At 72.7% G+C, this 55,457-nt stretch carries 58 protein-coding genes and 1 tRNA gene (1 of these 59 running past the window's edge); 32 read left to right on the plus strand and 27 right to left on the minus strand.

All coding sequences use genetic code 11. From position 1 onward, the window contains the following. Both ACNAVT_RS25630 and ACNAVT_RS25635 read left to right on the plus strand, forming a co-directional pair. On the plus strand, positions 1-278 hold a 278-nt coding region (locus ACNAVT_RS25630; protein WP_416299819.1), incomplete at its 5' end, for a GNAT family N-acetyltransferase. A 133-nt stretch (positions 279-411) separates the two neighbouring features. Continuing rightward, complete coding sequence (locus ACNAVT_RS25635) at positions 412-1,176, plus strand: methyltransferase domain-containing protein (RefSeq protein WP_416299821.1); 765 nt, start codon at positions 412-414, stop codon at positions 1,174-1,176. 162 nt (positions 1,177-1,338) lie between these two features. Here the strand turns inward: ACNAVT_RS25635 and ACNAVT_RS25640 are convergent, their stop codons facing one another. Further along, complete coding sequence (locus ACNAVT_RS25640) at positions 1,339-1,593, minus strand: hypothetical protein (RefSeq protein WP_416299823.1); 255 nt, start codon at positions 1,591-1,593, stop codon at positions 1,339-1,341. 231 nt (positions 1,594-1,824) lie between these two features. Here ACNAVT_RS25640 and ACNAVT_RS25645 point away from each other — a divergent pair, with 231 nt between their 5' ends. Beyond that, positions 1,825-2,778: an L-threonylcarbamoyladenylate synthase gene (locus ACNAVT_RS25645; RefSeq protein WP_416299936.1), complete on the plus strand. Its 954-nt coding sequence runs from the start codon at positions 1,825-1,827 to the stop codon at positions 2,776-2,778. 3 nt (positions 2,779-2,781) lie between these two features. Here the strand turns inward: ACNAVT_RS25645 and ACNAVT_RS25650 are convergent, their stop codons facing one another. From ACNAVT_RS25650 to ACNAVT_RS25660, 3 genes are all read right to left on the minus strand, one after another. Continuing rightward, positions 2,782-3,237 (minus strand): GNAT family N-acetyltransferase, encoded by a 456-nt coding sequence (locus ACNAVT_RS25650; RefSeq protein ID WP_416299825.1) that lies wholly within the window; start codon positions 3,235-3,237, stop codon positions 2,782-2,784. Positions 3,238-3,278: 41 nt separating this feature from the next. Further along, positions 3,279-3,569: a hypothetical protein gene (locus ACNAVT_RS25655; protein ID WP_416299826.1), complete on the minus strand. Its 291-nt coding sequence runs from the start codon at positions 3,567-3,569 to the stop codon at positions 3,279-3,281. 79 nt (positions 3,570-3,648) lie between these two features. Beyond that, a complete protein-coding gene (locus ACNAVT_RS25660; protein ID WP_416299827.1) occupies positions 3,649-8,145 on the minus strand; it encodes an HAD-IC family P-type ATPase in 4,497 nt (1,498 codons plus the stop codon). 228 nt (positions 8,146-8,373) lie between these two features. Here ACNAVT_RS25660 and ACNAVT_RS25665 point away from each other — a divergent pair, with 228 nt between their 5' ends. The 5 genes from ACNAVT_RS25665 to ACNAVT_RS25685 all read left to right on the plus strand — a co-directional run bounded on the left by ACNAVT_RS25665 (position 8,374) and on the right by ACNAVT_RS25685 (position 11,876). Continuing rightward, positions 8,374-8,634 (plus strand): hypothetical protein, encoded by a 261-nt coding sequence (locus ACNAVT_RS25665; RefSeq protein ID WP_416299828.1) that lies wholly within the window; start codon positions 8,374-8,376, stop codon positions 8,632-8,634. Between the two features lie 84 nt (positions 8,635-8,718). After that, the gene (locus ACNAVT_RS25670; RefSeq protein WP_416299829.1) at positions 8,719-10,095 is read left to right on the plus strand and encodes an MFS transporter; all 1,377 of its coding nucleotides are present in this window, start codon (positions 8,719-8,721) and stop codon (positions 10,093-10,095) included. Between the two features lie 157 nt (positions 10,096-10,252). Continuing rightward, on the plus strand, positions 10,253-11,032 hold the full coding sequence (locus tag ACNAVT_RS25675; RefSeq protein ID WP_416299831.1) for an SDR family oxidoreductase: 780 nt from the start codon (positions 10,253-10,255) through the stop codon (positions 11,030-11,032). A gap of 37 nt (positions 11,033-11,069) precedes the next feature. Further along, positions 11,070-11,264 carry a hypothetical protein gene (locus ACNAVT_RS25680; protein ID WP_416299833.1) on the plus strand — a complete coding sequence of 65 codons (195 nt, stop codon included), beginning with the start codon at positions 11,070-11,072 and terminating at the stop codon, positions 11,262-11,264. 63 nt (positions 11,265-11,327) lie between these two features. Beyond that, on the plus strand, positions 11,328-11,876 hold the full coding sequence (locus tag ACNAVT_RS25685) for a YbaK/EbsC family protein (protein ID WP_416299937.1): 549 nt from the start codon (positions 11,328-11,330) through the stop codon (positions 11,874-11,876). A 56-nt stretch (positions 11,877-11,932) separates the two neighbouring features. Here ACNAVT_RS25685 and ACNAVT_RS25690 read toward each other — a convergent pair whose 3' ends face one another. The 11 genes from ACNAVT_RS25690 to ACNAVT_RS25740 all read right to left on the minus strand — a co-directional run bounded on the left by ACNAVT_RS25690 (position 11,933) and on the right by ACNAVT_RS25740 (position 20,007). Then, positions 11,933-12,565: a DsbA family oxidoreductase gene (locus tag ACNAVT_RS25690; RefSeq protein ID WP_416299835.1), complete on the minus strand. Its 633-nt coding sequence runs from the start codon at positions 12,563-12,565 to the stop codon at positions 11,933-11,935. Between the two features lie 20 nt (positions 12,566-12,585). Continuing rightward, positions 12,586-13,011 (minus strand): SufE family protein, encoded by a 426-nt coding sequence (locus tag ACNAVT_RS25695; RefSeq protein WP_416299837.1) that lies wholly within the window; start codon positions 13,009-13,011, stop codon positions 12,586-12,588. A 24-nt stretch (positions 13,012-13,035) separates the two neighbouring features. After that, a complete protein-coding gene (locus ACNAVT_RS25700) occupies positions 13,036-13,443 on the minus strand; it encodes a CBS domain-containing protein (RefSeq protein WP_416299839.1) in 408 nt (135 codons plus the stop codon). A gap of 53 nt (positions 13,444-13,496) precedes the next feature. Next, on the minus strand, positions 13,497-15,266 hold the full coding sequence (locus tag ACNAVT_RS25705) for a proline--tRNA ligase (protein ID WP_416299841.1): 1,770 nt from the start codon (positions 15,264-15,266) through the stop codon (positions 13,497-13,499). 76 nt (positions 15,267-15,342) lie between these two features. After that, positions 15,343-16,938, minus strand: a complete 1,596-nt coding sequence (locus ACNAVT_RS25710; RefSeq protein ID WP_416299843.1) for a hypothetical protein — start codon at positions 16,936-16,938, stop codon at positions 15,343-15,345. Between the two features lie 390 nt (positions 16,939-17,328). Beyond that, entirely contained in the window at positions 17,329-17,901 is a 573-nt protein-coding gene (locus ACNAVT_RS25715; RefSeq protein WP_416299844.1) for a hypothetical protein, read from the minus strand. Further along, a complete protein-coding gene (locus ACNAVT_RS25720; protein ID WP_416299846.1) occupies positions 17,898-18,437 on the minus strand; it encodes a DUF6286 domain-containing protein in 540 nt (179 codons plus the stop codon). The genes ACNAVT_RS25715 and ACNAVT_RS25720 overlap by 4 nt, the downstream gene beginning before the upstream one ends. Positions 18,438-18,449: 12 nt before the next feature. Further along, on the minus strand, positions 18,450-18,878 hold the full coding sequence (locus tag ACNAVT_RS25725) for an Asp23/Gls24 family envelope stress response protein (RefSeq protein ID WP_416299848.1): 429 nt from the start codon (positions 18,876-18,878) through the stop codon (positions 18,450-18,452). Further along, positions 18,875-19,054: a hypothetical protein gene (locus ACNAVT_RS25730; protein WP_416299850.1), complete on the minus strand. Its 180-nt coding sequence runs from the start codon at positions 19,052-19,054 to the stop codon at positions 18,875-18,877. Before ACNAVT_RS25730 ends, ACNAVT_RS25725 begins: the two co-directional genes overlap by 4 nt. Before the next feature lie 99 nt (positions 19,055-19,153). Next, positions 19,154-19,537 carry a hypothetical protein gene (locus tag ACNAVT_RS25735; RefSeq protein WP_416299852.1) on the minus strand — a complete coding sequence of 128 codons (384 nt, stop codon included), beginning with the start codon at positions 19,535-19,537 and terminating at the stop codon, positions 19,154-19,156. Next, positions 19,534-20,007 carry an Asp23/Gls24 family envelope stress response protein gene (locus ACNAVT_RS25740; protein WP_416299854.1) on the minus strand — a complete coding sequence of 158 codons (474 nt, stop codon included), beginning with the start codon at positions 20,005-20,007 and terminating at the stop codon, positions 19,534-19,536. The genes ACNAVT_RS25735 and ACNAVT_RS25740 overlap by 4 nt, the downstream gene beginning before the upstream one ends. A 256-nt stretch (positions 20,008-20,263) precedes the next feature. Between ACNAVT_RS25740 and ACNAVT_RS25745 the strand changes: the two genes are divergently transcribed. The 4 genes from ACNAVT_RS25745 (at position 20,264) to ACNAVT_RS25760 (ending at position 23,361) form a co-directional block, all read left to right on the plus strand. Beyond that, positions 20,264-20,794 (plus strand): SigE family RNA polymerase sigma factor, encoded by a 531-nt coding sequence (locus ACNAVT_RS25745; RefSeq protein ID WP_416299856.1) that lies wholly within the window; start codon positions 20,264-20,266, stop codon positions 20,792-20,794. After that, positions 20,791-21,915, plus strand: coding sequence for a hypothetical protein (locus ACNAVT_RS25750; RefSeq protein WP_416299858.1), 1,125 nt, complete (start codon positions 20,791-20,793; stop codon positions 21,913-21,915). The genes ACNAVT_RS25745 and ACNAVT_RS25750 overlap by 4 nt, the downstream gene beginning before the upstream one ends. Positions 21,916-22,143: 228 nt before the next feature. Beyond that, on the plus strand, positions 22,144-22,911 hold the full coding sequence (locus tag ACNAVT_RS25755; RefSeq protein ID WP_416299860.1) for an SGNH/GDSL hydrolase family protein: 768 nt from the start codon (positions 22,144-22,146) through the stop codon (positions 22,909-22,911). A gap of 3 nt (positions 22,912-22,914) precedes the next feature. Continuing rightward, entirely contained in the window at positions 22,915-23,361 is a 447-nt protein-coding gene (locus ACNAVT_RS25760; protein ID WP_416299862.1) for a hypothetical protein, read from the plus strand. 44 nt (positions 23,362-23,405) lie between these two features. On the opposite strand, the gene ACNAVT_RS25765 is transcribed toward ACNAVT_RS25760, so the two are convergent. Beyond that, a complete protein-coding gene (locus ACNAVT_RS25765; protein ID WP_416299864.1) occupies positions 23,406-24,647 on the minus strand; it encodes a WD40/YVTN/BNR-like repeat-containing protein in 1,242 nt (413 codons plus the stop codon). Then, the gene (locus tag ACNAVT_RS25770) at positions 24,640-25,077 is read right to left on the minus strand and encodes a sigma factor (RefSeq protein ID WP_416299866.1); all 438 of its coding nucleotides are present in this window, start codon (positions 25,075-25,077) and stop codon (positions 24,640-24,642) included. Before ACNAVT_RS25770 ends, ACNAVT_RS25765 begins: the two co-directional genes overlap by 8 nt. A 116-nt stretch (positions 25,078-25,193) precedes the next feature. Between ACNAVT_RS25770 and ACNAVT_RS25775 the strand changes: the two genes are divergently transcribed. Continuing rightward, entirely contained in the window at positions 25,194-26,096 is a 903-nt protein-coding gene (locus tag ACNAVT_RS25775; RefSeq protein WP_416299868.1) for a sulfurtransferase, read from the plus strand. Positions 26,097-26,191: 95 nt separating this feature from the next. Next, positions 26,192-27,829 carry a hypothetical protein gene (locus ACNAVT_RS25780; RefSeq protein WP_416299870.1) on the plus strand — a complete coding sequence of 546 codons (1,638 nt, stop codon included), beginning with the start codon at positions 26,192-26,194 and terminating at the stop codon, positions 27,827-27,829. Here ACNAVT_RS25780 and ACNAVT_RS25785 read toward each other — a convergent pair. Together ACNAVT_RS25785 and ACNAVT_RS25790 are read right to left on the minus strand one after the other, a co-directional pair. Further along, entirely contained in the window at positions 27,801-28,238 is a 438-nt protein-coding gene (locus tag ACNAVT_RS25785) for a hypothetical protein (protein WP_416299872.1), read from the minus strand. The two genes, ACNAVT_RS25780 and ACNAVT_RS25785, sit on opposite strands and share 29 nt — an antisense overlap. 29 nt (positions 28,239-28,267) lie before the next feature. Continuing rightward, the gene (locus ACNAVT_RS25790; RefSeq protein WP_416299874.1) at positions 28,268-29,563 is read right to left on the minus strand and encodes an MFS transporter; all 1,296 of its coding nucleotides are present in this window, start codon (positions 29,561-29,563) and stop codon (positions 28,268-28,270) included. A gap of 161 nt (positions 29,564-29,724) precedes the next feature. Here ACNAVT_RS25790 and ACNAVT_RS25795 point away from each other — a divergent pair, with 161 nt between their 5' ends. From ACNAVT_RS25795 to ACNAVT_RS25820, 6 genes are all read left to right on the plus strand, one after another. Further along, positions 29,725-30,351, plus strand: a complete 627-nt coding sequence (locus ACNAVT_RS25795; RefSeq protein WP_416299875.1) for a TetR/AcrR family transcriptional regulator — start codon at positions 29,725-29,727, stop codon at positions 30,349-30,351. Positions 30,352-30,437: 86 nt separating this feature from the next. After that, entirely contained in the window at positions 30,438-31,775 is a 1,338-nt protein-coding gene (locus tag ACNAVT_RS25800) for an acetyl-CoA carboxylase biotin carboxylase subunit (RefSeq protein ID WP_416299877.1), read from the plus strand. A gap of 64 nt (positions 31,776-31,839) precedes the next feature. After that, positions 31,840-32,760, plus strand: coding sequence for a hydroxymethylglutaryl-CoA lyase (locus ACNAVT_RS25805; RefSeq protein WP_416299879.1), 921 nt, complete (start codon positions 31,840-31,842; stop codon positions 32,758-32,760). Between the two features lie 222 nt (positions 32,761-32,982). Then, the gene (locus ACNAVT_RS25810; RefSeq protein WP_416299881.1) at positions 32,983-34,515 is read left to right on the plus strand and encodes an acyl-CoA carboxylase subunit beta; all 1,533 of its coding nucleotides are present in this window, start codon (positions 32,983-32,985) and stop codon (positions 34,513-34,515) included. An 89-nt stretch (positions 34,516-34,604) separates the two neighbouring features. Next, positions 34,605-35,753, plus strand: a complete 1,149-nt coding sequence (locus ACNAVT_RS25815; protein ID WP_416299883.1) for an acyl-CoA dehydrogenase family protein — start codon at positions 34,605-34,607, stop codon at positions 35,751-35,753. A gap of 114 nt (positions 35,754-35,867) precedes the next feature. Next, positions 35,868-38,459, plus strand: coding sequence for an ATP-binding protein (locus ACNAVT_RS25820; RefSeq protein ID WP_416299885.1), 2,592 nt, complete (start codon positions 35,868-35,870; stop codon positions 38,457-38,459). A gap of 258 nt (positions 38,460-38,717) precedes the next feature. Here ACNAVT_RS25820 and ACNAVT_RS25825 read toward each other — a convergent pair whose 3' ends face one another. Next, positions 38,718-39,218, minus strand: coding sequence for a MarR family winged helix-turn-helix transcriptional regulator (locus ACNAVT_RS25825; protein ID WP_416299887.1), 501 nt, complete (start codon positions 39,216-39,218; stop codon positions 38,718-38,720). 100 nt (positions 39,219-39,318) lie between these two features. Here ACNAVT_RS25825 and ACNAVT_RS25830 point away from each other — a divergent pair, with 100 nt between their 5' ends. After that, positions 39,319-39,900, plus strand: coding sequence for a YceI family protein (locus ACNAVT_RS25830; RefSeq protein ID WP_416299888.1), 582 nt, complete (start codon positions 39,319-39,321; stop codon positions 39,898-39,900). Between the two features lie 233 nt (positions 39,901-40,133). Further along, a complete protein-coding gene (locus tag ACNAVT_RS25835; protein WP_416299889.1) occupies positions 40,134-41,612 on the plus strand; it encodes a glutamate--cysteine ligase in 1,479 nt (492 codons plus the stop codon). Positions 41,613-41,630: 18 nt separating this feature from the next. Here the strand turns inward: ACNAVT_RS25835 and ACNAVT_RS25840 are convergent, their stop codons facing one another. Then, positions 41,631-42,968: a hypothetical protein gene (locus ACNAVT_RS25840; RefSeq protein WP_416299890.1), complete on the minus strand. Its 1,338-nt coding sequence runs from the start codon at positions 42,966-42,968 to the stop codon at positions 41,631-41,633. Between the two features lie 115 nt (positions 42,969-43,083). On the opposite strand from ACNAVT_RS25840, the gene ACNAVT_RS25845 reads away from it, so the two are divergent. Next, on the plus strand, positions 43,084-43,764 hold the full coding sequence (locus ACNAVT_RS25845; RefSeq protein WP_416299891.1) for a PASTA domain-containing protein: 681 nt from the start codon (positions 43,084-43,086) through the stop codon (positions 43,762-43,764). Positions 43,765-43,864: 100 nt separating this feature from the next. Beyond that, positions 43,865-44,638, plus strand: a complete 774-nt coding sequence (locus tag ACNAVT_RS25850) for a PASTA domain-containing protein (RefSeq protein WP_416299892.1) — start codon at positions 43,865-43,867, stop codon at positions 44,636-44,638. A 3-nt stretch (positions 44,639-44,641) separates the two neighbouring features. Here ACNAVT_RS25850 and ACNAVT_RS25855 read toward each other — a convergent pair whose 3' ends face one another. Next, positions 44,642-45,088 carry a hypothetical protein gene (locus ACNAVT_RS25855; protein WP_416299893.1) on the minus strand — a complete coding sequence of 149 codons (447 nt, stop codon included), beginning with the start codon at positions 45,086-45,088 and terminating at the stop codon, positions 44,642-44,644. A gap of 100 nt (positions 45,089-45,188) precedes the next feature. Continuing rightward, entirely contained in the window at positions 45,189-45,470 is a 282-nt protein-coding gene (locus ACNAVT_RS25860; RefSeq protein WP_416299894.1) for a hypothetical protein, read from the minus strand. A 628-nt stretch (positions 45,471-46,098) separates the two neighbouring features. Between ACNAVT_RS25860 and ACNAVT_RS25865 the strand changes: the two genes are divergently transcribed. The 3 genes from ACNAVT_RS25865 (at position 46,099) to ACNAVT_RS25875 (ending at position 47,728) form a co-directional block, all read left to right on the plus strand. Beyond that, positions 46,099-46,980, plus strand: coding sequence for a helix-turn-helix domain-containing protein (locus ACNAVT_RS25865; RefSeq protein ID WP_416299895.1), 882 nt, complete (start codon positions 46,099-46,101; stop codon positions 46,978-46,980). Beyond that, a complete protein-coding gene (locus ACNAVT_RS25870; protein ID WP_416299896.1) occupies positions 46,950-47,171 on the plus strand; it encodes a DUF397 domain-containing protein in 222 nt (73 codons plus the stop codon). The genes ACNAVT_RS25865 and ACNAVT_RS25870 overlap by 31 nt, the downstream gene beginning before the upstream one ends. A 158-nt stretch (positions 47,172-47,329) precedes the next feature. Then, complete coding sequence (locus tag ACNAVT_RS25875; protein WP_416299897.1) at positions 47,330-47,728, plus strand: hypothetical protein; 399 nt, start codon at positions 47,330-47,332, stop codon at positions 47,726-47,728. Here the strand turns inward: ACNAVT_RS25875 and ACNAVT_RS25880 are convergent. The 4 genes from ACNAVT_RS25880 to ACNAVT_RS25895 all read right to left on the minus strand — a co-directional run bounded on the left by ACNAVT_RS25880 (position 47,696) and on the right by ACNAVT_RS25895 (position 50,610). Further along, complete coding sequence (locus ACNAVT_RS25880; protein WP_416299898.1) at positions 47,696-48,382, minus strand: hypothetical protein; 687 nt, start codon at positions 48,380-48,382, stop codon at positions 47,696-47,698. The two genes, ACNAVT_RS25875 and ACNAVT_RS25880, sit on opposite strands and share 33 nt — an antisense overlap. A 160-nt stretch (positions 48,383-48,542) precedes the next feature. Continuing rightward, positions 48,543-49,349 (minus strand): WecB/TagA/CpsF family glycosyltransferase, encoded by an 807-nt coding sequence (locus ACNAVT_RS25885; RefSeq protein WP_416299899.1) that lies wholly within the window; start codon positions 49,347-49,349, stop codon positions 48,543-48,545. After that, positions 49,346-50,419, minus strand: a complete 1,074-nt coding sequence (locus ACNAVT_RS25890; RefSeq protein WP_416299900.1) for an NAD-dependent epimerase/dehydratase family protein — start codon at positions 50,417-50,419, stop codon at positions 49,346-49,348. The genes ACNAVT_RS25885 and ACNAVT_RS25890 overlap by 4 nt, the downstream gene beginning before the upstream one ends. Before the next feature lie 105 nt (positions 50,420-50,524). Next, positions 50,525-50,610, minus strand: a tRNA-Leu gene (locus ACNAVT_RS25895). Between the two features lie 210 nt (positions 50,611-50,820). On the opposite strand from ACNAVT_RS25895, the gene ACNAVT_RS25900 reads away from it, so the two are divergent. The 5 genes in view from ACNAVT_RS25900 to ACNAVT_RS25920 are tightly spaced (at most 28 nt apart) and all read left to right on the plus strand, a layout consistent with a single transcriptional unit that may run on beyond the window. Next, the gene (locus ACNAVT_RS25900; protein WP_416299938.1) at positions 50,821-51,609 is read left to right on the plus strand and encodes an FhaA domain-containing protein; all 789 of its coding nucleotides are present in this window, start codon (positions 50,821-50,823) and stop codon (positions 51,607-51,609) included. 6 nt (positions 51,610-51,615) lie between these two features. After that, positions 51,616-52,101, plus strand: a complete 486-nt coding sequence (locus ACNAVT_RS25905) for an FHA domain-containing protein (protein ID WP_416299901.1) — start codon at positions 51,616-51,618, stop codon at positions 52,099-52,101. Continuing rightward, positions 52,098-53,525, plus strand: coding sequence for a BofC C-terminal domain-containing protein (locus ACNAVT_RS25910; RefSeq protein WP_416299902.1), 1,428 nt, complete (start codon positions 52,098-52,100; stop codon positions 53,523-53,525). The genes ACNAVT_RS25905 and ACNAVT_RS25910 overlap by 4 nt, the downstream gene beginning before the upstream one ends. 28 nt (positions 53,526-53,553) lie before the next feature. Further along, the gene (locus ACNAVT_RS25915) at positions 53,554-55,041 is read left to right on the plus strand and encodes an FtsW/RodA/SpoVE family cell cycle protein (protein ID WP_416299904.1); all 1,488 of its coding nucleotides are present in this window, start codon (positions 53,554-53,556) and stop codon (positions 55,039-55,041) included. Beyond that, positions 55,038-55,457: the 5' portion of a peptidoglycan D,D-transpeptidase FtsI family protein gene (locus ACNAVT_RS25920; RefSeq protein ID WP_416299906.1), read on the plus strand. The gene runs 1,095 nt beyond the window's last position; only the first 420 of its 1,515 coding nucleotides appear in the window; the start codon lies at positions 55,038-55,040; its stop codon lies beyond the right edge, outside the window. The genes ACNAVT_RS25915 and ACNAVT_RS25920 overlap by 4 nt, the downstream gene beginning before the upstream one ends.

Raw genomic sequence — 55,457 nt, forward strand, 5'->3', positions numbered from 1 at the left:
TGGCGACGGAACGCCAGCGCCTTCTGGTAGCCGAGGACACCACGGGCCAGGTCGTCGGTCACGCGTGGGTCGGGCTGGAGGACCCGCAGACCAGAACGACCGACAGGGCGTGGCTCCACGACATCAGCGTGGAAGAGCCCTACCGGCGATCCGGCTATGGGAGAGCAATCCTTGCGGCTGTAGAGGCGGTGGCACGGGTAGCGGGTGCGACTCGGCTCGGGCTGAACGTGTTCGGCCATAACCTGCCCGCGATCTCGCTGTACCTGGCGTCTGGTTAACAGGTCACGACCCAACAGATGGCGAAACGCCTGTAGCGGAGGATCCCTGGCCGGGGCATGGCTGGGAGGCCTGGCGGCTGTCGGATCGGTACGGTGAGCATCGACGGGAACGGATCAATCAGGGGAGGGCGCCATGACCCGAACGCTTGCGGGCGACTTCGACTACGACACCCACGGCAGCGGCTACTCCGGCCAGCGTCGCACCGATCCACGCATCGCCGCGCTGCTGCATGAGGCGCTCGGAGACGCCCGTACGGTGCTCAACGTCGGAGCCGGAGCCGGTTCCTATGAGCCGAACGATCGCTACGTCGTCGCAGTCGAGCCGTCCGCGGCCATGCGTGGCCAGCGTCCGACCAGCGCGGTTCCGGCGATCGATGCGACTGCGGAAGAGTTGCCCTTCGACGACGACGCCTTCGACGCCGCGATGGCCACCGTCACCGTGCACCAATGGTCCGACAGCACGAAGGGTCTGGCCGAGCTGCGGAGAGTGTCGCGAGGCCCGATCGTGGTGCTCACCCTTGACGGCGATGCTCTGGACCTGCTGTGGCTGGCCGAGTACGCGCCCGAGTTGATCGCCGCCGAACGACGTCGCTATCCCGCCATCGATGCCATCGCCGCAGCGATCGGTGCCACCTGTGACGTGATTCCGGTGCCGATTCCCATTGACTGCACCGACGGGTTCACCGAAGCCTTCTACGCTCGGCCCGAACGCTTCCTCGACCCGGGCGTTCGTGCCGCACAGTCGGCCTGGGGCTTCGTCGAACCAGATGCGGCTCTCGCGGCCATGGAGCAGTTGCGGAGCGACCTTGAGTCCGGGGCGTGGGACGCCCGCTACGGGCATCTGCGTACGCAGAAGGAGTTCCTCGGCTCCCTCCGGCTGTTGGTCGGCCGCCCGTAGGTTCGACGGTTGATCGGCGCCCTACCCCTCGATCAGCGGGCCGGCCAGCGCATCCTGGACGGTCCCCCGAACGCCCTGACCGGGTGGTGACGGACGATCGAGCGTGGCCGGGCCGAGCCCGGACCGCCGCGTGTGCCGTTCCAGCCGGTCGGCGAGCTGGGGTCAGGAGCGGTAGCAGGCGTCGTACATGACGTCGGCGACGAGCTGCCAGGAGGGCTGCTCGGGTCCCGGCCGGCCCGCTCTGCGCTGCATGCGGGCCCGATCGCGCAGCTGGGTGGCCCAGGTGGCCAGGAAGCGGTCCAGTTCGGGATTCACCACCGCGTCCGGGGCGCGCGCCACGTCGTCCGCGAGCCACTGGAGCCAGGTGACCAGGTCGTCGACGCTGTCCACGCGCTTGCGCGGGCGGTCCTCGGTCATTGTCCCTCCCTCGGGCACGTCCGCCCCGACGGCGGGAGCCACACGACCGTGTCTACCTGGCCGCGGCCGTCGGCGGGACGGGATCGGCGGCCAGGTGTCGGGTGAGCGCTGCCCAGGCGCCTGCCCCGGCGGAGCGGGGTGATGCCGGACGTCTCCACTGCACCGGCCCGTCGTACCGGCCGTAGGGCGGCAGGCTAGCGTCGGGGCGTGAGCACCGGATCCCCGCGCGTCCTGCCGGCCGGCAGTGGCATCGCCGAGGCCGCCGCCGTCCTGCGTACCGGAGGGCTGGTCGCCTTCCCCACCGAGACGGTCTACGGGCTGGGCGCGAACGCGCTCGACGCTCGGGCCGCGGCCCGGATCTTCGAGGCGAAGGCCCGACCCAGCTTCGACCCGTTGATCACCCACCTGTCCGACGCCGCCGACCTGCCCGGCCTGGTCGGCGCGGTGCCGCCGGCGGTAGCCGCGCTGGTCGACCGCTTCTGGCCCGGGCCGCTCACCCTGATCGTGGACCGGCCGGCGGCCATCCCGCCGATCGTCACCTCCGGCCTGGACACCATGGCGGTCCGGGTGCCGGACGAGCCGTCCGCCCGGGCGCTGATCGCCGCCGCCGGGGTGCCGGTGGCCGCGCCCAGCGCCAATCGGTTCGGACAGCTCAGCCCGACCCGCGCCGAGCATGTGGTGGCCGGGCTGGGCGGCGCGGTGGACGTGGTGCTCGACGGCGGCCCGACCCGGTGCGGCATCGAGTCGACCATCGTGGACGCCCGGGGTGAGCGGCCGGTGGTGCTCCGGCTGGGCGCGCTGCCGGTGGAGGCCCTGGTCGAGGCGGTCGGGCCGGTCGACGTACGACCGGGCAGCTCCGGCCAGCCGGTGGCGCCCGGGACGCTGGCCGCGCACTACGCGCCGCGTACGCCGTTGCGGTTGGGGGCGGCGGAGTCGGTGCCGGGCGACGGCGGCCGGCGCGGGTTTCTGGCCTTTCGCGAACGCCCGGCCGAGGGCGGATGGGCCGCGGTAGAGGTGCTGTCGCCCGAGGGCGACCTGACGGCGGCGGCCGCCCGGCTCTTCGACGCCCTGCACGGGCTGGATGCGGCCGGAGTGACCGAGATCGTCGCCGAGCCGGTCCCGGAGGTCGGGGTGGGGCGGGCGATCAACGACAGGTTGCGGCGGGCCGCCGCCACCTGGCACTGACCGTCACAGGTCCCGTTCGCCGACGACCTGGTCGCCGCTGCGCTCGCCGGTGAGCCGGAAGCCGAGGCGCTGGTAGAAGCGCTCGGGGCCGTGCGCGCCGGGGGCCCAGGTGGTGGTGAGCCGTTCGGCGCCCCGGCGGCGTAGCTCCTCGGCCACCGCTTCGACGGCGAAGCGCCCGTATCCCCGGCCCTGCCGGTCGGCGGCGATGTTCAGCCGCCACAGCCCGGAACGGACATCGGTCGGGTCCTCCGCCCGCCACTGCACGTCGAGGAAGGCCATCAGGAAGCCGACCGGCTGGTCGTCGTCGACGATCAGCCGCGGCCACGCGACATCGGGCTGGACGTACGCCTCGGCCAGTGACCGGGCGACCGGCGCGACCAGGCCCTCCTGGTCGGGCCGTACGGTGATCGCGCAGGCGGCCAGGACGTTGTCCGTGGTGATCTTCTCGAGGTGCGCCACGGCGGCACCTTAGCCGTGGTGCGGTGCCGGGCTCGAGTTCTTTACATCTCCCGTTGCACCACCTCCAGGTTGATGAAGCGGGGTTCACGCCGGGTCAGGCTGCGCATCCGTTCGGCGTACCGGCCGGTCTCGGGCTGGGCGTTGTGCGCCATCGCCTGCTCGTAGTTGTCGAACTCGGCGACCATCACGAAGTGCCCGGGCCGCTCCCGGTCCTCGGCGACCGTCAACCGGGCCGGCGCGTTCGGTAGTTGCCGCTGCCCCCACTCCTCGCTCAGCGCCCGCACGTCGGCGGGGCGGTCCGACTCGTACTCGATGACCTGGACGAAGGCCATGTCGATCACCTCCGTGGCCGGAGTTCCCGTTCGGTCGCCGTCCATGTGCGGGAGCTGGCGGTACCGACCGGCCTAGTAACTAGCGTTGCGGGAGGCGGTCGACCAGCCGGGTGAGCGCGCCGTTGGCGAAGGTCGCGCCGAGCGCGGAGCCGGCGGCGATTGTCCAGCCGACCGGGCCGAGTGGAGTGCAGCCGAAGAACTGGCTGAGCCCAGGTGTCTGCACCACCCCGACCAGTACGCCGACCGAGGCGGCGGTGGAGGCGAGCACGGTGGGGCTGGTGCCGCCGGCCAGCACGGTCTGCCCGAGCTGGGTGCCGACCAGCGAGGCGAGCGCGACCGTGCCGGCCCGCTGTTGCCGCCCGGTCCACCGGGCCAGCGTCCAGCCGGCGGTCGCGCCCAGCGTGGTGGCACCCGCCCGGAGCGCGATCTCCCGGGTCATCGTCCCGCCGAGGGAGGTGTCCGGCCCCTCCCGGAGCAGGTGGTCGGCGCGGTCGGAGGCGGGCGGGCGGACCGCGATGGCCAGCGCCGGCACCAGGTCGGTGAGGAGGTTGACCAGGAGCAGTTGCCGTCCGTTCAGTGCGGACCGGCCGGTGGCGGCGGCGGTCAGCACGCTGAACGCGATCTCGCCGAGGTTGCCGCCGACCAGGATGCTCAGCGCGTGGCGGACGGACGACCACATCGCCCGTCCCTCGACCAGCGTGGCGATGATCGTCTCCAGCCGGTCGTCGGTGACCACCAGGTCGGCGGCGGCGCGGGCCGCCGGGGTGCCGCGCTGGCCGAGGGCGATGCCCACGTCGGCCAGCCGGATCGCCGGGGCGTCGTTGGCGCCGTCGCCGGTCATCGCCACGGTGCGGCCCCGCCGTTGCAGCGCCTGGATGATGCGGACCTTGTGGGCCGGGGTGCAGCGGGCCACCACGTCGGTCGCCATGAGCCGCTCGGCCAGCGCCTCGTCGTCGAGCCGGTCCAGGTCGGTCGCGGTGACCACCCGTTGCTCCCCGTGGTCGGGGCTGATGGTCGCGGCGATCGCCTCGGCGGTGGCCGGATGGTCGCCGGTGATCATGATGGTGTGCACGCCGGCCTGCCGGATCCGGCGGACCGCGGGCTTCGCGCTCTCCCGTACCCCGTCGGCGAGCGCCAGGAAGCCGACGAAGACCAACCCCTCGACCTGGTCGTCGGTCACCGACTCGGTGTCCACCGGGCATTCCGCGACGGCGAGGATGCGATGCCCGGCCCGGGCCCGCTCGGCGAGCATCCCGTGCAGCGCGTCCCGGCCCGCCGCGTCCAGCGGCTCGTCGCCCCCGGCCGTCCGGCGGGCCGCGCAGCGCGGCACGACCGACTCCGGCGCCCCCTTGACGCTGAGCAGCAGCCCGTCGGCGGTCTGTCCGACCGTGGCGTGGTAGCCGCGAGACGGCTCGAACGGCAGTCCGCCCACCGCCGCCCAGTCCGCCACGCCGGTCTGCTCCACCACCTCGGCGGTGCCCGCGCCGCGGCGTACCGCCCGGTCGGTCTGCTGGGGCAGCTCGTCCGGGTCGGCCGCCGCCGGGGTGGCGCGCAGCGCCGTGGCCAGGGTCAGTTGGAGCTGCTCGTCCAGCCGCTCCGGCGGGGCGTACCGGTCGCCGCCGTCGCCTACGCCGGCCAGCAGCAGCTTCCCCTCGGTGAGGGTGCCGGTCTTGTCGAAGCAGAGCACATCCACCCGGCCCAGCGCCTCGATGGTCCGTGGGTTGCGGACCAGCGCGCCGTGCTCGGCCAGCCGCCGCGCCGCCGCCAGTTGCGCGGCGCTGACCAGGAACGGCAGGCCCTCCGGCACCGAGGCGACGGCCAGGTTCGCGGCGGTGGCCGCCGTCTCCGCCAGGGGTACGCCCCGGAGCAGGCCCGCCCCGGCGACCGCGATCGCCGAGCCGGCCGCCAGCGGTACGGCGGCGCTGGTCAGCTTCCCGAGCCGCGCCTCCACGCCGCTGGCCGGCGGGGCCTGCCGGGCCATGGCGAGGCTCCGGCCCGCCTCGGTCTCCTCGCCGGTCGCCACCACCACGCCGGTGCCGTGGCCGGCGGCGACGGTGGTGCCCTCGTACAGCATGGAGCGCCGCTCGGCGACGGCCGCCGCCACCACCGGCTCGGCGTTCTTGCCCACCGGCAGGGACTCGCCGGTCAGCGACGACTCGTCGGCCTCCAGCCCGTCTGAGGCGATCACCCGACAGTCGGCCGGGATCGCGTCGCCTGGGCCGACCGCGACCACGTCCCCCGGGACCAGTTCCGCCGCGGGCAGCACCTGCTCGGCGCCGTCCCGGAGCACCCGGGCGGTCACCGCCGAGCGGGACAGCAGCTCGGCCAGGGACCGTTCGGTGTTGCGCTGGTGCACCGCGCCGACCAGCGCCGAACCGCCCACCACCCCGCCGACCAGGGCCGCGTCGACCAGTGAGCCGAACGCGGCGGAGAGCACCGCCCCGGCGGCGAGCACCGGGGTGAGCGGGTTCGACAACTCGTCCACGAACACCCGCAGCAGCCCGGGCGGGCCACCCCCGTCGCCGGTCGCGGCCCGTCGGCGGCGTCCCGCCTCCTCGCTGGTCAACCCGGCCGGTTCGGTTCCGAGCTGGGCCAGCACGGTCTCCACCGGCATCAGATGCCAGGCAGTCAGCGCGGGCACCGGTGCGCGGGTCCGGTCCGGCAGCCGGTGAGCCCGCCATACGCCGTGCGCGAAGGCCACCGCGCCGGCGCCGTTGACCGTGGCGAGGACCCGGCCGGGGAGCTGAACGGGGGCGGCGGTGAAGGCGCCCAACGCCCCCAGGCCGCTGCCGGCCATCGCGATCCGGATGTTCTGCCCGGTCATCCGGCGGGCCACGCCGGTGGCGTCGACCAGCAGCGCGGGGATCCGCAGGTCGTCGCCGACCAGCAGGTGCGCGCCCCACGGTGGGAGGTCCTCGGGGGCGGCCACACCGAGCCCGCAGTCGGCGGCGCCGAGCGCGGCGCGGTCACCGGAGACGACCATGACGACCGCACCGTCGCGTTGCAGGGCGCGTACCGAGTCGGCGAGTTGGGGTCCGCCGGGCACGACGACATCCGCGAAGCCGTACCGGCCGTCGTCGTCGCCCGCCACCACGAGCCGCAGGCCGGCCTGGCGGGCGGCGGTGGGCAGGGCGTCCACGCCGGGCGCCGGTTCCGGTTCGACCCGTACCACGGCGGCGAGGGTGTCACCGGCCGCGAGGCCGAGCAGCAGACCACCGCTTTCCCGGAGCCGGCGGCTGTCCGGGGTGTCGCCCGGGTCGGCGGCGTCGACCCGGTCCAGCGGGCCGAGCCGCCAGCCGTCGGCCTCCCGCATCCCGTCGGGGGCGGCCGGGTCGAAGAGCGCGAAGGCCCGGGCCGAGACGTGCGCGGTGTCCGCTCCGGGCAGCGGCGCCAGGTCGGCCAGCACGCCCCGGTCCGAGCCGAGGATCGCGGTGTCCAGCAGCACCGTGTCGATCCGGTCCAGCTCGCGCAGCACGCTGCGGTCCATCGCGATCACGCCGCGGCGGGCCAGCATCCGGCCGAGCTGGGCGCCGTACCCCTCGCGTCCGGCTCCCGGCGCCTTCGGCAGCGAGGAGAGGGCCAGCGCCGCAGCCCGTTTGCCGCCGGCCGCCGGCACCGCAGCGGCGCCGGCCGCCGCACCGGCGGCGAGCGCGCGGCTCACGTACCGCTCGGCCGGACCGTCCGGGACCGGGCAGGGCCGCTGCCCCTTCGGAACCCGGGCCACCGCCCGGTCCGGATCCCCGGTCAGCCGCGGCTCGGCCCTGGTCCAGGCCGTGAGCTGGGCCCGCGCCTCGCCCCACTGCACCACCCGCTGTGCGCCGTCCAGGGCGATCCCGGCCCAGCCGCCGGTGAGGCCCTGCACGACCGCCTCGACGAGCGGGAAGATGATGTCGGCGCGGGGGTCCGCGCGCAGCCCCCGGTCGGCCAGCGCGTGCAGCTTCGGGTGCAGGTCGATCGCGGAGAGGAACCCGGCCACCTCACCGGGGACCGGGGCGAACGGCAGGATCCGGGTGGCCGCCGAGATGGTCAGGCCGAGCGCGTCCGAGGCCAGCGCGCCCAAGGTACGGGGCGTACGCGGCCCTTCTTCGGGCGGGTGCGGCGGCGGGATCTCCGAGTCCGGCTCGTACGGGCACACCCGCTCGACCCGCGCGATAGTGGCGATCAGGTTGCCCAGCTTCGGCTTCGGCTCCTCGACCGCCACCACCACCCGGCCGGAGGGCGCGTTGACCCGGGCCCAGGCGACGCCGGGCATTTGTTCCAGCGCGGCCTCGACCTGGCGGGCCAGCCGGTCGCCGCCGTCCTGGCAGACGCCGTGCACCTCGATGTGGTGCCGGCCGTCCTTCGACCAGACGCGGCGTCGGGTCAGCCCGACGAGTCGGGCCATCCGGGTCGCCGCCGTACTCACGCTCTCCGCCGCCTCGGTGACGGCCTGTGGCACGGCGGCCTGGGCCACGTTCCCCACGGCAGCGCCGCCCGCCCGGGCCGCGTCGGGCACGCCGGTGACAACGGTGCGGGCCACCCGCGCGACGGCGCCCGGCGACAACAGGAGGCCGGCGTATCGGCCCAGCGAGGTCATCGAGGTGTACGGCCGAGCCGTCGGCCGCGCTCCCCGCTGCTCCCGTCGCCGCGCCCGCCGTGCGTCATCTCGCCTCCCGCGCTTCGTCCCGGCGCCCGGACTTCCCGGCGTCGCGTCCGTTATGCCCCCCGGGCGGGGGAAGTTTCCCCGCTGCCCGGGGCATGGACCGGGTCGCCGGTGGAATGCCGGCTCCGACGTGGATGTGGAAGTCCAGACCGGGGAGGCGGAATGAGCACGCTGACGCGACACCTCAGCGGGGCGCACGAGATGATCAGGACGTACTGCCGCCGGGTGGAGATCCCGATGCTGGGCGAGGTGGCGGTGCCCCCGCCCGACAAGCTGGCCTACTACGCCGGGTTGGGCGTGCTTGCCGCCCTTCAGGTGATCGAGTGGCCGCTGGCCCTGGTCATCACCGCCGGGCATCTGCTGGCCGACCAGCACCTCTCCGGCGTGGTTCGGGGATTCGGTGAGTCGCTGGAGTCGGCCTGACGAGACGAGGCTCACGGTTGACCTGAATCCGGGTTGAGGTCCCAAGCTTGAGCCCATGTCGACCGTACGTACGCCGGACCGCCGGTGACCGCCACCACCGCGCCGGCGTCCCCACCCGCGCACCTGTACTCCCCGCGCCTGCGGGCGATGACCGTGGGCAGCGTCGCCCTGGTGTCGCTGCTGGCGTTCGAGGCCCTCGCCGTGGGCACAGCGATGCCCACGGTCGCCCGCAGTCTGGACGGGCTGACCCTGTACGCGCTCGCCTTCGGTGGCCCGTTCGCCGCCGGCGTGGTGGCCATGGTCGTCTCCGGCATCTGGTGCGACGCGCGGGGCCCGCGCCCGCCGATGTGGCACGGGGTTGCCTGGTTCGTGGCGGGGCTGGCGGTCGCGGGTGCCGCCCCGACGATGGGCGTGCTGGTCGCCGGCCGGGTGGTGCAGGGCTTCGGTTCGGGCCTGCTCTCCGTGGCGTTGTACGTGATCGTCGGGCAGGCCTACCCCGAGGAGTTGCGACGGCGGGTCTTCGCCGCGTTCGCGGCGGCCTGGGTCGTACCGTCGCTGGTCGGTCCGGCGCTGGCCGGCCTGATCGTCGAGCACCTGGGCTGGCGCTGGGTCTTCCTGGCGGTGCCGGTGGTCGCGGTGCCCGCGGTGCTGTTGATCCAGCCCGGGCTACGGGCGCTCGGCGCCGCGGTCCCGACCCGGCCGCCCGCCGGCGCGTTGGCCCGGATCGGCTGGGCCTGCGGGGCGGGGGCGAGCGCCGCACTGCTGCACCACGGGGGGCAGCAGCGCGGCGCGCTGGCGGTCGTGCTGGTGGCGGTGGCGCTGGCCGGACTGCTGGTCTGCGCCCCGCGCCTGCTGCCGGCCGGCTTCCTGCGGGCCGGGCGGGGGCTGCCCACCGTGGTCGGCCTGCGGGGCCTCGCCTCGGCGGCGTTCGCCGGGGCGGAGGTGGTGCTGCCGCTGATGCTCTCCCGGGAACGCGGCTTCTCACCGACCGCGGCCGGCCTGGTGCTGACCGTCGGAGCGGTGTCCTGGTCGGTGGGCTCGTGGCTCCAGGGCCGGCTGGCCCCGCCGCGCTCCGCCGCCACCCTGCCCCGGGCCGGGCTGGGCTGCATCACCCTCGGTACGGCCAGCGTCGCGTTGGCCGTACTGCCGGGCGTACCCGTGGCGCTCGTGGTGTTCGCCTGGGCCGTGGCCGGCCTCGGCATGGGGTTGCTCTACCCGTCCCTGTCGGTGCTCACCCTGGCCCTCTCGGCACCGGACGAGCAGGGCCGCAACAGCTCGGCGTTGCAACTGGGCGACTCGCTCGCGGCGGCCACGGTGCTGGCGTTGACCGGCGCCGTGCTGGCGGCCGGAGCGGCGCCCGGCCCGGCGAGCTACGCCGTCACCCTGGCCGTGGCGGGCGGTTGCGGGCTGGTCGGCGTGCTGCTCGCCGGCCGGGTGGTGGTCCGCCCGGTGGCCGCCTGAGGGGGCCTCGGCTGCCGGGCGGCGGCGGGCCGTCCGGATTCGCCGTGTCGGCCGCCTCCACGGCGGGGAGGATCGGCGTGCGGTCGTGACCGCTCCGCCGTCACGACGGTTGCCGCCATCTCGTCCCCTGGGTGTACGGCACGGGAAAGGACGGTCGATGAGGGTTCTGGTCACCGGGGCGAGCGGGCGGCTCGGGCGGGCGGTGTTGCCGCGGCTGCGGGACGGCGGGTTCACGGTGCGGGCGGTGAGCCGACATCCACGCGAGGACTCCACCGTGGAGTACCTGGCGGCCGACCTCGCCACCGGCGAAGGGTTGGCCGCGGCGGTCGCCGGGGTTGAGGCCGTGCTCCACCTGGCCACCTCGCCGACTCGACGTACCCAGGAGATCGACGTGCTGGGCACCCGCCGCCTGGTGGTGGCCGCCGGGCAGGCCGGCGTGGGGCACCTGGTCTACGTCTCGATCGTGGGAGTCGACCGGGTGCCGTTCGGCTACTACCGGCACAAGCTCGCGGCCGAGCAGGTGGTGACGGCCGGCCCGGTTCCGTGGAGCGTGCTGCGGGCGACCCAGTTCCCGGAGTTCCTGGAGGAGCTGTTGCGTCGCGCCAGCCGTCTCGGGCCGGTGATCGGGGATCCGGCCGTGCTCGCCCAGCCGGTCGACCCCGGGGAGGTGGCGGCCCGCCTCGCCGCGATGCTGGCGGCCGGCCCGTCGTACGCCGTCGCGGAGTTCGGTGGCCCGCAGGTGCTCCGCTTCGACGACGCGGTACGGGCGTGGCGGGCGGCGCGCCGGTCCCGCCGCCCGCTGCTGCCGGTACGGATCCCGGGGCGGCTCGGTCGGTCGCTGCGGTCCGGCGGGCTCACCACCACGGCCACCCCGACCGGTACCCGGACCTGGGCGGATCATCTCGCAGACACGTATGGGGGAACCGGCCGGAAATGAAAACTTCTGCGGTTCCGCGTCGCCCTAACGTGAGCGCATGCTGGTTTTCGTCACCACGGTGATCCTGTACGTGTTCGGCTTCGTCTTCCTGTACGGCGTGATTCGGCTGGGCATCCGGCACGGCATCGAGGACGTGGAAAGGCACCGGGCCCAGATGCAACGGGCCGAGCAGCTCGCGGCCTACCAGGACCGGACGTTCGCTCGCGAGAACGCCTTCCTCACCGGTAGCTGACGTTCGGTCGGGCGGGATGTCGGATAGCGGGTTCGATTGGCGGGTGCGAGGATCGCACCCGTGATGGGGACGCTGAAGACCGAACCTGCCCGTACCCGACTGGACCTGCTGGCACCGCCGGTCGCGGCCGCGATCGAGGGGTGGCCGGGCGAGGCGCCGGTTGACGTCGACGACGTGCTGGTCGCCCCGATCGACGCCGAGCTGGCCGACACGGCCGCGTTCTGCCAGGCGTACGAGGTGGGGCTCGATCAGTCGGCGAACTGCGTGGTGGTGGCCGGCAAGCGGGGTGGCGAGACCCGGTACGCGGCCTGCGTCGTGCTCGCCACCACCCGGGCCGACGTGAACGGCGTGGTGCGCCGGATGCTGGACGTGCGCAAGGCGAGCTTCGCGCCGATGGCCGACGCGGTCGAGCTGACCGGGATGGAGTACGGCGGAATCACCCCGATCGGGCTGCCGGAGGGGTGGCCGATCCTGGTCGACTCGCGGGTGATCGCCACGCCGCACGCGATCATCGGATCCGGCGTACGGCACAGCAAGATCGCGCTGCCCGGGCCGGCGCTCGGTGCGCTGCCCGGGGCAACGGTGGTGGAAGACCTGGCCAGGCCCGTCTGATCCGTCAATGTCATCGATGTTGTTCCACGTGAAACATTAAGAACATCGATGTCTTGTCAGGCGGTCGACTCCCGCTGCTCGACCTCGCGGAGGGCGGCGAGCAGGGTTTCCGGCTCCTGGGCGCCGGTGACGGCGTACTTCCCGGCCAGCACGAAGGTCGGCACGCTGGACACCCCGAGCTGGCGCGCCTCGGCCAGGTCGGCGGCCACCTCGCGTCGCCCGAGGTTCGACTCCAGGTACTCCCGGGCCTCGGTCTCGTCCAAGCCGACCTCGACGGCCAGCTTGACCAGCGCGTCCTTCGATCCGACGTCGATCCCGTCGGTGAAGTGCGCCCGATAGAGCGCGTCGACCATCTCGGTGGCCCGGCCCCGCTCGGTGGCGAACCGGACCAGTCGGTGCGCCTCGAAGGTGTTGGCGTGCACCGCGCGGTCGAAGCGCATGTCGAGCCCCACGCCGGCGGCGACCTGGGTCACGTGGGTGAACATCCCTTCGGCCCGCTCCCGGCCGCCGAACTTCGCGGCCAGTGCCTCGACCAGCGGCTTCGGCTCGGTCACCGGCGTCGGGTCGAGCTGGAACGGCCGGAACCGGACGGTCACCTCGCCGTCGTACGACTCCAGCGCCCGCTCCAGCCGGCGCTTGCCGATCCAGCACCAGGGGCAGACGACGTCGGCGTAGATCTCGATCTCCATGACCGGAGACAACCCGTTGATCAGGAAATCTGTTCCCGGACCTGACGCTTGAGCCGGGCCAGGATCGCCGTGCCGCCGCGCACCCGCAACGGGCTGATCGCCTGGGCCAGCCCCATTCGCTGGTAGATGTCGTCCGGCACGGCCAGCACCTGCTCGGCGCTCGCCCCGGCCAGCCCTTCGGCGAGGATGCCGGCGAAGGCCCGCGTGGTCGGCGCCTCCGGGGGGCAGTCGAAGATCGTGGTCACCGTCCGGTCCGGTTCGACCTCGGCGCGCAGGAAGAAGGCGGTCTGGCACTCGGGGACCTGCTCCAGCTCGGCCCGGTCCACCCCGGCCGGCAGGGGCGGGACGACGTCGGCGTACTCGAGGAGCATCTCCAGCACCACGTCCCGGGGCGCGGCGGCGAACTCGTCAACGATCTCGGCCAGCTTCCTCGGCATCTCCGGCATGCCTTGAGGTTATCGGCCCTCCTCTCACCTGTTCGGGGCGACGCTGAGGGCGGAGTCGAGGTCGAGCTGCCTGGCCAGGTCGCCGAGGGAGACGATGCCGACCAGCTTGCGCTCGCTGTCGCAGACCAGCACCCGCCGGATGTTGCGCTCCCGCATCAGGCCGGCCGCCTCGCCGGCGGTGGCATGCTGCTCGATCATCACCACCTCGCGGGTGATGATCGAGCCGATCGTGGTGGTGGTCGGGTCGGCCCGCTCCGCCACCGCCCGGACCACGATGTCGCGGTCGGTCAGTACGCCGGCGAGGGTCGCCTCGTCGGTGACCACCACGTCGCCGATGTCCGACTCCTTCATCACCCTGGCCGCCTCGTCCAGGGTGGTCTCCGCCGGCAGGTAGACCACCTGCTTCGTCATCACGTCGCTGACCCGGTACATGAGAGCCTCCGAAAACCTCGGTCGATCTGGAGCGGTACCCCGTCGCGCGTCGGCTACACCCGGTCGCGGCGCGCCCCGCCCACCTGGGCGAGCAGGTGCTCGACCAGGCCGTCCACCGGCAGCTCGACCCGCTCGCCGGAGGCGCGGTCGCGCAGCTCGACGTATCCCTCGGCGAACCGGCGGCCGACCACGACGGCGCGCGGGATGCCGACCAGTTCGGCGTCGGTGAACTTCACCCCGGCCGACACGTGCGTGCGATCGTCGACCAGCACCCGCAGGCCGGCGGCGGAGAGGCGCCCGCCGAGGTCCAGCGCCCCGTCGAGCTGCGGCCCCTTCCCGGCCGCCACCAGGTGTACGTCGCACGGTGCGACCGCCGCCGGCCAGACCAGACCCCGGTCGTCGTGGTGCTGCTCGGCGACCGCCGCGACCGCGCGGGAGATGCCGATGCCGTAGCAGCCCATGGTGGGCCGGACCGGCTTCCCCTCCGGGCCGAGCACGTCGACCGTGAAGGCGTCGGTGAACCGGCGCCCGAGCTGGAAGATGTGCCCCACCTCGACGCCACGGCGCATGGTCAGCTCGCCCGTGCCGCAGGCCGGGCAGGGGTCACCGGGACGCACCTCGGCGGCCTCGATCGTTCCGTCCGGCACGAAATCCCGTCCGCAGACGACGTCGACCGCGTGCCGGCCCGGCTCGTTCGCGCCGGTCAGCCAGGCGGTGCCGGGCACCACTCGCGGGTCGACCAGGTAGCGGATGCCGTGCTTGGCCAGGATCTGTGGCCCGATGTATCCGCGGACCAGCTCGGGGTGGGCCGCCCAGTCCTCGAAGACCGCCACCGTGGCCGGATGCAGCGCCGCCTCGACCCGCTTGAGGTCCACCTCGCGGTCCCCGGGCAGGCCGATCACCAGCAGCTCCGCCTGCTCGGCGCCGGGCCGGCGCACGGTCAGCACCACGTTCTTCAACGTGTCGGCGGCGGTCCAGTCCGTCCGGCCGCCGAGGGCGCGGGCGCTCGCCAGCTCGACCAGCGACGCGATGGTCGGCGTCTCCGGGGTGTCGTGCACCTCGGTCGCCGGGTGCGCGTCCGGGTCGCCGGCGGCCGGGGCGCGGGTCACCACCGCCTCGGTGTTGGCCGCGTAGCCGCAGGCGGTACAGCCGACGAACGTGTCCTCGCCGACCGGGGTGGCGGCCAGGAACTCCTCCGACGCCGAGCCGCCCATCGCCCCGGACATCGCGCACACCACCGTGAAGTCCAGCGCGAGCCGCGTGAAGATCTTCCGGTACGCGTCGCGGTGCCGGTCGTACGCCGCCTGGAGCCCCGCCTCGTCCAGGTCGAAGGAGTATGCGTCCTTCATCAGGAACTCGCGCCCACGCAGCAGGCCGGCCCGGGGTCGGGCCTCGTCCCGGAACTTCGTCTGGATCTGGAACAGCGCCACCGGGAAGTCCCGGTACGAGGTGAAGAGGTCCTTCACCAGCAGCGCGGCCATCTCCTCGTGGGTCGGGGCGAGCAGGTGCTCGGCACCCTTGCGGTCGGCGAGGGTGAAGATGTCGTCGCCGTACTCCGTCCACCGTCCGCTGGTCCGGTACGGCTCGGCCGGGAGCAGTGCCGGGAAGTGCACCTCCTGGTCACCGATCGCCGCCATCTCCGAGCGGACGATCTCGGCGACCCGGTCCAGCACCAGCTTGCCCAGCGGCAGCCAGGTGTAGCCGCCCGGAGCGGCGCGGCGGACGTAGCCGGCGCGGAGCAGGAGCCGGTGGCTCGGCACCTCCGCGTCCGCCGGGTCCTCGCGCAGGGTCCGGAGCAGCAGGGTCGACATACGCAGCAGCATTGCCGCAGCGTACGACCGGCGTAGCCGGCCGGCGATCCAATTCGGGACGCGGCGCGCCGGCGGCCCGCACGGCCGGTCAACGCGTCTTGGCGATCACGTACGCCGACCACTGTTTCTCGAAGTCGGCGTGCGACAGGCCGAGCACCTGCTGGACCGCGTCCTCGATCTTCTTGCCCCGGTAGTGCGTCTCGACCAGCTCGAAGACCCTCTGGTTGTCGTACCGGTCGGCGATGAAGCTCATCGCGGAGTGCCCCAGCCAGTAGTGGTAACTGACCCGGCCCTTCGTCGCCCAGGTGTCGTTGCTGGGTAGCGCCAGATCGTCCTGGCGGGCGGGGAGCATGGCCCGGGAGTGATCGGTGAGATCGCTCCGCATCCAGGAACGCCTCTCGTGCCCCAGGTACTCGGCGAACCCCTCGACCACCCAGTTCTGGAGTCCGTCGAGGTTGAACTCCTCCCGGTCGTGGTCGGTGACGTTGGCGACCATCGAGTGGGCGAACTCGTGGCGGAAGAGGGCCGGCGGCAGGTCCGGGTCACCTGACCGGAAGAAGTACGGGTCCGTGACGTCGACCAGCACCCGGCTGCCGCCCACGCCCGGTCGGTCCTCGTACCGTTTGTCGGTGCTGGTGGGCTGGAAGGGCATGCTGAGCCCGGACTCGCCGTTGCTCTCCGCTCCGGTCTGGTAGATCGAGGCCATCTCCTTCTCTCCCTTCACCAGGGAGAGAACGAAGCCCTGCGGGATCTTGGCGGACACACCCCCGGCCCGCCAGGCGGCCAGGTCCGCCACCGCGGCCCGTTCGGCTGCCGGCGCGTACCGCTGTGCCTCCGCCCGCAGCGACGCGTCGACCATCAGCACCGTGTGCTCGGTCTTCTCGACGTGCAGGTTGCGCCACTTGTCCCACGGTGCCGGGTAGTAACTGAGCTCGCTCGCCCGCCACCCCTCCGGCAGGTGACCGACGGTGGTGACGGTGAGCGGAGCTCCCTCGCGGGCCCGGACGACGGTCCAGGTGTACAGCTCGTCGACCGGTGCCAGGTCGTACGCGAACCGGTGCACGAACGACAGCGTCAGCTCGACCGTCCAGCCCTCGCCGACCGACGCGAATTCGCCCTGCCGGAACTTCACGAAGCGGGCCTCGGCGAACGGCACCTTGACGAGATTCCGGAACAACCTGGTCTGTTGCGCGACGAGCTTCTGGTCGAACGGGGCCGTGAACGCCGCCAGGTCCCGGTCCTTGAGGGCCCGGGTGTGCCCGGCCAGCAGGGCTTCGATCTCCGCCGGCTTGATCGGGTGCTGCGCGGCCTCCGCCGCGTTCCTCTTGTCCAGCTGGAGCTTCAGTGCGGTCAGCGAGCCGCCGCAGAGCGCCAGGACGACGACCACCGCGGTCAGGGAGATCCAGAGCCAGCGCTTCGACTTCTTCCTGGCCGGCGGCGGGACGGGCGGTGGCCCGTACGGGCCGGGCGGCCCGAATCCCGGAGGCGGCGGGTAGCCCGGCGCGCCGTAGGGACCGGCCGGCGGCGGAAACGGCGGTGGGTACGCCCGGTCGGGCGCTGCTGGCATCGGGACCGGCTGGGGGTACGGACCGGCGGGGGCGGCCTGCGCCGGCGGCAGGTACGGCCCGGTGACCGGGAAGCGCGGTGCGGGCGGGGGAGGGTTGGAGGGAAGCCCCTCGGTCATGTCGAGTCCTCGCTCGTGTACGTCGACGACCGGGGAAGAGCTTCACGTGACCGTCCACGCACGACCGTCCCAGATCGGATCCGTGCCATTATCGCGGCGACCGTCGCCGTTTTCTGTCCGTTCCGAGTGGAGTGGTGACGTCGGGCGGGCGGGGCCGTACGGGACGCTCGAGAAGGGCGGGAACTAGGAAAGCTCCAGCCTCAGGTCAGCGGTGGCGGCGGCGATCTCACCCGCGTAACCGTCGCCGGCCGCGGCTCGCGCAGCAGCCGGATCCGTGCCGGGCCACAGGTGGGTCAGGATCAGGTGTCCGACACCGGCATCCTTGGCCTGGCGACGAGGTCGACGAGCGGACTCCTGGGCCCCGGGGGGCCGTCCGCACCCCGCCCGCTCTCAGCCCACCCGAGCGCGCCGTCGGGTGGTGAGATCGAGCGTGACGGGCAGGTCCGGCTTGCCGAGGGCGTACCGGATGCGGGGCAGAGTGAGGGCTTCGAGTCGCTCGCGCAACGCGGCGATGTCGGTGTCGGGGTCGGCGGTGACGGTGAGCGCGAGTCGCGGTGCGTGCGGGCTGCCGAGAAGTTTGGTGTCGACATCGTCGACGCCCGGGCAGTCTTCGACTTCCGCGGTGACGGCGCTGGCGAGGGCCCCGGAGTCGAGAAGGGTTCGGCCGGTGCCGTCGCCGGTGCTGATGTTGATGCGCCGCTGGCTGGGTCTGGTGTTGACGACGGTGGCCAGCCAGAGCAGGCCGAGCACCGTGACAATCGCGGCAGCCACGGCCGCCACCGGCCAGAACCAGCCGCCGTGGACACCGACGAAGTGCGCGGCCGGGTTGTCGAGCAGGTGTCGCCGGCTGAAGCCCCGGCCGAACACGTCGGCGCCGGCGAGCAGGATCGCGACGCCGGCGGCGAGCAGGACCAGCGCGAGGACGGTGATCAAGGTCCGGTTGATGCGATCGGCGCGCGTCACTCCTGCTCCTCCTTGCTGATCCGCACGGACAGAGCCGGTGCCGCGGCCAGGCACAGCGCGTCGAGGCGGTCCTGGGCGGCCGAGGCCACTGCGGCGTGCAGAGAGTCCATCGTTGGTGCGGCCCCGTCGTGGACCTCGGCACGGAGGCGCACGAGGTGCCGGCCGAGCGTGACGTGGGCATCGTGGACGCCACCGACCTCGATGGCCGCGTACCGCAGCGTCCGGGCCAGGCCCCGCCGGGTGATGGCGGCGTCGGTGGCGGGATCGACGGGCTGCAGACGCAACCGGTCGGGCCGACGGGGTTTGAGCTGCGCGGCGAGCAGGAGCAGCCCGATGACGGCGAGGGCCACCCCGATCAGCCGTACGGACCCGCTGCCCCACGTGGTGCCGGACGCCCAGCGGTAGAGGCCAGGCCAGTTCAGCACGAACGGCTTCGCCCCGACCGCGTGGGCAACGATCTCGATCAACACGAGTACGGCGCCGAGGGCCAGCCCCAGGCTCAGCAGGAACGCGAGCAAACGGTTGGTGATTCTCACCAGGGCCTCGATTCAGTGCACCCGCCTGCCGGCCCCGGGGCCGGTGACCAGGTCGGTGACGAAGATCCCCACCTCCTGGACCCGTAGCCCGGTCAGGTCCGACACGCGGGTCCGGACGCGGTCGCGTACCTGGGCGGTGACCTCCGGGAGGCATGCCGGCCAGCGGACGCTGATGGACAACTCGATGCGGGTCACCGATCCCTCGATCTGGGCGGACGCCGTCGCGGCAGCGTCCAGGTCGGTACGGCGAGCGCCGAAGCGACCCGCGCCTGGCAGGGACCGCCCGAGAACACGCGGCTTCGCACTGCCCGCCTCGGCGACTTCCCGCGCCGCCTGCCCGGCGATCTTCTCCACCACCCGGTCGTGGATGTGCAGCCGGCCCAACTCCCCGTGTGTCGGTTGGCCTGGCCCGCCTGCTGCCGCGTGCGTCGCCGCGGTCACCGGCTGCTCCGCCGGCCCTGGACGTACGGGGCGAGGTCGATCTCACCGGCGAAGAACTTCGACACCCCGAAACCGATCGCCGCGCCCAGCGCGACGACCAGCATCTGACCGAAGCTGCCGAATGCCAGGGCGAAACCCAACGCCAGGCCGATGACCACGCCTATCAACTTGATCATGCTGTCGTGTCTTCCCATCATGCTGTACGGACTGTGAAGCGGTGCGCGCCGCGCGGTGGATGCCGCGCGGGGCGCGGCAGCCGACAGGTGGCCGGGTGTTCACCCCGGTCGCGCTGTCGATCCCGGACCGGTCGGGTTGGCGCGCCCGTCCCGACGCCCATCCGCCCTGGCCGGAGGCGGGTCCTCCAGATCGGCGACAACCACGTCGACCCGACGCCCGGCCGCCAGCGGTGTGACCGCCGCCCGGACCTGGCCGGCCAGCTCCGCGGCGGTGACCCCCCACCGGCTCCGCACCTGCACCACCACGGCATCGGCGTCGACCGCCACACCCTCGACCCGGCGACCGGGCAGGTAGGTGGACCGCCCCCCCATCCAACCCGCGGTCAGGCCCACCACGTCCGGACAGGCGCAGACCGCGGTCACGACGGCATCCACGTCGACGCCGTCGACCACCGCGTGGGGCTGGCCAAGCGTGGCGGTCATGACACCCGCGACTCCTGCTGTTGGCCCTGCCGTTGGCCATCGGTCCCGGGCAGGTGCACGTCATCGACGCTGATGTTGACCTCGACGACGTTCAGGCCGGTCATCCGTTCGACGGCCGTCTTCACGTTCCGCTGGATGTTCCGGCCCAGGTCGGCGATGCTGACGCCGTATTCGACGATGACGTCCAGGTCGACCGCGGCCTCGGTCTCGCCGACCTCGACGCCGACCCCCTGGGAGACGTTCGGCCCGCTGCTGCCCGGAATCCGTTCCCGGATGGCAGTGAACGCGCGGGTGCCGGCGTTGCCCATGGCATGGACGCCCGCCACCTCCCGGCACGCCATCCCGGCGACCTTCTGCACCACGTTCTCGGCAATCATGATCTTGCCGTCTTCGTTGGTCAGCCTGTTCTGGCGGGCTGACTGCGTGCCACCCGCGCGTCCAGCCTGCTCGGTCTTGGTCTCCTGACTCATGGGGCGTGCACTCCTTCGACTGCTCGTCGTCCGGCCGCGTTCAAACGCTTCCTAAGGGTGGAGGCCGCTGCGAATGTTCGCTGGCGTTCGGCCTGTATCTCCACCTTTTGGGGCAGCCTCGGTTCCCCGGGCGCGTCAGGCGATCCGGCTACCACGTCCAAGATTCCTCCAGCGGCGACGGCAACCCTGCTTGCGGAAAGTGGCGTCTGGGGAGGCATCACGATGGTGCACCACCTGACCCCAAGGATCGGCTCGCGTGGACCCTCTCCTGAGTGAGTTCGACTCGTTCGTGCGAACACGAACCCCCGCACTGCTGCGCTCGGCCTATCTGCTGACCGGCGACCAGCACCTGGCCGAGGACCTCGTCCAGTCCGCCCTGGCGCGGACCCATCGCTCGTGGAACCGGCTGCACGACAGCGGCAACGCCGAGGCGTACACCCGCAAGACGATGTACCACCTGCAGGTCTCCTGGTGGCGACGGCGCCGGGTGTCCGAATCGATGCCGGGCGACCTGCCCGAGCCGCGCGGAGGCGACTCCGCCGCAGACCACGCCCAGCAGACGACGCTGCGACTGACCCTGCGGGTCGCGCTGGCGAAGCTCTCCGCCAAACAGCGGGCCGTGCTGGTCCTGCGGTATTTCGAGGACCGCACCGAGGCCGAGGTCGCCGACCTGCTCGGTGTCACCGTCGGCACCGTCAAGAGCCAGACCTCGAAGGCCCTGGCCAAGCTGCGCACCGTCGCGCCGGAACTCGCCGAGCTGTACATCCAGGAAGGAAGCGCCCGATGAACCACGATCGCCTTCGGCTCGACCTGGCCGACCTGGCCGACGAGGTCAGCCCGGTCGACCTGCGGGACCGGGCCCTGCGTACCTCCCGCCGGCTCGGCATCCAGCGGGCCGTCGCCACCTCGGCCGCTGCGCTGGTGATGATTGCCGCCGCCACCGGCACCGCCCTGGCGATCCGGCCCAACGGTCAAAAGCCCGCGCCGCAGCCGGCGGGTCCGTCGACCACCATCAGCCCGCCGCCGGCGGAGGTCACCCCGAAACCGGAGCGTTCGGCGAGCGCGGAGCCGACCAACTCGGCGACGCAGCCGGCGTCCGTCCTCGCCGGCACCCGGTACTACCTGGAGATCACGTCCACCCGGGCCCGGATCCACGCCGTCCGGGGCAGCTCGGACCGGGTGGCCCACCAGCTCTCGTTCGGCACTTACGGCTGCGAGGCCAACACCCTCACCGTCTCGCCGGACGGAAAGCGGGTGGCGTGGGTGCAGGACAGCACGAACGGCAACCTCAGTGGTGTGCTCCTGGCCGGCACGCTCGGAAAGCCGGGGGCGACGAAGCTGCTGGACGATGTCAGCTGCTTGGACAGCAGGCCGCTGCGCTGGCAGGGTGGCGACCTGCTGATGGTGCGCAACAAGACCGGGCAGTCCGTGCTGTTCGACGTGGCGGCCAACGAGCGGGTCAACGGTGACCCGGGCCAGGAGACCGAGCGGTGCTGGTCGGCCGACGGAAGGTGGCTGGCCGCGGCGTCGGACGGCAAGCCGTACGTGACGGACGGGACGCAGTCGCGCCGGTACACCTATACGCCGCCGAAGAATGAGGCCGAGCACTGGGGTGGCTGGGAAGCCCGGAGCGTGTCGATGGACGGCCGATACGTCTCGATCGGCTGGATCGGCACCGACCCGCAGCGCCATGACGACAGTTTCACGGTGGTCGACACCACCACCAGCAAGGTTGCCGACCTGCCGCGTAGCGGCGACATCCGCAGCATCCTGTTCACCGTCGACAACAAGGTGATCGTCAAGCGGGCGACCGGTATCAGTGTCCTGGACAGCAATCTCACGACACTCGGCACGGTCGCGGAGCGTGCCTCGGTGCGGGGCATGAGGCTGCTGGCGTACACGCCCTGACCTGCACTCGTAACCGAGGAAGGGGCGGACCACCGACGGGGGTCCGCCCCTCACGCGGTGCCGCGCTGTTCAGCGCAGCACGGTGATCCGCCAATTGCCTGGGTGTCACCTCCGTCACGGTCACCATCGATGACCTCCGCCACGTCGTACGCCAGGGGCGGGCGGCGACGGCGCCGGCGGTGACAGACTGACCGACGCAGCTCTGCCGGGACGTCAGAGGGAGGCGCAGTGCACTGGCGCAGCTTCGTGGCGGTGGGCGACAGCTTCACCGAGGGCATGAACGACGCGTATCCGGACGGCACGTACCGCGGCTGGGCGGATCTGGTCGCCACCCGGCTCGCCGCCGAGGGCGGCCCCGACTTCGGCTACGCCAACCTGGCGATCCGGGGCCGCCTGTTCCCGAACATCGTCGCCCAGCAGGTGCCGGCCGCCCTGGCCATGAAGCCCGACCTGATCAGCTTCGCGGCCGGCGGCAACGACGTGCTGCGGCGTACCTTCGACGCCGACTCGTTCGTCCCCCGCTTCGACGCGGTGATCGGCGAGCTGCGCGCCAGCGGGGCCGACGTGATCCTGTTCCGATTCGCCGATGTGATGGCCCGGCTTCCCGGGCAGCGACTCGTCGCGCCCCGGGTGAACCTGCTGAACCGGGCGGTGGGGGAGGTCGCCGAGCGGCACGGCGCCATCCTGGTCGACCTCTACGCCGACGACACCTACCTCAACCCGATGCTGTGGAGCACCGACCGCCTGCACATGTCGGCGGCCGGACACCGTCGGGTCGCCGGGCAGGTGCTCGCCGCGCTCGGGGTGGGCTGCGACGAGGAGTGGCTGATGGTGCCGCCGCACCCCGCGCCGACCCCGTGGCTGGCCGCCCGCGCCGCCGACCTGCGCTGGGCCGGGCAGCACCTGGCTCCGTGGATCAAGCGGCGGCTGACCGGCCGCTCCTCCGGCGACCTCGTCACCGCCAAGCGGCCGGTGCTCGGGCCGATCGTCGACTGACCGGTGCGGACGATCCACGCCGCACCGCTGCTGCGGCTCACCCTCGACGACGAGCCCCGCCCGGATCACGCGGTGCTGGTCTACGGCGACCGGGTCGAGGCCGTTGCGCCGTTGGACGAGCTGACAGAGGCGTACCCCGGGGTGCGGGTACGGCGGTGGGCCGGCACCCTCGGGCCGGCGCTGGTGCACGACGGGCCGCTGCCCGCCGCGCCGACCCCGCGCGAGCGGGTGCACGCCCTGTTCCGGCTCGGCGCCGCCGCGGTGCTCGCCGCTCAACTGCCCGATCCGGCGCTCCGGGCCGCTGCGGCGCGGGGCGATGTCGCGGTCCTCGATCGGGCCTGCCCGCCGGCACTGGTCCCGGCCGGCCGCGCGGACCTGGCCGTCTTCGGCGACGACGGCTCCTGCCTGGCCACGGTGGTGGCCGGGCGGCTGGTCCACCGCCGCGCCTGACCGCCCCGAGGGCCCGGTACCGACCGTGCCCTCGGGGCGGTGGATCAGGAGACCCGGACCCAGGTCCGGTCGACGCCACGGCCGGTGCCGAGGAGCTGCATGTTGTTGGCGGGCGTGACCAGCACCGTGCCGTCCGGCAGCACCGCGACGCCGACCCCGTAGTTGGAGCTGCTGTGCAGCAGGTCGCGTAGCTCGGGGACGTCGACGTAGCGGCCGTCGGCCACGAACCCCATACCGCCGTACGTACTGGTGACCGCCAGGGTGCCGCCACCCACGGCGGCGACCCCGTCGGTGTCGTCCGGCAGGCCCGGGCCCTGCTGCCAGCGGTCGCGGACCAACCGCCACACCGCGTTCGGTCGGTCCGTCCGCACCAGCCAGACGTCGCGGCCGTCGGGGGAAGCGGCGAGGTTCCGCGCCCCAGCGACCGCCGGCAGCTTCCGCCAGGTAACGCCCAGGTCGTCGCTGGTGATCACAGTGAATCGGTCCCCTTCGAGGACGGTGAGCCAGAGCCGCCCGTCCCCACCCTCGAATAGGACGCTCTCGACCTCCTGACTCAAGGTCACCGGCGGCTGGTGGGGCAGTGCGCCACCGTCCACCACCCGCAGGACCTGCTGTCGGCCACAGGTCAACCCCCGGGCGCCGCCGTCCAGCCCCTTGGGCGAGGGGCACCCGATGAACAGCCCGGAGGGGGTGGCGAAGGTGCGCCGGGTCGCCTCGGGCGGCGAACCCAGCGGGTGGCTGGTCCAGGTGGCACCGCCGTCGACGGTCACGAGGTACCCGTCGCGCGCCATGACGGTCAGCGTCTCGTCGTCTCTGGGCAGCAGGTGCACCCCACCGGTCGGGGCAGCCGGGAAGGCCGTCCGTCGCCAGGTCACGCCCGCGTCGGTGGTCCGGGCGATGGTTCGCTGGCAGCCGCGGGCGTCCGGATCGTACGAGCCGCAGGTGTCGAAGAGCGCCCAGCCGGTGCGGGCGTCGACGAACCTCAGGTCGGTCAGCTCACCTGGGACGCCCGGCAGGGCGACCTTCCGTTCGGTGACCTTCCCGTCGGGTGTCGGGGAGACGGTGGGGGTGGGCGTCGGCTCCGGCCGGTCGCCCCGGTGGGCGGCCGCGTAGCCGCCGGCCGATCCGGCGAGCAGCAGCGCCGTCACTCCGGCCAGCAGGCCACGTCGCCGCCGGCGACGGGCGCGGACCCGGTGCTGCGCCTCCGGTACGCCCGGCGGCCGGAAGGTCTCCCTCGCCGTCGCCTCGAATTCGGCGAACATCTCCTCGATGACGGTGTCAGGCACGGTGGCCCTCCGCTCGGGTCGCGGTGAGCTGGCCGGCCAGCGCTGCCCGACCCCGGGACAGCCAGGAGCGGACGGTGCCCTCCGGCGCCCGGATCAGCGCCACCCGGTCCGGTTCCGGGCCGGGAACGTGCTCCTCACGCTGCCGGCCCAGGTGTCGCACGGCGGTGCGCATCCGCCGGAGCCGGCTGGTCGCCAGGTTCCACGCCACCCGGCGGACCCAGGCGGAGGGATCGTCGTACGCGCTGATCCGCGACCAGCGCTCCAGCATCCGGCAGAACGCCTCCTGGGTCAGGTCCTGCGCCTCGGCATGGTCCCCCAGGTACGCGTAGAGCTGCACCGCGATCCGATGGAAGTGCGCCTGGTAGAAGTCGGTGAAGTCCACCGGCGCTGCCACGGACCGGGGTGGCCCGGTCTGTTGCCGTACGGTCATGGCGATCCTCTGTGATTGGCGGGTTCCGCCACTGTCACGCATGACCCGCCGCATTTGCTGCACCTGGTTTTCGTTGACCGGCCGACGGCCCCGGGATCGGGCGTAGCTTGGGGCTCATGCCTGTGCCGAGCGATCCGAATCCCCGCCTCCAGTCGTACGCCGACCCGCAGCGCCTGGTCACCACCGAGTGGCTGGCCGAGCACCTGGGCGACAAGGGCCTCGTGGTGGTCGAGTCCGACGAGGACGTGCTCCTCTACGACACCGGGCACCTGCCGGGCGCCGTGAAGGTCGACTGGCACACCGAGCTGAACGACCAGGTGACCCGGGACTATCTGGACGCGGAGAGTTTCGCCGAGCTCTGCGCCGCGAAGGGCATCGGTCGGGACGACACGGTGATCTTCTACGGCGACAACTTCAACTGGTGGGCCGCGTACGCCCTCTGGGTCTTCTCCCTCTTCGGCCACCCGGACGTCCGGCTGCTCGACGGCGGCCGGCAGAAGTGGATCGCCGAGGGGCGCGAACTGACCCGGGAGAAGGTGACCCGGCCGCGCGCCGAGTATCCGGTGCCGAAGCGTAACGACGCGCCGATCCGGGCGTACCGTGAGCAGGTGATGGCGCACGTCGCCGCCGGCCGGCCGTTGGTCGACGTCCGCTCGCCCGGGGAGTACACCGGCGAGATGCTGCACATGCCGGACTATCCGCAGGAGGGTGCGCTGCGCGGCGGGCACATCCCCGGTGCGGTGAGCAAGCCGTGGAAGTCCGCCGCGAACGACGACGGCACCTTCAAGTCCGCCGACGAGCTGCGCGCGATCTACACCGACCAGCTCGGGCTGAGCACGTCCGACGACGTCGTGGCGTACTGCCGGATCGGCGAGCGGTCCAGCCACACCTGGTTCGTGCTGCACCACCTGCTGGGCTACCCACAGGTCCGCAACTACGACGGCTCGTGGACGGAGTGGGGCAACCTGGTCCGCGCCCCCGTCGTGAAGGGCGACCAGCCGGGCGGCCTCACCGGCTGAGCCCCGACCGAGGGGCGATTCGGCGTTGCTCCACCGCCCGCCATCCGACCGGGCAGGCTGGATGAGCGGTCGTCGGAGCAGCCGAGGGAGGGCGCGTGGGTCGCCTGGACAAGCGTCTCGTCGGCCTGCTCGTGCTGGCCGCGGTGCCGCCCGCCGTCGAGGGCCTCGTTCTCGACGTGGTGGGGTTCCGTGCCGCCGAGGGGCTGGCGCCGCAGGTCTCCGCGGTCTGGCCGTACGACACGTATCACGACCTGCGGTGGTTGCTCGTCTACCACGACTCGTGGCTGACCTTCGCCATCGGACTGGTCGCGCTCATCCTGTTCCGGGCCTTGCTCACCACCGGGCTGGTCGCCCTGGCCTGGCCCCGGCAGCTGCCCCGGCCGAGCCTGCGCTGGCTGCTCCGGCGAAACCTCGTGCTGTCCGCGGTGATCACCGCAGTGGTCTCACCCTGGGCGTCCCTGTCGATCGCCGCCTCGGTGGTCGCCCTCTCCTGGCTGCTGTTCGCGTCGCTGCTGCCGCTGTTCCTGCTCGCGCCGTTCCTGCAACGTGCGGCCGTGGTCCGCAGCTGGTGGCGCGGGCTGCCCTCGATCGAGCTGGTCGGCTGGTCCCTGCTCAACTTCGTGGTGCTCACCGTGGCCGGCGGGGTGACCTGGGTGGTCCCGATCGGGTGGACCGGACCGGTTTCGGCCGTTGCCGGGCTGGCCAACGGGTTGCTCTGGCAGCGCACCGTGGCGGCCGCCCTGTTGCCACGCCGCCCGGTGAAGTGGTCGAGGGTGCCGGTGGCGCCGCTGGCCGTGCTGCTCGCCTTCGTCGTGCCGGTGGTGGTGCAGCCGTTGCTGCAGCTCCTGCCCGGGACATCACCGAAAGGGCGCGCGCTGGTGCTCGACCGGCCGCTGCCGGCCGACGTCCGGCACGCGGTGATCTTCGTGGACGGCCACGGGAGCACCTACGATGGGCGGCCGGCCGTCGACCCGAACGTGCAGGAGTTCTCCTATCGGGGCATGGACCCGCAGGGCCGGCCGCTGCCGTACTCCGCCCGGGACACCTACAAGTCGATCGCGACCAGCGTGGGGCTGCTGGCCACGCAGGTGGACCTGTTGCATCGGCGGACCGGCCGGCCGGTGGCACTGGTGGGGCAGAGTGAGGGGTCGATGGTGTCCCGGACCTACCTGGCCGACCATCCGCATCCGGCGGTGGACACGCTGGCCATGTTCAGCCCGCTGATCAATGCCGGCCGCGCCTACTATCCCCCGGTCGGGGCGTCCGAGGGCTGGGGCATCGCCGCCGGGTGGGAGCTGCGAATCCTCTTCGGCGCCGTCAACGCCGTCGCCCACAGCGGCAGCGGGCCGGAGGAACCGTTCATCCGGTCGCTGCTGGACAACGCCCCCTTCTACCGCAACGACATGATGTGCCCGGTGCCCGGGGTGCGCATCGTGGCGTTTCTGCCGACCACCACGGCGACCGAGGCACCACCCGGCGAGTTCACCCGCGTCCCGGTCTTCGAGATGCCGGCCGTGCACGGCGGCCTGCTCGCCACGCCGGTCGTCCAGGAGCATCTGCTCAACTTCCTGGAGGGCGAGTCGGTCAGCCAACCCGAGGGCGGCTACACCCAGCTCCAGGAGTTCTCCGCCGCCTGGCAGGCCCCGCCGCTGGCGCTCTCGCTCAACCCGGTCTGGCGGGCCGAGCACCTGCCCGACCCGGCCTTCACCGGAAAGGTCTGCCAGTCGGGTTGACCTCGCCGCGCGGAGTTCCCCGCCGGCAGCGCACGAGCAGCACGAGGGTGGCCACCGCCAGCCCGATCACGAGCACCGCCCAGACCGGGTGAAAGGGAAGCAGGATCAGGTGCAGGCCGATGCCCCCCACCGCCACCGCCGCGGCGAACCGGATCGACCAGCGGCGGCCGGAGACGAGCAGGATTCCGCCCAGCACCATGAGCGCCCCGGTCGCCATGTGGGCCCACATCCAGCCGGTCACGTCGACCACGTCGACGTGGTAGATCCCCTCCGGGGTGAACACCACGTACTGGTCGTTGCTCAGGTCGGTGACACCGGAGATGGCGTCGAAGAGGCCGGCGCCGGCGAGCAGCACGCCCGCCAGCATCCGCTGCCGGCCCGGTAGTTGGGCCTCGTCGGGCTGCGTCACCCCGTCCTCCTCTCGCCGTCCGCTCCAGCCTAGGGACGCGGCACCGGATCCGCCCGGAGCTCGGAGCGGGAACCCACCTCCCGTAGGGCCCGCCAGGCCCCGGCGGTGACCAGGGCGAAGACGCCGGCCGCCGCCCAGCCCACCGGGGCTACCCCGTACGCCTGGGCGGCGAACCCGGCCAGCGCCGCCCCGACCGGTGCGCTGGTCAGCCCGATCACCCGCTGCGCCGCACCGACCCGGCCGAGCAGCTCGGGCGGCACGTGCCGCTGCCCGTACGCCGACCAGAGGCTGTTCCAGATCGTCGTGCCGGCGGCGAAGCAGGCCAGCGCGACGCCTCCGGCCAGCCGGTGCCGGGCCAGCGCGAACCCGGCCAGCGCCACGGCCTGCCCGAGCAGCACGCCGCGCAGCGCGGGCAGTGTGCCGAAGCGTCGCGCCACCCGCCCGGCGGCGAGCGCCCCGACCAGTCCGCCGACCACTGCTCCCGCCGCGAACAGGCCGTAGGCGGCCGGCGGCACCCGCAGCACCTCGAGCGCGTACAACACCAGCACCGCCATGACACCGCTGATGGCCAGGTTCGACCCCGCAGTCGCCAGGGTCACCCCCTTCAACACCCGCTTCCCCCACACCCACCGCACCCCCGCCCACGCCTCCCGCCACACGGACCCCCGTCCCGTCCCGCCGATGTTGCAGTTGTGGCTCCTCATGCCTTCCTTTTCCGCGCGTTCACGGGGGCCGCAACTGCAAGATCGCGGCGCGGGGCGGGTCGACACGGTGAGGATGAGGAGGGCGGCCAGGGTGAAGGTGAGGGCGTCCAGGGCGAACGGAAGCGGTGCGGCGAGGGCGAAGAGCAGGCCGGCGAGGGGTGCGCCGAGGAACCCGCCCGCGACGGCGGTACCGGCCTGGAGGCGGCCGTTGGCGGTGGGCAGGGTGTCCGCGGGCACCAGCGACGGCAGCACGGCGAACGAGGCCGCGTCGAAGAGCGTGCCGAGGGCGGCGAGCAGGAACGCGGCGGCCGCCAGCGTGGCCATGCCGGCCCGGCCGGTGGCCACCAGCAGGGCCAGGACGGCCACCACGACGGCCCGCGTCCCGTCCACCGCCGCCATCGTCCGGCGGCGGTCCCACCGGTCGGCGTACGCGCCGCCGAGCAGGCCGAAGAACAACGGCGGGAGCTGCCCGGCGACGGTCACCGCGGCGATCGCCCGCGGATCGCGGGTGAGCGTGGCAGCCAGCAGGGCCAGTGCCGGCGTACGCAGGGCGTCGCCGAACCGGGAGGAGACGGCGGCGGACCAGAGCAGCCGGTAGTCGCGGCCGAGCACGGAAGTCATGCCCAGGGACCCTGCGGCCTGCACCGGGTCGAGGGTCAAGCGGCCGAAACGGGACGGGCCGTGGACGGGGGACGGACCCCGGGCGCCGGTGGCGGAGACGTGATCCAACCGACGGGTAACCGAGCCTCCACCGTTTCGCACCCGAGGTCTAGGCTGGTCCGGTGGCGGTGGAACAGCGGGCGCGAGGTGCGGCGAACGGAGCGACGGGTACGGGTCGACGTCGGTCCCGGCGGGACGAGATCCTGGAGATCGCGGTGGGACTCTTCGCCGCCCGCGGCTACCACGGGGTGTCGATGGACGACATCGGCGCCGCCGCCGGGGTGACCGGCCCGGCCCTCTACCACCACTTCGCCGGCAAGGAGGCGATGCTGGTCGCCGCGCTGGTCCCGGTCAGCGAGGGTCTGCTCGCCGGTGGGCAGGAGCGCGCGGCCAACCACCCGGACGACCCGCGCGGCACGCTGGAGTCACTGATCGACTTCCACGTCGAATTCGCACTGGCCAATCCGGCGGTGATCGCGCTGCACCTGCACGAGCTGGACCGCCTGCCCGACGAGCCGCGCCGCCGGATCCGCCGGCTGCAGCGGATGTACGTCGAGGAGTGGGTGACGGTGCTGACCGCACTGCACCCGGGGCTGCCGGCCGGCGCGGCGCGGGTGCTCGCCCACGCCGCCTTCGGCCTGATGAACTCCACCCCGTTCCTCGGTGGCGAGGTCGACCGCCACCGTCGGGCCGAGCTGCTGCGCGGCGCGACGCTCGCGGCCCTGCTCGCCCCGACCGATCCGACCTGATCGGTCCCGGCCCGGCCAACTCGTGAGTAACCTGCGGCTCGTGGTTCCCTAGCATCCGTCCCCACCCCTGGACGCCGGGAGGAAACATGATCGAGTCGCTGCTGGTCGCCAACCGGGGCGAGATCGCCCGCCGGATCATCCGTACCGCCAAGCGACTCGGGATCCGCGCGATCGCGGTGCACTCGGAGGCCGACGCCGGCCTGCCGTTCGTGACCGAGGCGGACGAGGCGGTCTGCGTCGGCCCGGCCAACCCGGCGCAGAGCTACCGGAATGTCGAGGCCATCCTCGCCGCCGCCAAGGCGACCGGTGCCCAGGCCATCCACCCCGGCTACGGCTTCCTGTCGGAGAACGCCGACTTCGCCCGTACCGTCGAGGCCAGCGGCCTGATCTGGGTCGGACCCGGCGCGGACGCGATCACCGCAATGGGTGACAAGATCAACGCTCGGAACCTGATGGCGGCGGCCGGGGTTCCGGTGGCCCCCGGCACCACCGACCCGGCGACCGACCTGGACGCGGCGGTGGCCGCCGCCGCGGAGATCGGCTACCCGGTGATGGTCAAGGCGGCGGCCGGTGGTGGCGGCATGGGCATGGGCGTGGCCGCCGACGAAGCCGCGCTGCGCACCGAGTACGACAAGGTCCGCTCGTTCGCCGAGCGGATGTTCGGCGACGGCTCGGTGCTGATCGAGCGCTACTTCCCCCGCGTACGCCACGTCGAGGTGCAGATCCTCGGCCTGGCCGACGGCCGGGTGGTCGCCCTCGGTGAGCGGGAGTGCTCGGTGCAGCGGCGCAACCAGAAGCTGGTCGAGGAGTCGCCGTCCCCGGCGGTCTCCCCGGAGTTGCGTGAGCGCTTCCTCGCGGCGGCGGTACGTGCCGGCGAGGCGGTCAACTACCGCAACGCCGGGACCGTGGAGTGCCTGTTGGATCCTGCGACGCAGGAGTTCTTCTTCCTGGAGATGAACACCCGGCTCCAGGTGGAGCACCCGGTCACCGAGTACGTCTACGGCGTCGACCTGGTCGAGGAGCAGCTGCGGGTGGCCGCGGGCCTCGCCCCCACCTTCGACCCGGACGCGCTGGCCCCGCGCGGGCACGCCATCGAGCTGCGGATCAACGCCGAGGACCCGAAGCGGTTCCTCCCCGGACCGGGTGCGATCACCACCTGGAACGAGCCCGCCGGTGCGGGCGTACGCGTCGACTCCGGCTACGTCGCCGGCAACACGGTGACCCCGTTCTACGACAGCCTGATGGCCAAGCTGATCGTGAGCGGCAAGGACCGCACCGAGGCCGTCGAGCGGGCGAAGGCGGCGGTGGCCCAGTTCGAGATCGTCGGCCCGAAGAACAACGTTCCCTTCTTCGCCGAGCTCTTGGAGAACGACGAGTTCCTCTCCGGCGACTACGACACCGGCATCGTCTCCCGCATGCGCTGACCCGCCGGGGTGACATGCTGGAGGGCACCCATCACGTAACACCGTCACAGTGAGGTGACCCCTTATGGCGGAACTGCCGGACTTCGTGTCGATCCGGGAGGTCGGGCCGCGCGACGGACTCCAGAACGAGGAGCCGATCCCCACCGACGCCAAGGTGCGTCTGCTCGACGCGCTGTCCCACAGCGGAGTGCGGCGGATCGAGGCTGTCTCCTTCGTGCATCCGAAGGCGATCCCGCAGATGGCCGACGCCGACGAGGTGTGGCGGCGGGCCGCCAGGGCCGAGGGGGTGCGCTACTCCGCCCTGGTGCCGAACACCCGCGGCGCCCAGCGCGCCCTGGCCGCCGGCTTCACCGAGATCGAGGTGGTGGTGTCGGCCAGCGACACCCACAACCGGCGCAACGTCAACCGCTCCACCGAGGAGTCGCTCGACGACATCGCCGAGCTGATCGACCTGCTGCACGGTGCCGGCGCCCGGGCCGAGGTGATCATCGCGACCAGCTTCGGCTGCCCGTACGAGGGGGACGTCGACCCGCGGCGGGTCGCCGGCATCGTCGACCGGGTGGCCCGCGACGGCGCCGACCGGGTGGCCTTCGGCGACACCACCGGCATGGGCACCCCCCGTCGGGTCCGCGAGCTGATCACCGCGGTACGCGACCGCAACGCGCACATCCCCGTGCTGCTGCACTTCCACAACACCCGGGGCACCGCCCTGGCGAACCTGCTGACCGCCATGGAGCTGGGGGTCACCGAGTTCGACGCCAGCGTCGGCGGCCTCGGCGGCTGCCCGTACGCCCCGGGGGCCAGCGGCAACCTGGCCACCGAGGAGGCCGTGCACATGCTGCACGACATGGGCATCGACACCGGGATCGACCTGGACGCCCTGATCGAGGTGGCCGAACTGGCCGAGCACCTGGTCGGCAAGAAGCTCCCCTCCGGCGTCCTCCGCGCCGGCCCCCGCACCCGTCTCACCCCCCTTCCCGCCTGACGGGCCCCAACCGCCGAAGCCAGTCGGATCAAGGGGCTTGCGTCCGCGCCCAGCCGGGGCCAGGACGCAAGCCCCCCCTTGATCGACAACCGGCCCGGTAAGCCCGGGACGGGCACGGGTCAGCGGGTGAGGCGGTCGCCGGATCGTGCCCCGATGCGCTAGCCTAACGATCGTTCAGGTCGGTCGGCGCGCCCACGAGGCGCGGGTGGCGAGGGAGTCGGCGTGACGCTCGACGGTGAGGCTCTGGAGCAGCTGCGAAAGCGCGCCAAGGCCGGCGGTGCGGACAAATACCACGCGGCGAACGCCGCCAAGGGCAAGCTGTTCGCCCGCGAGCGGGTCGCGCTCCTGGTCGACGAGGGCTCCTTCGTCGAGGACGGCCTCTACGCCAACGCGCAGGCCGAGGGGCTGCCCGCCGACGGCGTGGTCACCGGCACGGCCACCATCGACGGCCGCCCGGTCTGCCTGATGGCGAACGACTCCACGGTCAAGGCCGGGAGCTGGGGTGCGCGTACCGTCGAGAAGATCATCCGGATCATCGAACGGGCGTACTCGACCGGCGTGCCGATGGTCTACCTGGTCGACTCGGCCGGGGCCCGGATCACCGACCAGGTCGAGCTGTTCCCCGGCCGGCGGGGTGCCGGAAAGATCTTCTGGAACCAGGTCCGCGCCTCCGGTTCGATCCCGCAGGTCTGCGCGCTGTTCGGACCCAGCGCGGCCGGCGGGGCGTACATCCCGGCGTTCTGCGACGTGGTCGCCATGGTGGACGGCAACGCCAGCATGTACCTCGGCTCCGACCGGATGGTCGAGATGGTCACCGGCGAGAAGACCACCCTGGAGGCGATGGGCGGGGCCAAGGTGCACTGCGCCGAGTCCGGCGTCGGGCACTTCCTCTGCAAGACCGAGGCCGAGGCGCTCGACGTGGTCAAGCGCTACCTGTCCTACCTGCCGGCGAACTGGACGCAGGCGCCGCCGGCCGCGTCGGCCGGGGAAGCGCCCGCGAAGGCCGACCTGGCCGCGCTGGTCCCGGCCAGCGAGCGACAGGCGTTCGACATGCGCCGGTACGTCAAGGGCCTGCTCGACGAGGACAGCTTCTTCGAGATCCAGGCGCTCTGGGCCAAGGAGCTGACCATCGGCTTCGGTCGGTTGAACGGCGAGGTCGTCGGTGTGGTCGGCAACAACTCGATGTTCAAGGGCGGCGTGCTCTTCGTCGACTCGGCCGACAAGGCCACCCGCTTCGTGCAGCTCTGCGACGCGTTCAACGTGCCGCTGCTGTTCCTCTCCGACGTGCCCGGCTTCATGGTCGGCAGCGCGGTGGAGAAGCAGGGCATCATCCGGCACGGCGCCAAGATGATCACGGCGATCTCCGAGGCGACCGTTCCCAAGATCTGTGTGGTGGTCCGCAAGGCGTACGGTGCCGGCCTCTACGCGATGGCCGGCCCGGGCTTCGAGCCGGACGCCACGATCGCGCTGCCCACCGCCAAGATCGCCGTGATGGGTGCGGAGGCCGCGGTCAACGCCGTCTACGCCAACAAGATCGCCGCGATCGAGGACGAGACCGAGCGGGCCGCCTTCGTCGCCACCAAGCGCGAGGAGTACGAGCGGGACATCGACATCGTCCGGCTCGCCAGCGAGCTGGTGGTCGACGCGATCGTCGAGCCGCACGAGCTGCGCGCGGAGCTGGTCCGCCGGTTCGCCGCCGCGCGCGGCAAGGAGCGGCACTTCTCGAAGCGCCGGCACGGCGTCACCCCGGTCTGACCCCCGCCGCAGCCACCCCCGCGCTGCCACCGCACGACCCGTCCCGGCGTCACGAGCGCCACGGCGGCCCATCCACACAGGAGGATCAGATGGACTTCCGGCTCAGCGAGGAACAAGAGGCGCTGCGGGAGAGCGTGCGGGACTTCGCCCGTGAGGTGGTGGCGCCGGTCATCGCCGAGCACTACGAGCGGCACACCTTCCCGTACGAGATCATCCGCCAGATGGGCAAGATGGGCCTGTTCGGGCTGCCCTTCCCCGAGGAGCACGGCGGCATGGGTGGCGACTACTTCGCACTCTGCCTGGCCCTGGAGGAGCTCGCCCGCGTCGACTCCAGCGTGGCGATCACCCTGGAGGCGGCGGTCTCCCTCGGCGCGATGCCGATCTACCGGTTCGGCACAGCCGAGCAGAAGGCGCAGTGGCTGCCGAAGCTGCTCAGCGGCGAGGCGCTGGCCGGCTTCGGGCTGACCGAGCCGGGCACCGGTTCGGACGCCGGCGGCACCCAGACCCGCGCGGTGCTGGACGGCGACGAGTGGGTGATCAACGGCTCGAAGGCATTCATCACCAACTCGGGCACCGACATCACCGCGCTGGTCACGGTCACCGCGGTCACCGGGACGAACCCGGACGGTTCGAAGGAGCTGTCCACCATCATCGTCCCGTCGGGTACGCCCGGATTCACGGTCGCCCCTGGCTACTCCAAGGTGGGCTGGACCGCCTCGGACACCCACGAGCTGATCTTCGACGACTGCCGGGTCCCGGCGGCCAACCTGCTCGGCGAGCGGGGCCGGGGCTTTGCCCAGTTCCTGCGCATCCTCGACGAGGGGCGGATCGCCATCGCCGCCCTGGCCGTCGGCCTCGCCCAGGGCTGCGTCGACGAGTCGATCAAGTACGCGAAGGAGCGCCACGCCTTCGGCCGGGCGATCGGCAACTACCAGGCGATCCAGTTCAAGATCGCCGACATGGAGATGAAGGCGCACACCGCCCGGCTGGCGTACTACGACGCGGCGGCGCGGATGCTGGCCGGCGAGCCGTTCAAGCGCCAGGCCGCGATAGCCAAGCTGCACGCCAGCACCATCGCCGTGGACAACGCCCGGGAGGCCACCCAGATCCACGGCGGCTACGGCTTCATGAACGAGTACCCGGTGGCCCGCTTCTGGCGGGACTCGAAGATCCTGGAGATCGGCGAGGGCACCAGCGAGGTGCAGCGCATGATCATCGCCCGCGACCTCGGCATGTGAGGACGGCCGGCCCCGGCGCATGAAGCTCGGGACGATTGTGTCGGATATCCGCTCGTGACGGCTGGGCGACGATCAGCTGTGGAGGGTCGTACCCCGTCCGTACTCTTCGAGCCCATGACTCCGGATCGTGATCGTTCGCGGAGCCCGGATGGTCGTACCCTTCTGTCCGGCCTGCTGCGCGGGCACCGGCTCGCCGCCGGCCTCACCCAGGCCGAGCTGGCCGCCCGGGCCGGCGTCGGGGTGCGGACCGTCCGCGATCTGGAGCGGGGCCGGTCCGCGCGGCCCCAGCGCACCACCGTCGACCTGCTCGCCGACGCCCTCGGCCTGACCGACGACACCCGGCAGGCGTTCCGCGCCGCGGCCCGGCCGGCCCCGGCCGCACCGCCGCGCCCGGCCGCAGAGCCCCTCGCGGTCACCGCCCCCGTCGACAGCGGATCCGGTGCGCCGATCGCGCTGCCGCAGCCGGTCCCGCTGATCGGCCGGGACCGAGACGTCGCCGAGGTGGCCACCCTGCTGGACGCCGTGCATCCGGTGGTGAGCCTGGTCGGCCTCGCCGGCGTCGGCAAGACCGCGCTCGCCCTCACCGTCGCGCACGCGGTGGCCGCCGACTATCCGGCCGGCGTCGCCGGGGTGCTGGTCAGCGAGGGCTCGGACGCCGACGACGTGCTGGCCGCGTCGGTCGCGGTGCTCGGCGTGGGCCGGCTCGCCGACCTCGCGGGCCGGCTCGCCGGCCGACCGGCGCTGCTGCTGCTGGACGCGGTGGAACGGGCACCCGGGCCGGTGGCGGAGGCATTGCGGACGCTGGCCGGGGCGGCACCGACGCTGCGGGTGCTGGTGACCGGCCGGCGCCCGGCCGGCCTTCCCGGCGAGCTGGTCCGGCCGGTCGCGCCGCTGGACGTGCCGCCGGTCGGCACGGTGCCGGCGGATCCGGCCGAGCTGGCGCGCTGGCCGGCGGCGGCGCTTTTCACCGCCCGGCTCGCGCAGGCCCGCCGCGAGCCGCCCAGCGCGGCCGAGTTGCCGGCGCTCGCCGCGCTGGTCCGCCGCCTCGGCGGCCTGCCGCTGGCCATCGAGCTGATGGCGGCGCGCGGTCGGATCCTCGACGTCACCGAGCTGCTGGACCGGTACGGCGACCGCGTCCTCGACCTCGCCACCGGTGGCCGCTCCGGCTGGGAGCCCGCCGACCGTGCGCCGGGCACGGTGACCCTGCGCGAGGCGGTGGCGACCAGCTTCCGGTTGCTCGCGCCGGGGGAACGGTCGGCGCTGCGGCGGCTCTCGGCGTTCCGTAACCGCTGGTCGGTGGAGCTGGCCGAGGACCTGCTCGCCGACGGTGGCCAGCGGTGGGACGCGGTGCCCCTGCTGGACCGGCTGCTCGAACTCGGCCTGCTCAGCGTCCGGGGCGCCGGCCCGTTCCGGTTCCGCCTCCTGGACGCGGTACGCGACTTCGCCACCGAGCAGGCTGTCGGGGAGGGCGAGCTGCTCCGGATCCGCCACCGGCACGCGCTCGTGGTCACCGAGCTGGTGGTCCGCGCCGCCCCGAACCTGGCCGGTGCGGACCTGGCCGCCGCGGTGCACCTGCTGGACGAGACGACGAGCGACATCAATGCGGCCCTGACGCACGCCGCCGGCGACGATCCGGTGACCGCGCTGCGACTGGCGGCGGCGTTGCCCCGCTGGTGGCGGCTGCGGGGCCGGGACGTCTCCGGACGGCAGTGGTTGCGGCGGTTGCTGGACGACCCGCGTACCGCCGACGCCGACCCGGTGCTGCGGGCCTGGGCACTGCTCGGGGCGGCCCAGCTGGCCGCCGAGCACGGCGCCGACGCGGAGGAGCTTCCCGCGGCGCAGGCAGCGTTGGCCGCCTTCCGGGATGCCGGGGAGGTGGCCGGGGAGCTGTCGGCCCGCGCGACGCTCTGCGCACTGCTGCCCGCCGCAGACCACGCAGAGGCCCGGGAGCAGGCCGAGGTGCTGCTGGAACTGGCCGCCCGGCACGGCCGGACGCGCGACATGGCCGTCGCCCAGACGTACCTGACCTGGCACGACGTACGGGTGGGCAACCTGGCCGGGGCACGGCGTCGACTGGCGGCGGTGGACCGGCTCGCCGCCCAGTCCGGGGACCAGCGGCTCCGGGTGCTGGCCCGGGCCGACCTCGCCGAGGTGACCCGCCTGGAGGGCCGGTACGTCGATGCCGTGGAGCAGGGGCGGCGGGCGGCGGCGACCCTCGCCGAGCTGGGCGATCCGAGGCGCCGCCGCCGGGTGCTGGGCACGGTCGGGCTGGCGCTCGCCCAGGAGGGGCGGGCGGCCGAGGCGCTGGAGGTGGTCGCTGAGCTGCGGCCAACCCGGCCGGTGCCCGGGCCGCGTGCACCGTCCGTCGGGGAGAGCGTGAACCGGCCCGGTGCCGGGGAGGAGCCCACCCGCCGGGCGGAGGACGCCGTCTGCGCGCTGATCGAGGGGCATCTCGCGTTGCGCTGCGGCGACCGGGAGCTGGCGGCCGAGTGGTTCGCCGCGGCGGCCGAGGCGGCGGTCGACGGTCGGAACCGGCGGGACGTGATCGAGGCGCTGGTGGGGCTGACGGCGAGCAACGCCGACCTCACGGTGCTGCACCGGCTCGACCGGGCGCGGCGATCCAGCGGGATCAGCCTGGTCCCCGGCGAGGAGGCCCTGCTCTACGAGCGGGTGGCGGGCCGCGGGAGGCGCGCCCGCCGGGGCTGACCGCCCGGGACGACTCCGCGAGGCTGTCGTTCGGGCGGCCGCATTGCGGGGTGTGGTGCGGAGAGCGGGGGCGGCGCGAGCGAAGAAGCCCCCTGGTTCTGCCCCTCGCTCATCGCTCGCGCCGGCACCCCCCGGTGCGCCCCCCGCTTGTCGAAAAGCCTATCCGCGCCGCTTGGGCGATTCGTACGACCTTGTGAGCTGTGTCCCCGTCGCTCGCTGGTTCTGCCGGTCTTTCTGCCGGTGATGCGGCCCGCCGGCTCAGCAGCCGGCGGCGGTGGGCTCGCCGGCCGGGGTGCTGCCGGCGGTCGCCCCGGGGTGGACCGCGTCGCGGACCCGGCGCAGGCCGTCGAGGAGGGCCTCCAGCGCGGCCGGCTCGAGCTGGCCGGTGAACCACTGTTCGATGATCTGCAGGTGCCCGGGCAGGGTCTCGTCCAGCCGGGCCAGGCCGGTCGCGGTGACCACCGCGTACGAGCTGCGCCGGTCGGACGGGCAGGCCCGGCGGCACAGCAGGCCGTCGCGCTCCATCCGGTCGACCACCCGGGTGACCCCGCTGGTGGACAGGGAGGTCTGGGCGGCGAGGTCGGTCATCCGCAGCTGGTTGCCGGGTGACCGGGCGAGCCGGGTGAGCACCTCGAACTCGACCGGGGAGAGGCCGTGCTCCTCGAGCTGGGCGGCGAACCGGGCCGACAGCCCGGCGTGCGCCTCGACGAGGAGGCCGACGGCGGTGATCCGGGGGTCGTCGAACACGTTCTGGTTCACGAGGCCATCCTAGCAGTCCTTGACACAGGGAATATTGCTGCGGCTATAGTTGCTCAGTCAGTCGTTGGACTACTCAACAATCTTCCTGGAGGACAGCACCATGACCAGCAGCACCGAAGCGGTTACCCGCGCCTGGGAGGGCCTCACCATCCCGGCCGCCGGCACCTACCTGCTGGACGCGGCTCACAAGCGGGTCGGTTTCGTCGCCCGGCACATGATGGTGAGCAAGGTTCGCGGTGAGTTCGGCGACGCGGCCGCCACGATCACCATCGCCGAGGACCCCATGCAGTCCTCGGTGACCGCCACCATTCAGGCGGCCAGCATCGACACCACCCAGGCCGACCGGGACGGCCACCTGCGCAGCCCCGACTTCCTCGATGTCGAGCAGTTCCCGACGCTGGAGTTCCGCAGCACCGGCGTGAAGTCGCGGGACGGCGACGAGTTCGTCCTCTCCGGCGAGCTGACCATCCGCGGCGTCACCCGCCCGGTGGACCTGGAGGTCGAGTTCGAGGGCGTCGGCCGCAGCCCGTTCGGTCAGGACATCTTCGGCTTTTCGGCGAGCACCGAGATCGACCGTGAGGACTTCGGTCTCACCTGGAACGTCGCCCTGGAGACCGGCGGCGTCCTGGTCGGCAAGAAGATTAAGATCGAGATCGAGGGTGAGGCCATCCGCCAGGCCTGACCGTCCGTACGACCGCGGGCCCGTGCCGTCCACCCGACGGCACGGGCCCGTTCGTCGTACGCCGGGTGTGAATTGTCACGTCTTGTTCTCCGGTTAACCGGGGGTGCGGCAGAAGTCGACCGGGTAGCAGTGCAGACCAGCGCGCCCTGCCCCTGGTTCCGCGGCCCGGGCGCTCCTAACGTGGTTCACGACGCGTTCCGGAACGGTTCGTCGCCCTCACGCCGGGAGGACAGATGGGCAGATACGTCGAGCAGGCCGCTTTCTCCCGGGAGGATCGAGTCCGCTACCGGCAGAAGGTCCGGCGGTGCCTGGACGTCTTCGCGCTGATGCTGGACGACTTCGGCTTCGACGCGGATCGCCCGATGACCGGGCTGGAGATCGAACTGAACCTGGTCGACTCCGCCGCCGAGCCGGCCATGCGCAACGAGAAGATCCTCGCCGACATCGCCGACCCGCTCTTTCAGACCGAGCTGGGACAGTTCAATCTGGAACTGAACGCTCCGCCCCGGCTCATCGAGGGCACCGGCTTCGCCGACTACGAGCAGGACCTGTGCGGCAGCCTCACCCGCGCCGACGGGCGGGCCGCCAGGTCGGACGCCAGGATCGTGCTGGTCGGCATCCTGCCCACCCTCACCGAGCGGCACCTGATCGCCGACAACCTCTCCACCGACGAGCGCTACCGGGCGCTCAACGACCAGATCGTCGGTGCCCGGGGCGAGGATTTCGAGCTGGACATCCGCGGCGTCGAGCGGCTCCGGACGCACAACGACTCGATCGCCCCGGAGGCGGCCTGCACCAGCCTCCAGTTCCACCTCCAGGTCGCGCCGGACAGCTTTGCCGATTACTGGAACGCGTCTCAGGCCATCGCCGGCCCCCAGGTCGCGGTGGGCGCCAACTCGCCGTTCCTCTACGGTCGGCAGCTCTGGGCGGAGACCCGGATCGCCCTCTTCCAGCAGGCCACCGACACTCGCCCCGACGAGCTCAAGGCCCAGGGCGTACGCCCCCGGGTGTGGTTCGGGGAACGCTGGATCACCTCGATCTTCGATCTGTTCGAGGAGAACGTCCGCTACTTCCCGCCGTTGCTGCCGATCGTTGAGGAGGAGGACCCGGTCGAGGTGCTGCACTCCGGTGGGGTGCCCAGGCTGGCCGAGCTGCGGCTGCACAACGGCACGGTCTACCGCTGGAACCGGCCGGTCTACGACATCATGGGCGGCCGTCCGCACCTGCGGGTGGAGAACAGGGTGCTGCCCGCCGGGCCGACGGTGGTGGACATGCTGGCCAACGCCGCCTTCTACTTCGGGCTCGCCCGTGCGCTCGCCGAGGCGGACCGTCCCATCTGGAGCCAGCTCACCTTCAGCTCGGCCGAGGAGAACTTCCACGCCGCCGCCCGACGGGGCATGGACGCCGTACTCCACTGGCCCCGGCTCGGCGAGGTGCCGGTGACCAAGCTCGTGCTCGACGTGCTCCTGCCCAAGGCCGCGCAGGGGCTGGACTGGTTCGGCGTCGCCCCGGCCGAGCGGGACCGCCTCCTGGGCGTGATCGAGCAGCGCTGCCGTACCGGCCGGAACGGTGCCGCGTGGCAGACCGAGACGGTGTGGGCGGCCGAGCGGCACCGGGGCATGGACCGGGGCGCGGCCCTGCGCCACATGCTGCGGCGCTACGCCGAGCTCCAGCGCAGCAACGAGCCCGTGCACACCTGGCCGGTCGACTGACCGCCGGCGCGATCCGGGTCAGCGGCCGCGGCGGCGAGCTTTCGGTGCGGACCCGCCATCTGCCGGGTTGCCGGTGGCGGTGGTCCCGGCCGGCGCTTCCGTCGTCGGGTCGCCGGTCGCCGGAGGATCCGCCGACCGGGCGCCCGTCGTCGGGCCGGCGGCGGCCCGGGATGCCGTCCCGGTGCCGGAGGCCGCCGGGACACTCGAGCCGGTGGACGAGCCCTGCGGCCGCTGCGGCGGGACGGTCCGGCCACGGCGGGCCGCGGAGCGGCCCCGCGCCGGAGCGGTGCTCTCCGGCCCCGCGACCGGCGTCTCCGGACCCACGGCGGCCACCACGGCCGGCTCACCGGCCACTGCGGTCGGATTCCCGGTGACCGCCGCCGCATCGACGGCGGGCTGGTCGAGCCCACCGGTGGCGAGGTCGTCGAGTTCGCCGGTGCGCTGGCGGGGCAGGGACACTCCGGCGCCTACGACGGCTTGGCGCTCGGGCCGCTGGGCCAGCGCGGCCACCAGCACGGAGCCGCCGACCCCGGCGATCACCGCGTACGGGGCGATCAGGTGGGCCGACACCTGCTCCGCAGCGATCGCCGCGAGCCTCGGCACGGCCAGCAGGTATGCCAGCGCGACGAGGAGTGGTCCGGCCGCTCCGGAGGCCGCCGCCCCGATCCGCCGCTCCGGCACCCGGACGGCACGCCGGGCCGCCAGCACGCCGATCACCAGGGCGGAGCCGAGCGAGAGCAGTGCGCCGGGCCAGTAGAAGTAGTCCCGGATCCAGAAGCGTTCGCTGTCCGCGCTGATCTGCCAGATGCCGAGCTGGGCGGTGGTCAGACCACGGCCGGAGAGCACCCCGTCGACCACCGACACCACCGCCAGCAGCCACAGCCAGCCGGTGGTGGCGATGAGGTTGTTGGCGGCCGCCCGGGTGCGCAGCGCCCATGTCGCCAGGAGCAGCCCGACCAACAGCCCGACGGCGGCGTACCCGGCGGCGACGGCCTGCGGGGAGGCCGTGTCCGGTACCGCCGCCGCCCGGGCCGGCACGGCCACCAGCAGCACGGTGATCAGCGCGCCGACGGTGGCGGCGACCGCCAGGCTGAGTTTCCGCGGCAGGCCGCCCGGCTCCTCGTCGTCCTCGCCTGCGAGCCGGTGCGCGCAGATCGCACCGGCGACCACCGAGGTGGCGGAGATCCAGGTGGCCCAGGCGAGGCTCGCCACCCAGGTCGCCTCGACCCGGCCGGCGGCGGCCGGCGCCCAGTTGATGATGCCCAATCCGTAGCCGATGCCCAGTTGGGCCGCCCCCGTACCGGCGGCGACGCCGAGCGCGGTGGCGATCGATCCTCCCCAGCCCCGTCTGGCCATGTCGGGCAGCGTAACGTCCCAGCGTCGGCGCGGCGAGTGGTGGCGGAACCCGAGCGGCCGTACGACGGCTTGGCGGCACCGGATACGGTCGCCGACGACTGAGGCGGTGGACGCGATGAGAGACGACGGGTACCCGGACCGGTACCCCGGGGAGCGCGACGACCCGGGGCTGGACCGGACGAGGCTGCTCCTCGGTGGCGGGCTCGCGGTGGTCCTGCTGGCGGTGATCGGGGCGAGCGGCGGCTGGATCCTCGCCGGGGAGCCGGACCGGTCCACCCCGCCGGTCACGGCCGTCACCACCTCGGCGGCGCCGAGTGACAGCACGCCCACCGGTGTGCCGCAGCAGCGCCCGACCGACGTGCGGACCAGCAGTGCAGCCGGGCTGACCGTCCCGCCGCTGGTGGGCACCGACTTCGCGCAGGCCCGGCAGGAGCTGCGGGAGCGGAAGCTCGGCTGGCGGCTCGTCTTCGGCACCGGCTCCGGCAGGGACGTCCAGCGCACCTCCCCCGATCCCGGTACGCCGGTCCGGCGCGGCACCACCGTCACCCTCTGGGTCGCCGGTCCGGCGCCGGCCGTGCCCGTACCCGACCTGGTCGCCCAGGACTGCGCCGACGCCGCAGCCGACCTGGTCGTGGCCGGTCTCTACCCGCACTACCGCACCAGCCGCCGCCGGGGTCCGGTCACGGCCCAGGAGCCGGTCGGCGGCGCGTCGGCCCGGTGGAACGACCAGGTCACCCTGACCTGCGGCGAGGAGCCCTCGGCGGCCCCGACGACCAGCCCGTCGCTGACCCCGTGACCGGTGGCTCGCCGCGCTGATAGCTGCCGATGGCCTCCTGGGCCGCTACCGTGGACGATCGAGGGCCAGGGCGCCCGTCCCGGTGGGGAAAGGACGTGCCATGAGCGACGACCGCCAGGAGCCACCCGCCGGGGACGCCGATGCCACCCGCCCGCTGTCGCCCGACCGTCCGGACGATGGTGACGCGGACGCGACCAGAGCGATGAGCGGGCTCGGTGACGCGGACGCCGCCGCGCGGCAGCGATCCGCACACCAGGCCACCCACCAGCTGTCCGGCGGTGACGCCCTGCCGCCGGCCTGGTCCGGGCGGGCGGGGGTGCCCCCGCCACGGCCGTTCGGCTATTCCGAGGCCGGCACCGAGTGGTACGTCGAGGAGCAATCCGGTCGCCGCTGGTGGATGCCGATCGTGCTGGGCATCCTCGCCCTGGTGCTGATCGCGCTGATCGGATTGGGCGTCTGGTTGGTGCTGCGCGCGGCGGAGCGGAACCCCGACCCGGCCCTCCCGCCCTCCTCCGCCTCGGCGAGCACCGCCCCGGAGACCAGCAGCGCCTCGGAGGCCACCAGCGCGCCGACCAGCAGCGCGCCGAGCACCTCGCCACCGACCACCACAGCCGTCGCCGGGGTGCCGATGCCGCCGCTGGTGGGGCTGCCCGAGCCCGCCGCCCGGGCGGCCCTCGACCGGCTGAACGTGGACTACCGGGTGCAGCGGCGGACGTCGGACCAGCCGGCCGGCACGGTGATCGAGACCGACCCGGCGGCCGGCGGGCGGATCGCCGAGGGGGATCGGGTCACGATCGTGGTGGCGGAGGCCGGGGCACCGACGACCGGTGCGGGCACCCCGACGCCCCGCCCGACGGCCACCGCGACCCCCTGACCGTCACCACTGCCGGCGTCGGGTGCCGACCAGACCGAGCCCCGCCAGCGAGATGGCGAGGCCGAGCAACCCCGAGTAGAACAGCGACCGGCTGACGTCCTCGGTGTGCCGCACGCCGTCGGCGCCGGCCAGCGCGCCCTGGCCGGCGCCACCACCCGCCTGGTCCGGAGCGGCCGATGCGCCGACCTCGACACCGAGGGCGTCGGCACCCGGCGTACCGGTCCAACCGCGCTGCTCCTCGGGGTCGGTGGACGGGCCGACGGTCTGCCCGGGCACGGTGATCTCGGGAGCCGGCACCGGCTCGGCCAACTGGTCGGTCGAGGAGAAGGCTGGGTGGCGGACCACGAGCGCGAGTGCGGCCGTGGCGCCGAGGAGTGCGAGGAGCCCGAAGGCGTAGCCGATTGGGGACCGGTGGTGCCGCCGCGCGGCGGGCAGATTGACCATGACCATCCCAGGTTCAGGGTCCGGGACGCGCGGGGTGGAGACTTTGCCGGGGTGGGCGTACCGATTCTATGGCGGTGGTACGCGCCCCGGCCGGACAATCGCGGGGTCAGCCGACCCGGACCGGGGTCCGGGCGACCGGACGTCGGGTCCGGATGGTGCCCTGAGGTGCTGGGGTGGCCGGAAGCTGCCGCAGGCCCGCCTGTTGTACGAAGATCGACCGCCGGCTGACCGCGTCCCCCGCCGCGTTCAACTCGTAGCCGTCGAGCCAGAGCCAACCGTCGTAGGTCGGCCAGTCGAGCACTCGGATCACCCGGAACATGATCGGTCGGAGGAACTGGACACTCGCCGCGCGAGTCACGTGCAGTACGTCACCGGAGCGGGGAAGCACATGAGCTCCTGGAAGGGATCGGCCGGCGGGCGGGCCGGCGAAGGCTGATCGGGGGGACATCTCAGCCCGGCGACGGGGTCGTGTCTCGTGGGCCGGCTGATCAGGTGTTTCGGTGGTGGTCGGGCCGTACCCGCGGTGGCAGACCGCCACCCGACCATCACCCGGCTGCTCCCGGATACCGCTCCCGCCGCCGCAGCCAGACCGGCGTGCAGCGGCGGGGTCTTCACCCCGGGGCAGGTCTCGGGGCGCGGGACGGCTCCCCTCCCGTCGTCCCACGGCCCGTGGGGTCATCACGTCGAGAGATCATTCGGAGACGGTGAGTAACCCATGCCATGCGGACAGACTGCATCAGAGACGTGCTTCGTGCAAGTTGCACGTCGAGTTTTGCCGATACGTGAACAGGACACGTGAGCGTGACGCTTGAGGCTCCGGTGCCGGAGCGGCACACTGGACCCCGGTTTCGTCCGTCGCGGCCGGTCGACGACCGGCACCACCCCCTGCCGCGAACGAACGCCCGCCGGACCACGGCCGCGCCCCCGGCGGGTGTCGAACCCGCGCGGTCGACCGGAGGTAGTCGGGTGAGCGCGAGGAGCCGGCATCCCCGCCCCGCAACCCGCGGAGCGGCGTCGTGAGCGAGCGGCGCAGCCCCACCATCCGGCGTCGGCGCCTGGGGGCGGAACTTCGCCGCCGGCGGGAGGCCGCTGGCATCACCATCGAGGCGGTCGCCGAGCAGCTGGAATGCTCGGCCTCGAAGGTCTCCCGTATCGAGACCGGCCACACCACCGCCACACCCCGGGACGTGCGCGACATGCTCCACATCTACGGGGTGGTCGGAGCCGAGAGCGACGAGCTGGTGCAGATCGCCCGCGAGGCCCGGCAGAAGGGCTGGTGGCATCCCTACAGCACGGTGTTGGTCGGGGCGTACGTGGGGCTGGAGGCGGCGGCGAGCTCGATCAGGGCGTATGAGCAGCAGGTCGTGCCCGGCCTGCTGGAGACCGAGGAGTACGCGGGGGCGATGATCCGGGCCGCCCGGCCCGACTTCACCACCGATCAGGTTCAGCAACGGGTGCGTGTCCGTCTGGGCCGCCAGTCGTTGTTGACGCAGGACGATCCGGTCGATCTGTGGGTGGTGCTCGATGAGGCGGTGTTGAGCCGGCCGGTTGGCGGCGACGCGGTGATGCGTGGCCAGCTCGAGCGGCTGGTGGAGGTGGCCGAACTGCCGAACGTGACGTTGCAGGTCCTGCCCTTCGAGGTGGGCGCGCACGCCGGCATGGACGGGACCTTCACGATCCTCAGCTTCCCCGAACCGAGTGATCCCGATGTCGTGTACGCGGAGAACGCCACGGGTGGGCTCTTCCTCGAGAAGAGCGACGAACTGCAGAAGTACAGCTTCATCTTCGATCACATACGAGCAGCGGCCATACGCCCAGAGGAATCCATCGCTCACATCGCAAAATTGGCAGAGGAGCCGTTGTGGAAATGGCGACCAAGAAGTTCCCTTTGGACCTGACGCAGGCGACCTGGTTCAAGAGCTCGAAGAGCGGTCCGAACTGTGACAACTGCGTGGAGGTCGCGTACGTGACCGGGGCGGTCGGCGTCCGGGACTCGAAGGACAAGACGGGCCCGGCCCTGGTCTTCGCCCCGGGTGACTGGCAGTCCTTCGTCGCCGGCGCCAGGGACGGCGGGTTCGTCCGGGACTGATCCGGCGACCCGGACCGAAAGTGTGGTCCCGCCCGGCCGCATGGTCGGGCGGGACCATTTCGTGAACACCGGCCGGTCGGTCGCGGCCACCCGTCGCCACTTCCGTTCCGCCTCGTTGAACCGCACAGATCGGCAACCCAACGAGGCAGGCGAGACGGATGACGACGATCGGTCCAGAGAATCTCTCCACCGGCCCGGGCAAGCCGGAGCGGTTCGGCGGCAAGTACCGCGGGGCCCGTCGGGACACCGTCCTCACTGAAGTGGCCTCCGCCGACACCGAGATCGGCGGCCGGGACGCGGTCCCGGAGCAGGCCGCCCCGCCGCTCACCCTGCCGTCCCTGGATCCCAACCCGCTCACCGAGCCGTCGTTCCCGCCGGCCGGTTGGCCGTTGGCGCAGACCGAGTCCCTCGTGGACCACCCGCTGCTGCGTGGCCTGCTGATGGAGCTGCCACCGAGGGGCAGCGTGCCGCCGCCCGGCTGGTTGGATCGCTGGTTCGACGCGACCCGGGCGATCCTCGAACTGCTATACGTGCAGGGGGTCGGCCGTTCGCGCTGACCCGGTGGCCGCCGGCGGCAGCGCCCGCTCGGCGAGGCGGTTGTGCCGCAGCGCGTGGCGTACCCCGATCGCGATGACGCCGAGCACGCCGACGGTGACGGCCGGGCCGGTCACGGCCGGTGCCGCGAGCAGGTCGACGCCCGCGGCCTCGACCATGGCGGGCAGGATCGCGAGCGCGGTCAGCTGGATCGGCAGTCCGACCAGTGGGTGCGCCGCGGCGGCTCGCAGTCCGTGCGGAGCCGGGGTGGCCGGCGCGGCGGCGATGGCACGGGTGCCGGCCCGCAACCGCCGTACCCGCCGAAGCGTGCAGGCCGCGACGACCAGCGCCGGCGCGGCCGCGAGGTTGAGATCGGTGGCGGCCCGGTCGACCGCCGTCGTCCCGGCGCTCTGCAGGCCCATGACCAGGACGGCCGCCGTCAGGACGAGGCCGGCCAGGGTCAGGGCGGACAACCATCCGGTACGCCGACGCAGCGCCCGGGCGCGGTCGAGCCGGGGCAGACCGTCCGCGACGAGGCCGGCGGCCACCCAGACGGCGGCGACAGGGAGCAGTACGGCGAGCTGGAGGTCCATGCCCCCAGCCTTGCCCAGCTCGGCGTTCACCGAATCCGGGGCGGCCCCCGGGTTCGTCCCGTACGTCGTCCCGTAGGGGGCCATCCCTCGACGTTATTGGGATTTCGGCATGTACACAGTGGTCGGGGTGGCGGCTTAGGCTCGCACCGACACCGCGGCGAGGCGGTTACCAAGCCAACCTTCCCACCGGTGTCCGGCGGTCACTCCTGCGGGTGGCCGCCGGACGTCGTGAGGTTGCCGCCGGTCAGACGTCGAAGGTGGCCGGGCGTTCGGTGGCCGGGGACGGCGGGGTGGCCCTCCACAGGCCGGCCTTCTGTGCGGCCAGTCGGGCGAGGTAGGCCGGGTTGAGGATGACGTACCGGCGCCAGAGCCGCTTCGGCTCCAAGCCGAGCCGCCAGAACCACTCCAGCCCGGCCCGCTGCATCCACGACGGCGGGTTGCGCAGCAGGCCGGCGTGGTAGTCGAACGCCGCGCCGACCGCCATCAGCGGCATGTCCAGCAGCGGCCGCATGGCGTACGCGAAGATCTCCTGGCGGGGGCAGCCCAGCCCGACCAGGACGAGCCGGGCGCCACTGGCCTTGATCCGGTTGGCGATCTCGACGTCCTCGCCCGGCTGCATGGACCGGAACTTCGACGCCTCGACCCCGGCGATCTTCAGCGCCGGGAACTTCCGCTCCAGGGACGGGATCAGCCGGGCCAGGGTCTCCTCGGTGGAGCCGTACAGGTAGACCGGCAGGCCCTCGTCGGCGAACCGCTGCAGCACCCGCAGCGTCAGCTCCGGGCCGTAGACCCGGTCGGTGAGGCCCGCGCCGTGCAGCAGGTTGAGCGCCCAGCGGACCGGTTGCCCGTCCGGGGTGACCACGTCGAACGAGTTGAGTCGGGCATTGTGCGCCGGGTCGGACACCCCGGTCATCACGCCGTGCACGGCCAGCGCGGTCAGCGCCAGCGGGCGGCGCTCGTGCGCCGCGTCGACGACCGCCTCGGTGGCCCGGGCGTAGTCGGTCGCGTCGACGAGGACGCCGAGCACGTTCCGCTTGGTGGCGGTGGTCATGCCTTCGGGACCCACTTGTCGACGTTCGCCTCGTAGATCTCGCGGAGGATCATCGGCACGTCGTAGGTGATCTTCCAGTCCGGGTAGTGGTCCTCGAACCGGGCCATGCTGCTGACGTACCACTGGTGGTCGCCGGTGCGGGCCTGCTCGACATAGTTGATCTTTGCCGTGCGGCCGGTGATCTCCTCGGCGACCCGGAACGCCTCGATGTGCGAGGTGTTCGAGTGACGGCCGCCGCCCAGGTTGTAGACCTGCGCCGACCGTGGCGCGCGGAAGAACGCCTCGAACGCGGACAGCACGTCCCGGGAGTGGATCGCGTCCCGGACCATCTTGCCCTTGTAGCCGAAGAGGTTGTAGGTCCGGCCCTCCATCACGCAGCGCATCAGGTACGCCAGGAAGCCGTGCAGCTCGGCCGCCGAGTGCGCCGGGCCGGTCAGCGTGCCGCCCCGGAAGCACGCGGTCTTCATGTCGAAGTACCGGCCGTACTCCTGGACCATCACGTCGGCCGCGACCTTCGAGGCGCCGAAGACCGAGTGCAGCGACTCGTCGATCGACATGTCCTCGGTGATGCCCTGGTGGTAGGGGTGGTCCTCGGGCAGCTCGTACCGGGTCTCCAGCTCGACCAGCGGCAGGCTGTTCGGGCGGTCGCCGTACACCTTGTTGGTCGAGCAGTGGATGAACGGCGCGTCGATCGCGTGCCGGCGGGTGTTCTCCAGCATGTTGAGGGTGCCGCCCGCGTTCACGTCGAAGTCCGTGTACGGCTCCTTGGCGGCCCAGTCGTGGCTCGGCTGGGCGGCGCTGTGGATCACGACCGCGATGTCCGAGCCGTACTTCTTGAAGACCTGCTCCAGGCCGTCCCGGTCCCGGATGTCCACGGAGAAGTGGGTGTAGGCGCTGCCGAGATCGGCGCCGAGCCGCTCCAGGCTCCAGGACGTCGAGCCGTCCTCGCCGAAGAAGTATCGCCGCATGTCGTTGTCGATGCCGACCACGTCGAGACCGATGTCGGCGAAATGCCGGGCCGCCTCGGAGCCGATCAGACCGCCCGAGCCGGTCACCAACGCGACACTCACACGCCACTCCTGTCCATCGGAGGCAGGGAACTATCGGAGCATAGCGTGACGCCCGGCATGCCCCGATATAGCGCGAGGGCCCCGCTGGTCGCGGAGCCCTCGTAATGGTGGGGAAGGGGGGAGTTGAACCCCCACGCCCTTTCGGGCACACGGACCTGAACCGTGCGCGTCTGCCATTCCGCCACTTCCCCGTGGCCTGACCCGAAACACCGTATCTCATCCCGGTCCCGCCATCTGCGGTGGGTGCCCGGACATATTACGCTGGTCCCCGGTCATCGCCACGAGCGATCACCGTTCGTGGCGGACGAAACTGTAACACGGCCGCAGGGCCCCACACGAACGGGCCGCCGGCGGCCGGCCGAGCGGCGTGTGAGCTGCGGAGGCGGTGTCCGGATACCATCATTGCCTCGGGACCCGAGGAGGAGCCGGTGAGCGTGCTGCAACGCTTCGAGAAGCGTCTGGAAGGCCTGGTAGAGGGGGCCTTCGCCAAGGTCTTCAAAGGGGTGGTCCACCCCGTGGAGATCCTCAACGCCATGCAGCGGGAGGCCGAGGCGCACAAGGCCATCCTGGCTGGTGGGCGCACGTTGGTGCCCAACCGCTACGTGATCGATCTCTCGCCGTACGACCACAGTCGGCTGGCGCCGTACGCTGCCGCGCTGGCCCAGGAGCTGGCCCAGTCGCAGGCGGAGTTCATCGGCGAGCAGGCCTGGACGGTCTACGGCGACGTCATCGTCGAGGTCGAGCGCGGTGAGGGGCTTGACACGGGCATGTTCCGGGTCACCGCGGAGGTCTACACCGGCGGCGACGTCGCCCCGGCCTCCGGGCCCGGTGGCTACGACGCCGGCCCGGCCTACCCGTCGTACGACCAGGGTGGTGGCTACGGCCCGCCGCAGGGGCACGGCGGCGGCCGCAACGTCCGGCTGGTCTCCGGTGACGGCCGTACCTACCCGCTCCAGATGGGCTCGACCGTGATCGGTCGCGGTGACCAGGCCAACCTGCGCCTGCCCGACGTCGGCATCTCCCGGCGACACGCCCGGCTGGACTTCGACGGCGGCCAGGTCGTACTGACCGACCTCGGCTCCACCAACGGCACGATGGTCAACGGCCAGCGCGTCTCCGCCGTCGCCCTCAACCCGGGCGACATGATCCAGCTCGGCACCACCACCCTGACCTTCCGCGTGGACGGCTGACCAGCCTTGCCGGAACTCGTCATCACCGTCGCCCGGTTCGGGTTCCTCATCCTGCTGTGGATCTTCGTGTTCACCGTGGTCGGGGTGATCCGCCGGGACCTCTTCGCGGGTGCCCGGTCGGGTCGGCTGGTGGCCGCGCCGCGCGCGGTCGGAGCCTCGACCGGGCAGGCGGCGAAGCCGGCGAAGGTGAAGCGGGGGAGGGCGGCGCACCAGTTGGTGGTCACGGCGGGCCAGTTGGCCGGCACCCGGATCACCCTGGGCGAGTCCCAGATCACCATCGGCCGGGCCGAGGATTCGACGCTGGTGATCACCGACGACTACGCCTCGGCGCGGCACGCCCGGCTCGTGCCGCGCGACGGGCAGTGGTACGTCGAGGATCTCGGCTCGACTAACGGCACCTACCTGGATCGCGCTAAGGTCACCGGACCGACCCCCGTCCCCCTCGGCGTGCCGATTCGGATCGGCCGCACTTCCCTCGAATTACGGCCATGACTCTGACCCTGCGCTATGCGGCCCACAGTGACCGCGGTCTGATCCGTGACGGTAACCAGGATTCCGTCTACGCCGGGCCGCGGCTGCTCGCCGTTGCCGACGGCATGGGCGGCATGGCCGCCGGTGACGTCGCCAGCAACATCGTCATCGGTGCCATGGCGCCCCTCGACGAGGATGTCCCCGGTGACGCCCTCGTCGATGCGCTGCGTTCGGCCGTCGGCACCGCCAACCAGCAGCTCCGCGACACCGTGGACGCCAACCCGCAGCTGGAGGGGATGGGCACCACGCTCACCGCGACCCTCTTCTCCGGCAGCAAGCTCGGCATGGTTCACATCGGTGACTCGCGGGCCTATCTCCTGCGCAACGGTGAGTTCGCGCAGATCACCAAGGACGACACGTACGTCCAGATGCTCGTCGACGAGGGCCGGATCAGCGCGGAGGAGGCGAGCAGCCACCCCCAGCGCTCGCTGCTCACCCGAGCGCTGGACGGCCGCGACATCGACCCGGAATACAGCGTCCGGCAGGTGCTCCCCGGCGACCGTTACCTGATCTGCTCCGACGGTCTCTCCGGCGTGGTCAGCGCGGACACCATCGCCGACACCATGCGCGGATACACCGATCCGCAGCAGTGCGTCGAGCGGCTGGTGCAGCTCGCGCTGCGCGGCGGCGGCCCGGACAACATCACCGTGATCATCGCCGACGCCACGGACCAGGACATCGTCGAGGCGACCCCGATCGTCGGCGGCGCCGCCGCGCGGGACCGGGGCATGGCCACCTCCGCCGATGTCTCCACCCCGGCGGCCCGCGCCTCGGCCCTCTCCGCCCCCCGGGCGGCCGTGCCGGAGGAGGCGGCGGACCCCCGCGACGACGAGCCGGAGCGGCGTAGGCACCGACCGGTGCGTACCGCCGCGATGCTGCTGGCGCTCCTGGTCATCCTCGGCGGCGGCCTCTTCGGTGGGTGGAGCTACACCCAGCGCCAGTACTACGTCGGTTCCACCGAGGATGGCCGCCTCGCCGTCTTCCGCGGCGTACCGGGCCAGATCGCCGGCCTCGACCTGTCGAGCGTGCACTCGGTCAGCGAGGCCAAGCTGGACGACCTCACCCTGGCCGCGCAGGAGCAGGTCAAGCAGGGCATCCAGGCGCGCAGCGAGCCGGACGCCGAGCGCCGGCTGGCTGAGCTGACCAACGACGACCCGGCCAACCCCAACCTCAAGCCGATGTGTCCGCCGAGCCCGACGGCCGCGCCGGTCACCCCGGCCCCGACCGCCATCGCCCCTACCCCGACCGTCGGCGCCAGCGCCCGCCCGTCGGCCACCGCCACGGCGGACCCGACCAGCCCGCTCGCGCAGACCACCGCGCCCGACACCGCCACCTCCGACTCGGTTCCGCCGGTCGACCCGGCGGGTTGCCGGTCGCCGGAGTGAGCGTCGGCTCGACCCCGAGGACCCAACCGTGACCGCAGCCGCCGTACCGGCAACCTCGCCCGTCTCGACGGGCGAGCAGCCGGGCGTACGCCTGGCCCGGTCCCGGCGTAACGCCGAGCTGTCCCTGCTGCTGCTCGCCATGGTGCTGGTGGCGGCCTACGCGGCGACGGTCGAGGCGAACGTGCTGGACACGGTCACCCCGGATTTCTGGATCCCGGCCGCCGCGTTGGGGCTGGTCTTCCTCGGCCTGCACCTGGTGATCCGCTGGCTGGCCCCCTTCGCCGACCCGGCGCTGCTGCCGGCGGTCGCCCTGCTCAACGGCATCGGCGTGGGCTTCCTGCGCCGCTACGACCTGGCGCTGGCCGCCCCGGCCGATCGGGAGCACCTGGCCATCTTCGCCGGCACCGGCGGTCGGCAGCTGGCCTGGACGCTCATCTCGGTGGTCCTCGCCGCCGGGTTGCTGGCGATCATGCGGGATCACCGCTCGCTCTCGCGGTACGCGTACACCCTGGGGCTCGCCGGCATCGTGCTGGTGATGATCCCGGCGGTGCTGCCGGCCCGCTTTTCCGAGATCAACAACGCCAAGCTGTGGATCCGGGTCGGCGGGTTCCAGATCCAGCCGGGTGAGTTCGCCAAGCTCGCCCTGCTCACCTTCTTCGCGTACTACCTGGTCCGCAAGCGCGAGGTGCTGTCGCTGGCCAGCCGGCGGCTGCTCGGCATCGACTTCCCGCGCGGCCGGGACCTCGGCCCGGTCCTCGTGGTCTGGATGATCAGCATCCTGGTCCTGGTCTTCGAGAAGGACCTGGGCACCTCGCTGCTCTACTTCGGCATGTTCGTGGTGACGCTCTACATCGCCACCGAACGGGTCAGTTGGCTGCTCATCGGTCTGATCCTCTTCTTCGGCGGCGCCTACCTGGCGTACGTCCTGGGCAGCACCGTCGGCGGGCCGTTCGCCAACTTCTACCTCCGCGCGGAGATCTGGCTGGACCCGTTCGGTGACCCGCACGACAAGGGCTACCAGCTCGTCCAGGGCCTGCTCGCGCTCGGCACCGGCGGCCTCTTCGGGGCCGGGCCGGGCGCCGGCCAGCCGACCCTGCTGCCCGAGGTGCAGACCGACTTCATCTTCGCCGGCATCGGTGAGGAGATCGGCCTCTTCGGCCTCTCCGCGCTGCTCGTGGTCTACCTGCTGATCGTCGAGCGGGGGCTGCGGGCCGCGCTGGCGGTACGTGACTCGTTCGGCAAGCTGCTCGCCGGCGGCCTGGCCTTCACCCTGGGTCTCCAGGTCTTCGTCATCGTCGGCGGGATCAGCAAGCTCATTCCGCTGACCGGCCAGACCACCCCGTTCCTCTCCGCCGGTGGTTCGTCCCTGATGGCGAACTGGCTGCTCATCGCGACCCTGCTCCGGGTCTCCGACGGCGCCCGCCGGCCAGTTGCCCCCGGCGGCCCGCTGCCCCGGCCCTCCGGTGGCCGGCCGGAGCAGCTGCACGGTGCCCCCACGGAGGTGATCCGGCCGTGAACGCACCTCTGCGCCGGGTCGGTGTGGTCGTGATGGTCCTCTTCGGGCTGCTTTTCGCGAACCTGAACTGGATCCAGGCCTACAAGGCGGACGAATACCGCAACAGCGACTACAACGGCCGGGTCCAGGTCGCCGAGTACGAGCGCAAGCGCGGCAACATCGAGGTCGGTGGCACCGCGTACGCCCTCAGCAAGGACACCGGCGGCAAGCTCCGGTTCCAGCGCAGCTACCCGAGCGGCGAGATGTACGCGCACGTGCTCGGCTACAAGCCGGTCAACAACGCCGACACCGGCATCGAGCGGCTCGAGAACGAATTCCTCGCCGGGACCAGCGACCAGCTCATCGCCAACCGGGTCAGGGACATGTTCACCGGCGAGCAGACCGGTGGCGGCAACGTGCTGCTGAGCCTCTCCAAG

The sequence above is a fragment of the Micromonospora sp. SL4-19 genome (assembly GCF_047921475.1).
GTDB lineage: Bacteria > Actinomycetota > Actinomycetes > Mycobacteriales > Micromonosporaceae > Micromonospora.

Excerpts from the sequence above, each read along its gene's own strand:
- ACNAVT_RS25830 (WP_416299888.1), top strand. The coding sequence starts at position 39,319 with ATGACCAGCAGCACCGAAGCGGTTACCCGCGCCTGGGAGGGCCTCACC.
- ACNAVT_RS25790 (WP_416299874.1), bottom strand. The coding sequence starts at position 29,563 with ATGACTTCCGTGCTCGGCCGCGACTACCGGCTGCTCTGGTCCGCCGCC.
- ACNAVT_RS25655 (WP_416299826.1), bottom strand. The coding sequence starts at position 3,569 with ATGGCCTTCGTCCAGGTCATCGAGTACGAGTCGGACCGCCCCGCCGAC.
- ACNAVT_RS25855 (WP_416299893.1), bottom strand. The coding sequence starts at position 45,088 with ATGGTCATGGTCAATCTGCCCGCCGCGCGGCGGCACCACCGGTCCCCA.
- ACNAVT_RS25845 (WP_416299891.1), top strand. The coding sequence starts at position 43,084 with ATGAGAGACGACGGGTACCCGGACCGGTACCCCGGGGAGCGCGACGAC.
- ACNAVT_RS25705 (WP_416299841.1), bottom strand. The coding sequence starts at position 15,266 with ATGCTGCTGCGTATGTCGACCCTGCTGCTCCGGACCCTGCGCGAGGAC.
- ACNAVT_RS25635 (WP_416299821.1), top strand. The coding sequence starts at position 412 with ATGACCCGAACGCTTGCGGGCGACTTCGACTACGACACCCACGGCAGC.
- ACNAVT_RS25805 (WP_416299879.1), top strand. The coding sequence starts at position 31,840 with ATGGCGGAACTGCCGGACTTCGTGTCGATCCGGGAGGTCGGGCCGCGC.
- ACNAVT_RS25820 (WP_416299885.1), top strand. The coding sequence starts at position 35,868 with ATGACTCCGGATCGTGATCGTTCGCGGAGCCCGGATGGTCGTACCCTT.
- ACNAVT_RS25885 (WP_416299899.1), bottom strand. The coding sequence starts at position 49,349 with ATGACCACCGCCACCAAGCGGAACGTGCTCGGCGTCCTCGTCGACGCG.
- ACNAVT_RS25775 (WP_416299868.1), top strand. The coding sequence starts at position 25,194 with ATGCCTGTGCCGAGCGATCCGAATCCCCGCCTCCAGTCGTACGCCGAC.
- ACNAVT_RS25740 (WP_416299854.1), bottom strand. The coding sequence starts at position 20,007 with ATGAGTCAGGAGACCAAGACCGAGCAGGCTGGACGCGCGGGTGGCACG.
- ACNAVT_RS25875 (WP_416299897.1), top strand. The coding sequence starts at position 47,330 with ATGACGACGATCGGTCCAGAGAATCTCTCCACCGGCCCGGGCAAGCCG.
- ACNAVT_RS25700 (WP_416299839.1), bottom strand. The coding sequence starts at position 13,443 with ATGTACCGGGTCAGCGACGTGATGACGAAGCAGGTGGTCTACCTGCCG.
- ACNAVT_RS25680 (WP_416299833.1), top strand. The coding sequence starts at position 11,070 with ATGCTGGTTTTCGTCACCACGGTGATCCTGTACGTGTTCGGCTTCGTC.
- ACNAVT_RS25850 (WP_416299892.1), top strand. The coding sequence starts at position 43,865 with ATGAGCGACGACCGCCAGGAGCCACCCGCCGGGGACGCCGATGCCACC.
- ACNAVT_RS25675 (WP_416299831.1), top strand. The coding sequence starts at position 10,253 with ATGAGGGTTCTGGTCACCGGGGCGAGCGGGCGGCTCGGGCGGGCGGTG.
- ACNAVT_RS25695 (WP_416299837.1), bottom strand. The coding sequence starts at position 13,011 with ATGCCGGAGATGCCGAGGAAGCTGGCCGAGATCGTTGACGAGTTCGCC.
- ACNAVT_RS25835 (WP_416299889.1), top strand. The coding sequence starts at position 40,134 with ATGGGCAGATACGTCGAGCAGGCCGCTTTCTCCCGGGAGGATCGAGTC.
- ACNAVT_RS25880 (WP_416299898.1), bottom strand. The coding sequence starts at position 48,382 with ATGGCCCCCTACGGGACGACGTACGGGACGAACCCGGGGGCCGCCCCG.
- ACNAVT_RS25750 (WP_416299858.1), top strand. The coding sequence starts at position 20,791 with ATGAACCACGATCGCCTTCGGCTCGACCTGGCCGACCTGGCCGACGAG.
- ACNAVT_RS25690 (WP_416299835.1), bottom strand. The coding sequence starts at position 12,565 with ATGGAGATCGAGATCTACGCCGACGTCGTCTGCCCCTGGTGCTGGATC.
- ACNAVT_RS25815 (WP_416299883.1), top strand. The coding sequence starts at position 34,605 with ATGGACTTCCGGCTCAGCGAGGAACAAGAGGCGCTGCGGGAGAGCGTG.
- ACNAVT_RS25770 (WP_416299866.1), bottom strand. The coding sequence starts at position 25,077 with ATGACCGTACGGCAACAGACCGGGCCACCCCGGTCCGTGGCAGCGCCG.
- ACNAVT_RS25730 (WP_416299850.1), bottom strand. The coding sequence starts at position 19,054 with ATGATCAAGTTGATAGGCGTGGTCATCGGCCTGGCGTTGGGTTTCGCC.
- ACNAVT_RS25735 (WP_416299852.1), bottom strand. The coding sequence starts at position 19,537 with ATGACCGCCACGCTTGGCCAGCCCCACGCGGTGGTCGACGGCGTCGAC.
- ACNAVT_RS25800 (WP_416299877.1), top strand. The coding sequence starts at position 30,438 with ATGATCGAGTCGCTGCTGGTCGCCAACCGGGGCGAGATCGCCCGCCGG.
- ACNAVT_RS25910 (WP_416299902.1), top strand. The coding sequence starts at position 52,098 with ATGACTCTGACCCTGCGCTATGCGGCCCACAGTGACCGCGGTCTGATC.
- ACNAVT_RS25870 (WP_416299896.1), top strand. The coding sequence starts at position 46,950 with ATGGCGACCAAGAAGTTCCCTTTGGACCTGACGCAGGCGACCTGGTTC.
- ACNAVT_RS25640 (WP_416299823.1), bottom strand. The coding sequence starts at position 1,593 with ATGACCGAGGACCGCCCGCGCAAGCGCGTGGACAGCGTCGACGACCTG.
- ACNAVT_RS25660 (WP_416299827.1), bottom strand. The coding sequence starts at position 8,145 with ATGACCTCGCTGGGCCGATACGCCGGCCTCCTGTTGTCGCCGGGCGCC.
- ACNAVT_RS25685 (WP_416299937.1), top strand. The coding sequence starts at position 11,328 with ATGGGGACGCTGAAGACCGAACCTGCCCGTACCCGACTGGACCTGCTG.
- ACNAVT_RS25840 (WP_416299890.1), bottom strand. The coding sequence starts at position 42,968 with ATGGCCAGACGGGGCTGGGGAGGATCGATCGCCACCGCGCTCGGCGTC.
- ACNAVT_RS25665 (WP_416299828.1), top strand. The coding sequence starts at position 8,374 with ATGAGCACGCTGACGCGACACCTCAGCGGGGCGCACGAGATGATCAGG.
- ACNAVT_RS25710 (WP_416299843.1), bottom strand. The coding sequence starts at position 16,938 with ATGACCGAGGGGCTTCCCTCCAACCCTCCCCCGCCCGCACCGCGCTTC.